At 53.6% G+C, this 52,061-nt stretch carries 43 protein-coding genes, 2 pseudogenes and 1 other annotated feature; of the genes and pseudogenes, 32 read left to right on the top strand and 13 right to left on the bottom strand.

Annotated elements, in window-relative coordinates:
- Window positions 1-234 precede the first annotated feature (234 nt).
- On the bottom strand, window positions 235-432 hold the full coding sequence (locus ACYVRB_RS08985; protein WP_461214898.1) for a hypothetical protein: 198 nt from the start codon (window positions 430-432) through the stop codon (window positions 235-237).
- 268 nt (window positions 433-700) lie between these two features.
- On the opposite strand from ACYVRB_RS08985, the gene ACYVRB_RS08980 reads away from it, so the two are divergent.
- From ACYVRB_RS08980 to ACYVRB_RS08965, 4 genes are all read left to right on the top strand, one after another.
- Window positions 701-2,197, top strand: a complete 1,497-nt coding sequence (locus tag ACYVRB_RS08980; protein WP_461214897.1) for a UDP-N-acetylmuramoyl-L-alanyl-D-glutamate--2,6-diaminopimelate ligase — start codon at window positions 701-703, stop codon at window positions 2,195-2,197.
- A gap of 72 nt (window positions 2,198-2,269) precedes the next feature.
- Window positions 2,270-2,698 carry a PTS sugar transporter subunit IIA gene (locus ACYVRB_RS08975; RefSeq protein WP_461214896.1) on the top strand — a complete coding sequence of 143 codons (429 nt, stop codon included), beginning with the start codon at window positions 2,270-2,272 and terminating at the stop codon, window positions 2,696-2,698.
- Between the two features lie 34 nt (window positions 2,699-2,732).
- On the top strand, window positions 2,733-3,668 hold the full coding sequence (locus ACYVRB_RS08970; RefSeq protein WP_461214894.1) for a LacI family DNA-binding transcriptional regulator: 936 nt from the start codon (window positions 2,733-2,735) through the stop codon (window positions 3,666-3,668).
- Between the two features lie 592 nt (window positions 3,669-4,260).
- The gene (locus ACYVRB_RS08965; protein ID WP_461214893.1) at window positions 4,261-5,076 is read left to right on the top strand and encodes a DUF368 domain-containing protein; all 816 of its coding nucleotides are present in this window, start codon (window positions 4,261-4,263) and stop codon (window positions 5,074-5,076) included.
- Window positions 5,077-5,147: 71 nt separating this feature from the next.
- Here the strand turns inward: ACYVRB_RS08965 and ACYVRB_RS08960 are convergent, their stop codons facing one another.
- Window positions 5,148-6,152 carry an AraC family transcriptional regulator gene (locus ACYVRB_RS08960; protein ID WP_461214892.1) on the bottom strand — a complete coding sequence of 335 codons (1,005 nt, stop codon included), beginning with the start codon at window positions 6,150-6,152 and terminating at the stop codon, window positions 5,148-5,150.
- Window positions 6,153-6,628: 476 nt separating this feature from the next.
- Between ACYVRB_RS08960 and ACYVRB_RS08955 the strand changes: the two genes are divergently transcribed.
- From ACYVRB_RS08955 to ACYVRB_RS08945, 3 genes are all read left to right on the top strand, one after another.
- Entirely contained in the window at window positions 6,629-7,936 is a 1,308-nt protein-coding gene (locus ACYVRB_RS08955) for an MFS transporter (protein WP_461214890.1), read from the top strand.
- A 205-nt stretch (window positions 7,937-8,141) separates the two neighbouring features.
- Entirely contained in the window at window positions 8,142-8,651 is a 510-nt protein-coding gene (locus ACYVRB_RS08950) for a hypothetical protein (RefSeq protein ID WP_461214889.1), read from the top strand.
- Window positions 8,652-8,690: 39 nt separating this feature from the next.
- On the top strand, window positions 8,691-8,927 hold the full coding sequence (locus tag ACYVRB_RS08945; RefSeq protein ID WP_461214887.1) for a hypothetical protein: 237 nt from the start codon (window positions 8,691-8,693) through the stop codon (window positions 8,925-8,927).
- Between the two features lie 206 nt (window positions 8,928-9,133).
- On the opposite strand, the gene ACYVRB_RS08940 is transcribed toward ACYVRB_RS08945, so the two are convergent.
- Window positions 9,134-10,504 carry an NAD-dependent succinate-semialdehyde dehydrogenase gene (locus tag ACYVRB_RS08940; RefSeq protein ID WP_461214885.1) on the bottom strand — a complete coding sequence of 457 codons (1,371 nt, stop codon included), beginning with the start codon at window positions 10,502-10,504 and terminating at the stop codon, window positions 9,134-9,136.
- Window positions 10,505-10,674: 170 nt separating this feature from the next.
- On the opposite strand from ACYVRB_RS08940, the gene ACYVRB_RS08935 reads away from it, so the two are divergent.
- Window positions 10,675-11,079: a hypothetical protein gene (locus ACYVRB_RS08935; RefSeq protein ID WP_461214884.1), complete on the top strand. Its 405-nt coding sequence runs from the start codon at window positions 10,675-10,677 to the stop codon at window positions 11,077-11,079.
- 647 nt (window positions 11,080-11,726) lie between these two features.
- Window positions 11,727-12,524 carry an alpha/beta hydrolase gene (locus tag ACYVRB_RS08930; protein WP_461214882.1) on the top strand — a complete coding sequence of 266 codons (798 nt, stop codon included), beginning with the start codon at window positions 11,727-11,729 and terminating at the stop codon, window positions 12,522-12,524.
- Window positions 12,525-12,601: 77 nt separating this feature from the next.
- On the opposite strand, the gene ACYVRB_RS08925 is transcribed toward ACYVRB_RS08930, so the two are convergent.
- The gene (locus ACYVRB_RS08925; RefSeq protein WP_461214880.1) at window positions 12,602-13,750 is read right to left on the bottom strand and encodes a cobalamin-independent methionine synthase II family protein; all 1,149 of its coding nucleotides are present in this window, start codon (window positions 13,748-13,750) and stop codon (window positions 12,602-12,604) included.
- A 127-nt stretch (window positions 13,751-13,877) separates the two neighbouring features.
- Here ACYVRB_RS08925 and ACYVRB_RS08920 point away from each other — a divergent pair, with 127 nt between their 5' ends.
- On the top strand, window positions 13,878-14,798 hold the full coding sequence (locus tag ACYVRB_RS08920; protein WP_461214879.1) for a LysR family transcriptional regulator: 921 nt from the start codon (window positions 13,878-13,880) through the stop codon (window positions 14,796-14,798).
- A 34-nt stretch (window positions 14,799-14,832) separates the two neighbouring features.
- Here the strand turns inward: ACYVRB_RS08920 and ACYVRB_RS08915 are convergent, their stop codons facing one another.
- On the bottom strand, window positions 14,833-16,656 hold the full coding sequence (locus tag ACYVRB_RS08915; protein WP_461214877.1) for a diguanylate cyclase domain-containing protein: 1,824 nt from the start codon (window positions 16,654-16,656) through the stop codon (window positions 14,833-14,835).
- 210 nt (window positions 16,657-16,866) lie between these two features.
- Here ACYVRB_RS08915 and ACYVRB_RS08910 point away from each other — a divergent pair, with 210 nt between their 5' ends.
- Complete coding sequence (locus tag ACYVRB_RS08910; RefSeq protein ID WP_461214876.1) at window positions 16,867-17,766, top strand: serine hydrolase; 900 nt, start codon at window positions 16,867-16,869, stop codon at window positions 17,764-17,766.
- 551 nt (window positions 17,767-18,317) lie between these two features.
- On the opposite strand, the gene ACYVRB_RS08905 is transcribed toward ACYVRB_RS08910, so the two are convergent.
- Both ACYVRB_RS08905 and ezrA read right to left on the bottom strand, forming a co-directional pair.
- Window positions 18,318-19,781: an ABC transporter substrate-binding protein/permease gene (locus ACYVRB_RS08905; protein WP_461214874.1), complete on the bottom strand. Its 1,464-nt coding sequence runs from the start codon at window positions 19,779-19,781 to the stop codon at window positions 18,318-18,320.
- A 179-nt stretch (window positions 19,782-19,960) separates the two neighbouring features.
- Window positions 19,961-21,664: a septation ring formation regulator EzrA gene (gene ezrA, locus ACYVRB_RS08900; RefSeq protein WP_461214872.1), complete on the bottom strand. Its 1,704-nt coding sequence runs from the start codon at window positions 21,662-21,664 to the stop codon at window positions 19,961-19,963.
- Between the two features lie 186 nt (window positions 21,665-21,850).
- On the opposite strand from ezrA, the gene ACYVRB_RS08895 reads away from it, so the two are divergent.
- Both ACYVRB_RS08895 and rpsD read left to right on the top strand, forming a co-directional pair.
- Window positions 21,851-22,339: a GAF domain-containing protein gene (locus ACYVRB_RS08895; protein WP_461214870.1), complete on the top strand. Its 489-nt coding sequence runs from the start codon at window positions 21,851-21,853 to the stop codon at window positions 22,337-22,339.
- A 176-nt stretch (window positions 22,340-22,515) separates the two neighbouring features.
- On the top strand, window positions 22,516-23,127 hold the full coding sequence (gene rpsD / locus ACYVRB_RS08890) for a 30S ribosomal protein S4 (RefSeq protein WP_461214869.1): 612 nt from the start codon (window positions 22,516-22,518) through the stop codon (window positions 23,125-23,127).
- A 166-nt stretch (window positions 23,128-23,293) separates the two neighbouring features.
- Here the strand turns inward: rpsD and ACYVRB_RS08885 are convergent, their stop codons facing one another.
- Together ACYVRB_RS08885 and ACYVRB_RS08880 are read right to left on the bottom strand one after the other, a co-directional pair.
- Complete coding sequence (locus ACYVRB_RS08885) at window positions 23,294-24,040, bottom strand: ABC transporter permease (protein WP_461214868.1); 747 nt, start codon at window positions 24,038-24,040, stop codon at window positions 23,294-23,296.
- An 11-nt stretch (window positions 24,041-24,051) separates the two neighbouring features.
- On the bottom strand, window positions 24,052-24,990 hold the full coding sequence (locus tag ACYVRB_RS08880) for an ATP-binding cassette domain-containing protein (RefSeq protein ID WP_461214866.1): 939 nt from the start codon (window positions 24,988-24,990) through the stop codon (window positions 24,052-24,054).
- Between the two features lie 128 nt (window positions 24,991-25,118).
- On the opposite strand from ACYVRB_RS08880, the gene ACYVRB_RS08875 reads away from it, so the two are divergent.
- Entirely contained in the window at window positions 25,119-25,625 is a 507-nt protein-coding gene (locus ACYVRB_RS08875; protein ID WP_461214865.1) for a MarR family winged helix-turn-helix transcriptional regulator, read from the top strand.
- 283 nt (window positions 25,626-25,908) lie between these two features.
- Here the strand turns inward: ACYVRB_RS08875 and rsgA are convergent, their stop codons facing one another.
- A complete protein-coding gene (rsgA, locus tag ACYVRB_RS08870; RefSeq protein WP_461214863.1) occupies window positions 25,909-26,967 on the bottom strand; it encodes a ribosome small subunit-dependent GTPase A in 1,059 nt (352 codons plus the stop codon).
- Between the two features lie 505 nt (window positions 26,968-27,472).
- Between rsgA and ACYVRB_RS08865 the strand changes: the two are divergent.
- The 7 genes and pseudogenes from ACYVRB_RS08865 to ACYVRB_RS08835 form a co-directional block, all read left to right on the top strand.
- Window positions 27,473-28,192: pseudogene (locus tag ACYVRB_RS08865) on the top strand (DUF6574 domain-containing protein); the annotation flags it as partial.
- A 444-nt stretch (window positions 28,193-28,636) separates the two neighbouring features.
- Window positions 28,637-29,794, top strand: coding sequence for a cysteine desulfurase family protein (locus ACYVRB_RS08860; protein WP_461214861.1), 1,158 nt, complete (start codon window positions 28,637-28,639; stop codon window positions 29,792-29,794).
- Window positions 29,795-29,815: 21 nt separating this feature from the next.
- Window positions 29,816-31,033, top strand: coding sequence for a tRNA uracil 4-sulfurtransferase ThiI (thiI, locus tag ACYVRB_RS08855; protein ID WP_461214859.1), 1,218 nt, complete (start codon window positions 29,816-29,818; stop codon window positions 31,031-31,033).
- A gap of 233 nt (window positions 31,034-31,266) precedes the next feature.
- Window positions 31,267-31,833, top strand: a complete 567-nt coding sequence (locus ACYVRB_RS08850) for a hypothetical protein (RefSeq protein WP_461214857.1) — start codon at window positions 31,267-31,269, stop codon at window positions 31,831-31,833.
- Between the two features lie 15 nt (window positions 31,834-31,848).
- Window positions 31,849-32,952, top strand: a complete 1,104-nt coding sequence (locus ACYVRB_RS08845; protein WP_461214855.1) for a DUF916 domain-containing protein — start codon at window positions 31,849-31,851, stop codon at window positions 32,950-32,952.
- Between the two features lie 18 nt (window positions 32,953-32,970).
- The gene (locus ACYVRB_RS08840; RefSeq protein WP_461214853.1) at window positions 32,971-34,638 is read left to right on the top strand and encodes a hypothetical protein; all 1,668 of its coding nucleotides are present in this window, start codon (window positions 32,971-32,973) and stop codon (window positions 34,636-34,638) included.
- Between the two features lie 318 nt (window positions 34,639-34,956).
- A complete protein-coding gene (locus ACYVRB_RS08835; RefSeq protein WP_461214851.1) occupies window positions 34,957-35,595 on the top strand; it encodes a redox-sensing transcriptional repressor Rex in 639 nt (212 codons plus the stop codon).
- Between the two features lie 59 nt (window positions 35,596-35,654).
- Here the strand turns inward: ACYVRB_RS08835 and ACYVRB_RS08830 are convergent, their stop codons facing one another.
- On the bottom strand, window positions 35,655-36,569 hold the full coding sequence (locus ACYVRB_RS08830; RefSeq protein WP_461214849.1) for an AraC family transcriptional regulator: 915 nt from the start codon (window positions 36,567-36,569) through the stop codon (window positions 35,655-35,657).
- Window positions 36,570-36,747: 178 nt separating this feature from the next.
- Here ACYVRB_RS08830 and ACYVRB_RS08825 point away from each other — a divergent pair, with 178 nt between their 5' ends.
- From ACYVRB_RS08825 to ACYVRB_RS08785, 9 genes are all read left to right on the top strand, one after another.
- On the top strand, window positions 36,748-37,881 hold the full coding sequence (locus tag ACYVRB_RS08825; protein ID WP_461214848.1) for a glycoside hydrolase family 88 protein: 1,134 nt from the start codon (window positions 36,748-36,750) through the stop codon (window positions 37,879-37,881).
- Window positions 37,882-37,892: 11 nt separating this feature from the next.
- Window positions 37,893-39,743: a DUF2264 domain-containing protein gene (locus ACYVRB_RS08820; RefSeq protein ID WP_461214846.1), complete on the top strand. Its 1,851-nt coding sequence runs from the start codon at window positions 37,893-37,895 to the stop codon at window positions 39,741-39,743.
- Window positions 39,744-39,758: 15 nt separating this feature from the next.
- Window positions 39,759-41,054, top strand: coding sequence for an MFS transporter (locus ACYVRB_RS08815; protein ID WP_461214845.1), 1,296 nt, complete (start codon window positions 39,759-39,761; stop codon window positions 41,052-41,054).
- Window position 41,055: 1 nt separating this feature from the next.
- On the top strand, window positions 41,056-41,301 hold the full coding sequence (locus ACYVRB_RS08810) for a hypothetical protein (protein ID WP_461214843.1): 246 nt from the start codon (window positions 41,056-41,058) through the stop codon (window positions 41,299-41,301).
- Window positions 41,302-41,373: 72 nt separating this feature from the next.
- Window positions 41,374-42,495, top strand: coding sequence for a glycoside hydrolase family 88 protein (locus tag ACYVRB_RS08805; RefSeq protein WP_461214841.1), 1,122 nt, complete (start codon window positions 41,374-41,376; stop codon window positions 42,493-42,495).
- Window positions 42,496-42,541: 46 nt separating this feature from the next.
- Window positions 42,542-42,743, top strand: a binding site (T-box leader).
- 69 nt (window positions 42,744-42,812) lie between these two features.
- Window positions 42,813-45,455 (top strand): valine--tRNA ligase, encoded by a 2,643-nt coding sequence (locus ACYVRB_RS08800; protein WP_461214839.1) that lies wholly within the window; start codon window positions 42,813-42,815, stop codon window positions 45,453-45,455.
- A 728-nt stretch (window positions 45,456-46,183) separates the two neighbouring features.
- Window positions 46,184-47,923, top strand: coding sequence for a pyruvate oxidase (gene spxB, locus ACYVRB_RS08795; protein WP_461214900.1), 1,740 nt, complete (start codon window positions 46,184-46,186; stop codon window positions 47,921-47,923).
- Between the two features lie 127 nt (window positions 47,924-48,050).
- Complete coding sequence (locus ACYVRB_RS08790; protein ID WP_461214837.1) at window positions 48,051-48,794, top strand: class I SAM-dependent methyltransferase; 744 nt, start codon at window positions 48,051-48,053, stop codon at window positions 48,792-48,794.
- Between the two features lie 89 nt (window positions 48,795-48,883).
- Window positions 48,884-49,126 (top strand): YdeI/OmpD-associated family protein, encoded by a 243-nt coding sequence (locus tag ACYVRB_RS08785; protein ID WP_461214835.1) that lies wholly within the window; start codon window positions 48,884-48,886, stop codon window positions 49,124-49,126.
- Window positions 49,127-49,182: 56 nt separating this feature from the next.
- On the opposite strand, the gene ACYVRB_RS08780 is transcribed toward ACYVRB_RS08785, so the two are convergent.
- Window positions 49,183-49,662, bottom strand: a complete 480-nt coding sequence (locus ACYVRB_RS08780) for a nucleoside 2-deoxyribosyltransferase (RefSeq protein ID WP_461214834.1) — start codon at window positions 49,660-49,662, stop codon at window positions 49,183-49,185.
- A 115-nt stretch (window positions 49,663-49,777) separates the two neighbouring features.
- On the opposite strand from ACYVRB_RS08780, the gene ACYVRB_RS08775 reads away from it, so the two are divergent.
- Window positions 49,778-50,674, top strand: coding sequence for an ABC transporter ATP-binding protein (locus ACYVRB_RS08775; RefSeq protein WP_461214833.1), 897 nt, complete (start codon window positions 49,778-49,780; stop codon window positions 50,672-50,674).
- On the top strand, window positions 50,667-51,920 hold the full coding sequence (locus ACYVRB_RS08770; protein ID WP_461214832.1) for an ABC transporter permease: 1,254 nt from the start codon (window positions 50,667-50,669) through the stop codon (window positions 51,918-51,920). Before ACYVRB_RS08775 ends, ACYVRB_RS08770 begins: the two co-directional genes overlap by 8 nt.
- A gap of 24 nt (window positions 51,921-51,944) precedes the next feature.
- Here the strand turns inward: ACYVRB_RS08770 and ACYVRB_RS08765 are convergent.
- Window positions 51,945-52,061, bottom strand: a pseudogene (locus ACYVRB_RS08765) (IS30 family transposase); the annotation flags it as partial.

Here is a 52,061-nt window from a genome sequence, read left to right as displayed (position 1 = left end):
TCGGTCTGTTCGTGGTGCATCGATCACCAACTTCTCCGCTCAGTCAGTATTCGCAACGCTCCAAACGTTGCTTTCAGACCGGCCAGATGCGATTTCATGTCCCAAATACCGAGGTGAATAATCCAGGCTTACGTTGCCGGACAACGTAAGTCTGATTGAGACTAAAAAAGCACACCCGATTTGGGTGTGCTTTTTATGTTTCTATGTGAGGTTTAGCCTCGTTAAAGTCATCGGTTAACGTAATAATTCGCGACGAATGGCGGCGAATTGCTGTGAAGAAATGCGGCCGGCTTGCATCTCGCGACGATACCATGCGATTTGCGCCTCGACAGATTCTTGACGTACAGCCACCCGCTGGCGAAGGCCGGCAAACAAAGTTACCGTACCCACTAAGAGCAGAATTAAGACGAGCAATAGACTGGATTGAATCATATGAAACCGCCTCCTTCACTGACCAGTATAGCACAAAGTCGCGCGCAATTTAATTAAAATTAAGGCAGAAGTCTCATGTTTTAATTAGACAAAAGGTTGCCTCTGTTTTAACGTCTTGAAGACGTATCGAATCCCGGACGTCGTGGGCTAGTTCTCGCGTTGTTGGAATGGGTGCCTGCGTTTAAGTCAATTTTATGGTTGAGTTGCGATACTGATCTCTGCAAAGCGCAGGCGGCGATTCGCCTGCGCGTCGGAAAGGATGTTATTGATGCAGATTTCAGATTGTGCCACATTGTTGAACCTCGATCAGCAAACGAAAAGCGCGTTGGAAGGTGACCATCGCGAGCTGCAAAGCCTGACGCCAGATACCCGTGAGGTGCAGCCGGGAGGGTGTTTTGTGGCGATTTCCGGCCACCATTTTGATGGACATCAGCATGTTCAAGAAGCCATCGCTAAAGGTGCGATCATGGTGGTGGTCGCGCATCCGGTTGCCGCCAGTGGCGCCTTGATCGTTCAGGTGCCCGACACGACCCAAGCACTGGCGCAGCTAGCGGTGGTCTATTTTGGCGACCCGAGTGCGAAGCTGAAGCTGATCGGGGTGACCGGCACCAACGGCAAGACGACCGTCACCCATTTGATCGCGCGCATCCTGACGATGGCGGGGCTGGACAGCGGGTTAATTGGGACGCTGGCAACCACTGGCGGCAAAAGAACGCACGCCGCGGTGAACACGACGCCAGACAGCTTCACCAATCAGCGATACTTAAGCGAGATGCTCGCAGCCGACAAACGTGCCTGTGCGATGGAAGTCTCCTCGATCGGCCTTGTGCAAGGGCGCGTGCGTGGGATCGATTTTGATACCGCGGTGTTCACGAATCTGACCGAAGATCACCTGGATTATCACAAGACGTTTGCTAATTATTTTGAAGCCAAGGCGTTGTTGTTTGAACAACTGGGCAATGCCTATCATCACGGCCGCAAGACTAAAACCGCCGTTATCAACATCGATGATCCTTATGGCCGCAAGCTGGTCGGTCGTACCGCTGCCAACGTCGTGACCTATGGCACGCAGGGACGAGGGATGCTACAGGCGCGCAACATTCACGTCGGGGTTCACGGGACGAAGTTTATCTTGCAGATCGCCGGGCACCATTATCCGGTCCATCTGCAATTGATGGGTAGATTTAATGTGTACAACGCACTGGCGGCTTTTGGGGCGACGTATGCACAAGGGGTCGCGCCTAGTACCATCATCTCGGCGTTAGAAAGTGTTGCCGGCGTTCGCGGTCGCTTCCAGGTCGTGCCGACACCAACCGATGCGACGGTGATCGTGGACTACGCACACACGCCCGACGGTTTGGCCAACGTGTTGGCAACGGTGCAGGCGTTTGCCAAGCGTCGGATCTTCTGCGTGGTCGGCTGTGGCGGAGATCGCGACGTCGACAAGCGCCCGCAGATGGCAACGATCGCGATCCAGCAGGCGACCGATCCGATTTTTACCGCAGACAATCCGCGGACAGAAGATCCGGAAAAAATTATCGATGCCATGGTCACCGGTCTGGATCCGACCACCTACACGCGGCTGAGCCACAGACGCCAGGCCATCACGTATGCGTTACACCAGGCTCGTGCCGGTGACGTCGTCTTGATCGCAGGCAAGGGCCACGAGACTTATCAGATCGTTGGTACCACCAAGCACCATTTTGACGATGCCGAAGTCGTCCGCCAATATTTTGCCGCGCATGAGGTGCCGCAACAGGCATAAAATTAAGGCTTGACCTGTAACGCGTTTCCGAAACTATGCTGAACTTGTCAATCAGACAAGGAGGAATTCATCATGTTCGGATTATTAAAAAAGCAAGTACTGGTCAATGTTACCTTGAAAGACCCAACGGAACTGACCGCGTTAGCACGGCTGGCAAGCTTCGCCGGTGAAAAGCTCGATCTGGCCAGCCAGGAATTGCGGTCAGGTTTTCTCGCCAGTGAAGCCCAAGGCGCGCACGTCATCGCAGACCACGTCGCGGTGACGCACGCATCCAGCGCCAGCGTCAAGCAGCCAGAGGTGGTCATGATGACTTTGGCAACGCCACTGGCTTGGGGTGAAAACGCACAAGTAGATACAGTGGTGGCGGTCGTCGTTCCGGCAAGCGGCGACACAGACGCGGTGTGCGCGCAACTGTTGGCTAACGTCGACGCGCAGCAGGAGGCGTTGAGCGCAAACGCAACGGCTGGTGAGTTGGAAAAGGTCCGGCGGCAGTTGCTGTAATTGTGCTATATTGAAGGTGAAAAGAGGTGAGACGATGGCAAACATTCGAGACATTGCGCGATTAAGCGGCTATTCGGTGGCGACGGTGTCGCGCGTCATCAACAATCGGCCCTATGTGTCCCAGCCGGTGCGTGAAGCGGTGTTAAAAATCGTCCGCGACCTCGATTACGTGCCCAACGCGGTGGCGCGCGACTTATCAGCCGGTCGCACCAAGACGATCGGCGTCGTCACCCCGATGCGCGACCATCCGTATTTCACCAGCCTGACCACCGCGATTACCCAAGAAGCCTTTGCTCGCGGCTTTCGGGTGATGTTACTACCGTCGCAATACGATGCCGTCATCGAACTGGATTACCTCGAACAGTTGCGGCGCAAAGCGTACGATGGACTGATTTTCACCTCTCACGCCATGGCGGTCGCCAAAATGCTACCTTACCTGAAATATGGTCCGGTGGTGCTGTGCCACGACCCCGAAGGCATCGCGATCCCGGCGGCCTATACCGATCGCGGTGAGACCTATCTGGAAGGCTGTCGTTGGTTGAAGGCACACGGTGCCAAGCGCATCGGGATGTTTTTGCCGCGCGACCCGGCGTTGTCTGCCACCAGCCAGGCGATGATCGATGCTTATCAGCAGGTGTTTGGCGTGCAACCGAAACCTGAGTGGTTAGCCGTTGACATCATGAAAAACGCTGACGGCTATACCGGTGCTCGGCGCCTGGCTGCGGCCAAGGTCGATGCTATCTTCACGAATGGCGATGACATCGCGGTAGGTGCGGCAACTTATTACCGCGACCATGGCATGCAAGTACCGCTGATGGTCGGCCAAGAAAATCAGCTTTCCGGCAAGTTGCTTGGCATTCCGACGATCGACCATCATTTTCGCCGCGTTGGCAAGCTCGCGTTGCAGCTGGCGATTGGCGAGATCACCGGTCAGCACGAGGTGGCATCGACATTCGTCACGCGTTCATGATACAATAGAAAGACTTAGACGTGCGGCGATGGCTGCACGCCTTTTGTTGACTTAAGAGGCACTTCGCTTTGGTTATCGTCGAGCTGCGTGGCGCAATGCGGGTACAGCTAGCTACGCTATCGAACTCGGAGCAAAGAACGCTCCAAGCACGTTAGCTAGGCTACCTGACCCGCAAAATGCGCGCCACTTCGCTCTGGTCATCGTCGAGCTATGCAAAGTAACGCGATTGCGTATAAGTCGTTCCGGTCGCGCGCGGCGATGCCGCACGCACCCAGCCCGCCTTATACACATCGCTAAGCCCGCTTTGCTTCGCTCTGGTCATCGTCGAGCTACGTGGCGCAATGCGGGTACAGCTAGCTACGCTATCGAACTCGGAGCAAAGAACGCTCCAAGTACGTTAGCTAGGCTACCTGACCCGCAAAATACGCGCCACTTCGCTCTGGTTATCGTCGAGCTACACGAAGGCAACGCGAGCACAAAATAATACCACGACAGTTGCGTTGCTTCGCTTTGCTTCGCAACTCCACTGCCGCGGCAATTATTTTGACTCGCTAAGTACGCCTTTGTTACGCTCTGGTTTATAGGAGAATTTATGGACTGGTTGTTGCGATTTATCAAAGGTATCTTCATCGGCTCTGGCTTTATCCTACCGGGGATCTCAGGTGGGGCGCTGGCGGCTGTGTTTGGTTTGTATGAGCGCCTGATTGGGTTCTTGGCGCATATCACCCGTGACTTTCGCGCCAATTTTTTATTTTTCTTACCAGTCGGGTTAGGCGGGGTGACCGGCGTCTTTTTCCTGTCGTTTGCTGTCAGTTTCTTCCTAGGGGCGTATGAAGCCCAGATCTTGTGGCTGTTTGTCGGCTGTATCGTTGGCACCGTGCCGGCGCTGTGGCGGGAGGCTGGTAAGCACGGGCGCCGTCGTTACCATCCATGGATGACCGCCGTCGCTTGTGGCGTGAGCTTAGCATTTTTGGTGATGGGAACACGGCTGTTTGATGGCGCCGTCGAGCAGAGTTTTGGCAATTGGTTGATTGCCGGAGGCCTGATCGCCTTGGGGATGATCGTACCGGGACTGTCACCGTCGAATTTTCTCGTGTACATGGGACTATACAAACCGATGACTGACGCGATCGGGGCCGTTGATTTGAGTGTGCTGTTACCGATGGCGTTAGGCGCCGTCATCTGCTTAGTTGTGTTGGCAAAATTGATCGACTGGGCGTTTGCCCGGTGGTATGCCGGCTTGTTCCATCTGATCTTGGGCGTGGTTTTCGCGTCGACGCTGATGATCATTCCGCTAGATTTCAACTATCTTAGCTTGGGTACCTTGGTGTGTGGCGGGACTTTCATTGCTGGGATCGTGGTTGGGTGGTGGATGAGCCAGCTTGAGACGCGGTACCAGGTGGCGTAACAAAACAGCGGTCGCATCAAAACATGACGTTTTGATGCGACCGCTGTTTTAGTCTAAATAATAGCAATAGATCACGATTTCACGATTGGCGGGCGGTTAGCGATCCGATCTTCCCGCGGAATATGGCCGAATTTTTCGGCATATTTATGGTAGAAGAAACTCTTGTTAGAGATCCCAACGTCGTGGCAGATCTCGCCGATGGGGATGTCGGTGGTTTGAATCAGTCGCCTTGCATTGCGCAGCCGCTCTTCGGTCAAGACTTCGCTGAAGGGACGCCCGGCTTCTTTGCGGAACAAGTTGCTGAGATAAGTGCGATTGTAGCTGTATTTCTCAGCGAGATCGTCGAGGGAGAGCTTGCGATAGTTGTTCTTGATGTCTTCCATGATCTTGTCAGCTAAAATCTGGCCGGAAGTTTGGGCGGCTTTGGGACGCTTATAAGTACGCATCAGTTGTGCGAGTAAGATGGCAAGCTCGGCTTGCATCACATAATCACAAAATTGCGGTTGCATGTAATATTCATCGATCAGCTGTGACAATGTCGTTATGGCACCGCTGGCTTGGGTCTGGGAGTTGGTAAAAAGATAATAGCGAGGTTTTCCGGTGCGTTTGGACTGCGGATTGGCCAAGAAGTCTTGCAAGGCCGTTTCTGAGGCGTTGATCTGGTCGAGAAAATCGACGGAAAGCAATTCATCGTCGAACAAGACGTTGATCATCAAATCATTGTTGTCGAGGGTGGCGATGCTGTGTTTGGTGCCGATGTCCAATAATAAGACGTCACCTTCACTCAGTTTGACGCGCTTGCCGTTGATGTATTCCGTCGCACAGCCGCGCAGCATGTAGTTGATTTCGAAGAACAAGTGGCTGTGTAGCGGATAAGGGGCGAAGCGGTTATGTTTGCGAATGATCAGGTGCCGTTTTGAAAAGAAATAATCGTTTAAGACCGGCGACTTTGCTTGCTTCGTGGCGAAAAGGTCAATCGCTGCTGGTGGAATGTCATCGTCGACTTGACTCGTCGCTTGTTGTCGACGTTCAGCAGCGGTGATGGATTGCAGTTCTTGGAACACTTTTACATTCACAATGTCGTCCTCCTGTATTTTTGTCCCACACATTCTGAATATGTGCTATTGCTAGAATAGCATGTAAGCGGTTAAATTTAAAGTGTATTCAGAACTAAACAGATTTGTTCACAAAGATTTCGTACAAATAATACGGCTTCTAGATGAGCAACAAAAGAAGAAGGTGATAGGGATAGCGCCCGCTGGATCTTTGTTAATCTTATCAAAACCTAGTGCAGAGATTACTCAGCAGAAAGTGTAACATGGGAAATTGTTCCAATTATACGTGCATTTGACCCAGTGATGTGATGTGACTCACAGAATTTGCGACAATCATCACAAAAAGGTCTATATTCGGAAAGTGATTTGCGTCTAGCCATCATTCCACAGCTTTCTAATCTTATGGATTCCACGCGACTTTCCACAGTTGGGTCAAGAAACATGGGTTCATCAATTGTGACGCAAAATGTAAGCGCCACCTGCGAGGAGGAAAAAATATGGATAACTCGAAAAAAGCACCGAAGATGTCGGGCGCCCAGGTGATGTTAGTTTTCATCGCCGGGATCGCTTCATATCTTGATGCCGCGATTTTGGTTAGTTGCGGGGTTTCATTACCGTTATGGACCGCGCACTTTGACTTTTCAACTTGGCTGTCCGGGGCGGTCAACACCGCGTTGACGGTGGCCGTTGCCATCGGGGCGACATTTGGTGGTGCCATCTCCGATAAATTCGGCCGGGTCTATGTCTTCAATATTGATATCTTGTTGGTTGCCATCGGGACGGCGATGGTGGCCTTCACCAACAACGTTACCGTTTTGTTCATCGGCTTGATGCTTGCCGGGGTTGCTTCTGGGGCTGACTTGCCAACCAGTTTGGCGGTTATCTCCGAACGGATGGACAAGGAAAACTATGGTAAAGCGATCAGTTCGACGCAACTTTATTGGACGGTCGGGATCATTCTTTCCCAGTTCATCGGGTTCTTAACTTCTGGTTTGAAGGGTATTCAGCCTGTTCGTTACCTGTTTGGCTTCATCGCCATCATGGCGTTCCTGAACTGGTTGGTCCGGATCGGGTCCAAGAAGTTCCGTGAAAACGAAACGAAACTGGCTAACGAAGTCCAGACTGAAGAAGGTACCGCTGATATTGCGGTAGCAAAGCCAAAGATTGGCGAATTGCTGACCAACAAGAAGATCCTCATTCCGCTGATCTTACTGACGGCTTACTATGTGTTCTGGAACCTGCCAGCTAACTCGTTCGGGATGTTCTTGAACTACTTCCTGGTTACCGTTGATAAGCAAGCCGCTGCGACTGCTACCATCGTTGCCATGGCTGGTAACATCTTAGGGTTCGTCGCTAACTTGATCTTCATGCGGGTTTCCGATACCAAGTACCGTTACCATCTGGTCTTCGGTGGCTTGGCCATGGGTCTTGTCGCGATGTTCATCTCCGGCTTGTCTGCCGCTTACTGGTGGATTTTCTCGATCTGCTACATCGTCTACATGTTCGGTTACATCTGGATCGGCGAACCGATCTGGAAGATCTGGTCACAAGACTTCTACCCAGTTAACGCTCGTGCAAGTATGACCGGTGTTTCCTTGGGTGTCACCCGTGCCTTGACCGCGGTCTTCGCACTGTTCACCCCAACTTTGATGGCGATTTCCCCAGCGCTGTTCCTCTGGATCCTCTTCGGATGCGTTGTCGTTTACGGGATTATCTCCATCGTCATCGTTCGCTTGATTCCACGCTTCGGCTTCCATGATGAAGCGCTTGAAAAATTGGCCGCTGATAAAGCCAAGAAGTCATAATCAAGATTGTCAACCAACGGGATCCAGCTTCGGCTGGGTCCTGTTTTTTTTGGAAATTTATCAAATCATGGTGTAAAACCAAAGGCTTTGTAGGAAACCCATCGTGCTTATCATGCGTTGCATTCCGTCATATAATAATCAATGTATCCTGCAGTACAATGGGTTAGGTGAAGGGTCTCGCGTATCGTAAAGAAGGAACGGCATCATGAGTAAACCAAGAAGCAAACGCAAGCATAACAATAGTCAAAATCGCCGAAAGCACGCTCTGACCAACGCGCAACAAGCGGCGTTAGACGAAGCAATGCCAGATATCGTGGCTTACATCAGCGAAGCGTTGAGCAACGCGATGAACCGTGGCATCGCCGACGGACTCGGCAAAGTCGCCGACGCGTTGAAGGATTCTTCAGCCGCCACCGCGCTCGAAAAACAAGACGATCGCGAATTTGCCCCACTGGATGATTTTGACAAACAAGTCGCTCAAGACGAGGCTCTAGAAGATCAGCTAGCTGCGGCTCAAGCCAAAGAAGAGGCCGAAGCCGAACCAGATGACGACTCGCCGGATTACAGCGGGTGGCGTCAAGAAAAGCAGGCAGAAGACGATGCAATCAGTGGCGGTGTGCGTCCAGACGCGCCCGGCGGCGGCTGGACGGGGGCAGATCTCGATCCCGATTTTGACACTGGGCAAGGTCCGGATTTTGATACTGACACCGACTAGATTTGGGCCATGCAACCGATCATTCTAAGGAGCAATGCCATGTTTGAAAAGTTCAGACGCAACTGGATCCGCCACAAGGCCATCCGCCAAGCAAAAAAAGACCTCGCCAGTTCCGGCAAAACAGGGCTCGCCTTGTTCGCCTTCGTTCAAGAATACACCGGCGATCCGCATCCATGGATCCAACGTCCCACCGGTTTCTTCAACAACTATGAATACATGTACACTGTGATGGTCAACCAAACAACCGGCAGCATCACGCTGCTGTATAAGGACTAGTGTATTCCCCGCGTTCGCCATGGCATCGCGGGGAATTTTTTTTGAGGTTGGCACACGCCAAAACGCCACCTCCCGAGCAGTAGGAGGTGGCGCACATGAGATGACGAATTATTGGGGTGGCAGATTACTTACCACAGCTATAGCTTACCATGATTTCATGATAAGTGGGACAGTTTTCTGAAAAAATAATGCTGATATTAATTCGTTTATGCTTTGGCGTTAATGATCAGATGCTCGTTGACGAACGCGTCCAAACCGAGTTGATAAAGTTCACGCCCGTAGCCGGAGTTCTTGACCCCGCCAAATGGCAGTTCTGGTGCCGTGATCCAAGCACGGTTGATTGTGGTCATCCCGGCTTCAATCTGGCGGGCGACGCGATCAGCGTGTTCTGGGTCTGCGGAGAAGACAGTGGAACCTAGGCCGTAGCTGGAATCGTTAGCCAAGGCGATTGCTTCTTCTTCGGAGTTGACCTTGTAGATCGCGGCAACCGGGCCAAACATTTCTTGGTTGTAAGCCGGGTTGTCTTTGGCGATGTCGGTCAAGATCGTTGCTGGAATGAACTGGCCTGGTAAAGCGACAGGTTCGTCGCCAATCACGCGGGTCGCACCTGCCGCGATGGCGGCATCGATCTGCTTGGCGAGCTTGGTCTTGGCACTAGCAGAAGACAGTGGGGCGAGCGTGGTGTTAGGATCCAGCGGGTCACCAGGCTTAACCTTGGCAAATTCTGACTTCATGTAAGCGACGAATTCGTCGTACTTGTCTGCCATGACGATGAAACGCTTGGAAGCGGAGCAAACTTGTCCGGCGTTGAACAGGCGCGCCTGAGGGGCTACTTTTTTAACTTCGTCCCAGTCGGCGTCATCCAAGATGATGAACGCGTCATTACCGCCAAGCTCCATGGTCGACTTCTTGAGGTTTTCACCAGCTTCTTTGGCGACGGCAGAACCACCACGCTCGGAACCGGTCAAGGCAACACCGGCGACGCGAGGATCGGCAATCGCGGCAGAGACTTGATCATAGCTGATGAACAAGTTGGTCAATGCGCCGTCTGGGGCGCCGGCTTCGCGCACGATATCCGCGAAGGCCTGCGCACAGCTTGGGGTGTTGGACGCGTGCTTCAAGATCATCGGGTTGCCGACGATGTAGTTTGGTGCGAACACACGCATGATCTGATAATAAGGGAAGTTCCAAGGCTCAACCATGACCAAGACCCCGACGGCCTGCTTGATGTAGTAAGCCTTACCGGCGTCAGTGGCCAACGGTGTCGGTTCGAGGAATTTGGCGCCATTTTCGGAGAAGTATTCCGCGATGTCAGCACAGAGATCGACTTCTGCTTCCGCTTCGCCGATCAGTTTGCCCATTTCTTTGGTGATGGTCTCAGCCAGCGTCTTCTTGTTGACGCGCATCAATTCTGCAACCTTGTGCAACACAGCTTGACGGCTGGCCGGGTTCTCATTGCGCCAGGTCTTGTACAAAGCGTGACCAGTGGCGAGGGTCTTCTCAAGATCTGCGTCGGTGGCGTTCTCATATGTTTTCAATGTTTCATTGGTATAGGGGTTAATTGTTTTATAAGCCATAAGGGATCCTCCTGTTTGTTTGCGATTACATGACCATTATAGCGTAACATCAGGCAAAAATGACAACGTTTTGCTTAAAAACGCAGAAAAGTGCTGATTTGTTACCGCTTATACGATTTTGTTCCTCGCGATGGGATACTTTTTCTGGGGAGAAAAAGGAGGGGGCAAAGATGGTTCGGGTATGGATCAAAACGCTTGCATTTGTCTTGTTTATCGTGGTGCCAGCAACACTCGGTACCGTGCTCGTCGTTTTTTTAAACTTGAGTCGCTTTCTCATCGGGTTAAACATCTTGGTACTCGCCGGGGTGTTGCTACTGATCTGGGTTATCGCAGGCTGGCAAGCATATTGGCGTTTTTACGCTATGGCGGCGTTACCGGCCTATGTGGTCCAGTACGCTTTGACGCCGGCCAAGCTTGCCAAAATCTTTGACGAGCCGGAAAGCAACTTTGTCGTCACGCGGTTTAATATGTTGATCTACAAAAGCGGTTCCTGGAATGACAAAGTCCTCATCGTTTCCCGCTTGCGTCGCCATTACGGCCCCGTGACGATTGCACCCAAACACACAAACGCGTAATCTATTCGCATAGACGACCGCTGTCCGGCAGCGTTAGTCTTCTTTGGTTGGTGGTTGGGATAGTGGTGTAGGTCGGGTTTGGTGTGTTCCGGCCCTAGAGATGGCTGGAACGGCTTGCATGTCATGGGCGAGGCGCTCAGAAGCTAACTCGGCTCCGCCGAGTGGATCTTCTTCGACGCCTTTGTTGTAAGCGGCCAAGCCGCTAACAACAATGCTGCGCCTGAGCCATCTCGGGCCTCCACACCCCAAACCCTGACGTTAGCGTCCAGCGACACCGGAAGTGGCAATTTCGAAGAGAATAGAAATGGATTAGTTGTAATTGGCGAATTAGCCCGATTGCTCATGACATCAACCTATCCAGATACGTAGAATCTAGGGTGTGGGCGAAAGTGACGGAAGCAGGTCAATCTGACGTGGTGAGATTGCTGTTAGCGACTTGTTGCTTACAGCAAGGCGCAGGTGGAGATCCACTTCGTCAAAGACGAAGTTAGCGAAGCCGAACCCTCTCCACGACAGATTGAAGCCTGCTGGAGTCACTTTTGCCCGCACCCGACCGCGATTAGTTTACAGCCAACTACACACTTACGCTGCCGGACAGTGATTGTGAATCAAAACGATGTTGTTTGTTTATTGATGGAGGCTTTTGAATGGAAATATTGCACTTGACGGTTCAACCGGAGGGAAGTCCTTCGGCAAAGTTGACGGCTTATTTGCCAGAGCGGCTTGATGAGCAAACCAGACCGGCGATCGTAATCTGTCCGGGTGGCGGTTACCGCTTCGTGTCGCCGCGCGAAGCGGAACCGGTCGCGTTGAAGTTTGTAACGCAAGGCTTTGCGGCATTTGTCTTGGATTACGCGGTAGCACCTGTGCGCTATCCGCACGCCTTGCGGCAACTGGCGGAAGCAGTCGCGTTGGTGCGGGCGCATACCGCTGAATGGGGCCTGACCCCACAGCGGCTGATCGTCGCCGGCTTTTCCGCTGGCGGCCATTTGGCGGCTAGCCTGGCGTGCATGGCAGCTGATCCGGTGTTGACCGAGGCAGGTTATCAGCCTGCAATCAGTCGCCCAGACGGCTTGTTGTTGTGCTATCCGGTGATTACAAGCGGGCCACTGGCGCATCGCGACTCGTTCAACAACCTGCTTGGCGAAGGCGTTGAAGCCAGCGCACAATCGTTGGAAAAGCGGGTGAGCGCGCAGAATCCGCCGACGTTCATCTGGACGACTGCAGACGACGGCGCGGTGCCTGCGGCCAACACGTTGATGTTTGCCAGCGCTTTACAAGCAGCGAAGGTCCCGTATGAACTGCACGTTTTCCCACACGGCCATCATGGCTTGAGCTTGGCAACGCCACAAGTTAACGGTGGCGTTGCCGGTGCCGAAGCGACGGTGGCGGTATGGCCTGACTTGTTCAATACTTGGGTACAACAAAGCTGGCTGAAAAACTGAATATAAAGAGCCCAACGGCTAAATCTCAATCCGAGATCTGGGCGTTGGGCTCTTTTGATTACGGGCGTGTTTGTGGATTAGCCCCAGAAGCTGGCTGCCAGCTTGCGGCCTTGGTCGATCTTCGCCCATTCTTGTGCCTGGGTGAGTTCGTTGCCGCCGTCACAAGATGCGAAGCCGCATTGATGGGAAAGATAAAGCTTATCCTTAGGCAAAATCGTGGCCGCTTGGTTCAACAGGCGCAATGCGCGGTCTTCATCGTCTAGAGTCGCCGTCTTTGATGACAGCAAGCCCAAAACGACTTCAACTTCTGGACGGGCCTGCAAGGCCTTGAGCGCGCTGATATCACCGGCACGGTCGTCATCCCATTCCAGGAAGAAGCGATCGTAGTGCTGATCGCCCAAGAACTTGGCGGCGATGGCGGAATACGAGCCTCCGGCGGCGTGACGGGAGGCGTAATTGCCGCGACAGTTGTGGGTCCAGACCTTCAACCCCAGTTCGTGGCCGTAGTCACACACGGCGTTGTTGATGGCGACGAATTCGTCGGCCAGGCCTTCGAGACTTTGGTTGCTGTCGGTGAAGAAGCTGTCGTTATTATCGTCTGCGAAAAGTTCCCACAGGCAGTCGTCGAACTGAATGATCTGCCCGCCGGCGGCCTTGTATTCGGTGAGGAATTCCTTATAAGCATTGATCAATCCGGCTTTCAGTTCAGCCTGGGTTTTGTAGACTTGATTGTCACCGTAGAGGTGATCGATGACGGCCAACTCGGTGAAGGCATGCGCAGCGCCCCAAACCGTGGTTTTAATGGCGGTGCCAGCCGCTTGGGCTTGGACCTCTTTGAAAATATCGATGAAGTGATGGTGCTTGCCGGACAGTGGTGCGGTGATTTCGATGCCGATATCTTTGCGGGTTTCAAAATCGCCGCCGTCGTGATCTTCGAAGTGATAGCCGTGATCCGCCAGCTTGCGGCGAATCCCACCAAAGCCCCAGATGAAATCAAGGTGCCACATCGACTTGGAATACTCGCCGTCGGTCAACACATCGATGCCGTGAGACTTTTCAGTTTGGATGATCTTGGTGATATCTTCGGTTTCGGTCGCCTGGTACCCGGGAAAATCTTCGTAGAACGGGTAGGTGATGTCGTCGCGGTGTTCGATCTGGTCCTTGTAGGTCAAAAGGTCTGTCGGGCGCAGAAGGGAGCCGACGAGTTGGAATCGTGAGTTGGTCATAAGTGTTGCCTCCGTTGAATAATTGATGAGATTATCATAACAAGTTTCTTAGAAAATAGATAATACACAATTACAAGGTGATATAATAGGCACAGACTATAACCCCGAGCCAACCAAAGGAGATCACATGCGCATCCAACAGCTACAGTATCTAGAAGCCATCGCCGCCACCGGCTCGATCAACGAAGCCGCTAAGCGGCTGTTTATCTCCCAGCCATCGCTGTCCCAAGCGATGAAGGAGCTGGAAAAAGAGTATCAGCTCCAGCTGTTTTACCGTTCGAAAATCGGAATCACGCTGACGCCGGCAGGACGCGAATTTCTCAACTATGCTCGCGGGGTGCTCGACCAGGTGAACCTGTTGGATGAGCATTTTCGCCAAGACACCGTGCGCAAGCAACAGTTTTCTGTGTCTGCGCAACACTATGCGTTCGTGGTCAACGCCTTTGTCGCCTTGGTCAAAGAGATCGGCGGGTCGGAGTATAACTTCACCTTGCGCGAGACCCAGACCCAAGGGGTGCTCGATGATATCCAAACCAACAAAAGCGAGCTTGGCGTGACGTATCTCAACGGTTTCAATCAAACGGTGATGCGCCGTTTGATCGCAGAAAAAGACCTAACGTTCACGCCGCTGTTCACGGCCAAGCCGCATGTCTTTGTCGGCCGCGACAACCCGCTGACCAAAAAGGCGACGCTCAGCCTCGACGATCTCAAAGACTACCCGTACTTATCTTATGAGCAAGGGGACACCAACTCGTTTTACTTCGCTGAAGAGATTCAAAGTACCTTGCCGCACGCCAAACACATTCAGGTGTCCGATCGCGCCACGATCTTCAATCTGATGGTCGGCTTGAACGGCTACACGATTAGCTCCGGGATCATCTCGTCGGACCTCAACGACGAAAAGATCGTCGCGATCCCGCTGGCGATCGACGATCCGATCACCTTAGGGTACCTCCGCCATAAGAAGATCGAACTCAGCGCGACAGCGGAGCGGTATCTGGCATTGCTCAAAGAACATATCCGCCACTATGGTTTTACGGTGAATTAAAACAAGCGTCGGTGCGATCGCACCGACGCTTATTTTAGTTGTTACTGAGCAGTTTTTCGGCTTGAGCGGGTTTGCCAAAATAATACCCTTGTCCGTAGCGAATGCCGAGATCTTTAGCCCACGCCAAGTCGGCGGCGGTTTCGATGCCTTCTAGGATCAACGAGAGCTGGTTGTCTTGGGCGATCGCTTGCCAGAATTCGACGCGTTGTCTCAGTTCGGCGTCGCTGGTGGTTTTCCTGAGGTTTTGCATCGCAAACTTGATGCCGTTGATATAAGGCAAGGAGCTTGAAACCAGTTCAAAGGAGTTGTCGCTGCCAACGTCGTCGATCAAGATCTTCATGCCGGCGGCCCGGTAGATAGCGCTGATCCGGCGGGTGGTTTGCGAGTCGGTCAGGTCCATGATCTCAACGGTGAGATTGGCCGGGCCTTCAGGACTTTCGGCAAACTGCGTCAAGGCGTTGGCGATGTCGAGGTCTTGAAACTGTGCGGCGGTCAGGTTCAGATTGAAGTTTTGCAGATCAGTGTGGCGCATGAAATCTTGCAACAAAGCAATCGACATCCACGCTGGGATCTCGAAGGAGTCCGGCAAGATCCAGCGCTTCACCAGCGGGTCATAGGTGCGCAACAAGAGCTCATGGTAGGCTTTTTTAGGGCTGTCTTCAGCCAGGTCATACACGCCTTGAGAAAAATATTGATAGTCAGCAAGCCGTTTTTCGGCGTGATCGGTACCAGAAACGACCTTGTTGTTGTAAACGATCGCATCGCGTGAGCGTTTGGACTTGGATAAGGCGTCGTCAGCGCGCTTGTAAATATCGTTGACGCTGCGGTCTTGCGGCTGGATATCGGTGATACCCACCGACATGGTGACGTTGATTGTCCGATCTTCATAGGCATAGTCGCGTTTGCGCACCGCCTGCCAACATGCCGTGATGATCGGCAGTGCGGCCTCGGAATCGAGATTGGGGAAAACCAGGTTGAACTCTTCGCCGGTCGTGAGGTACAGCTTGTGGTCGACGCGCGCGTTGACCAACACGCGCTTGAGCGTTTCGGTGACGCCAATCAGCACCGCGTTGCCAGCGAGGTGGCCGAAGCGATCGTTGATCTGTTTGAACCGGTCGAGATCAAGCGTCGCAAAACTCAGCGGCTGGCCATCTTGTTTGGTGGTGGCAAACAGCGCCTGCAGTTCTTTTAGATGGTTGGCGTAAGAGTTGGCGTGGCTGCCTTTTTCATAGTCGGCAAGGCGTTCACGCTCGCGGTTGCGGCGATCTTCGCGATATTGGCGCAACCAATAGCCCAAGACGAAGACGAGCATCAAGGTGTACAGCAAAACCGCCTGAAGTTCGAGGTTGAGATCCATGTGCATGCCCATGGAGAGCGGCGGCACGGTGAACCAAAATAAACTGGCGACCACCAAAGCCCCAGCGACGCCAAACCACCAGTGTTGCATGACATATTGACGGTAAACTTTGAACAAGGCCGCCACCACGACAAATGCCATCAATGAAGCTAATGGGACTGGTGCCAACAGATTTGGCGCGTGGTGCATGTACCACACCAATAGCAAGGCGCTTGTTTGGAGCGTGACTTCGAGCTTGTTGAAGCCGCCAAATAATAATGGTAGCGTCAACACAAACAGCGCCCAGTTGTGGTAGAGGATCGCTGAGTCGTTGTGGATGTACATCATTGCGCCGTAGTGAATGAATAAACCCATGCCCACAGTGATCAACAGGAGCACCACACGCCGTATGTAGCGGAATTGGGTCGCTGTATGCTCATTTTCGAAGGCGTCGTACCACAGGCGTTGGAAGTATTGGATAAAGCCGATACTGAAGAAGCTGACGGTGGCGATACGAATCAAAAAAACGGGAAACTGCACTGAAAGCCGTTGGATAATCGCTCATCTCCCCCACAAGAATGAAGTAATTAGCAATATCGTACCACAACTATTTTGATTTGCAGGTTTCTAACCAGCAAAATATGCGAATCATTACAGTAGCTCTTTATTATAGTAAGCAACTTGTGCGATAATAATGAAAACGATTACGTACTGTGCTTCGAGGGGATGTCCATGAAAAATTCAGAGCCATATTTTAAGCCACCGGTTCGTTATGCGTTATGGGGACTTTGCATCTTGGTGATCGTGGGCCTGTTAGGGTTTCGCGCACATCTGTTGCACGCGCAACAGGCCGAACCGGCCAAACAAACGCAAACCGCTGCTAAAAAATTACCGGCCAAAGCCACGGCAAGCGACGCCCAGATCCAGTCGCAGCTGATGGGTGGCTGGCAGAAGATCATCGCCCAAACCGACCTGCCGGTTTCCATCGCCGTCTATTCGAAACAATATGGCCTGACAGTCGCCTATAACAGCCAGCCCAAGGTCGCTCACACCACGGCCAGCATCGTCAAAGTCGCCATGCTGACGCAACTTTTGCATACACACCGGCAAGCTGGCGCGACGCTGACTAACTCGGAGGTCGGCAATGCGGAGCAGGCGATTCAAAACAGCGATAACGCCGCCGCCACGAACCTTTACCGCGCGATCGGCAGTGGGCGCGGGCTGACCAGTCTGTTTACCAACCTCAAGATGACCCAGTCACACGCGTATGCCAGCGGCTGGGTGGCGACGACCACCACGGCCAGCGACCAGCTACGCCTGCTCAACCAGATCTTTTACGCCGGCGATTACCTGTCGACCAAGTCGCAGGCCTACATTCAAGACTTGATGAGCAAGGTCGAGCCCGATCAGCAGTGGGGGATCTCCGCCGGCGCCAAGCAATATCAACTCAAAAACGGTTGGCGTCTCAACGGCGATAACACCTGGATCGTCAATTCGATCGGCCATCTAGGCTCCGGTGATAAGAGCTGCACGATCGCAATCTTGACCGATCACAACCAAAGCCTCAAATCCGGCCAGCAATTCGTGGCCAAGCTCGCCAAAGTCACTGGTGAAACGTTAATGTTGCAATAGGCTTATGTGGCTGCGGCCAGGGGTGGACGAAAGCGACTCCGGCAGGATCAATCCGTCGCTTTCGCCCACCCCCTAGATTCTACGTATTAGGATAGTTTGGTGTGACAGGGTTCGCGTTAATCAGTAACCAGAAATCTATCGTTGTGAATCACACATTATACGCCAGGTATAGTTGTGCTTGTCATTGTAGCCTCATATCGTGATTTTCATATTACTCAATTATCTACGTTTAACCGGATGTCAGTCCGGAAGGAGGAAGTGGGCTAGCGGCGCGGAGGCGGAAATGGCGGTATGCCGTGACAACGACAGCGCCTGTGAGACAGCTTTGCTGGCTTACCGGGGTTGTCGTCGGCAATTTTGGAGACGCAAAGCGGCTTCAAAATTAGTCGTAAGACTGCGAAGCAGGCTGAAGACGGCCGCATAGTATACCGCCATTTCCGCCGCAGCAGAGCTAGCTCACTTCCTCCTGGAGGACGACCAAGGCACTAACTTAATCCCAGACAGCAAAAGAGAGAGGACAAGTCGTCAGCGACTTATCCTCTCTCTTTGATTTATGCTTGCATGCGTTTTTGGACCCAGTTGCTCAGCCAGGTCAAAACGGTGATGATGATCAGGTAGATCAACGCGACCATGGTCCAGATCTTGAAACCTTCCATGTTGCGGGCGATGATGATCTTCCCGGTTTGGGTGAGTTCCAACAGGCCGATGACTGATAAGATCGACGTGTCTTTCAGCGTGATGATGAACTGGTTGACGAAGCTTGGCACCATGATGCGCAAGCCTTGTGGTAATACAACATGGCGCATGGCTTTGCCCCATGACAAGCCCAAGCTCCGGGCGGCTTCCATCTGCCCATCAGGCACGGCATCCATCCCCCCGCGGACAAAGGCGGCGGTGTAGGCCCCTTCGTTCAGCGTCAAGGTGACGATGCCGGCGATGAAGGCGGGGATCTTGGTACCGGTCAGGCTAGGGATCCCGGTGTAAACGAACAACGCGAGCACCAGCAGTGGCAGGCCACGGAAGATATAGATGTAAGTCGTGGCGACCCCGCGGGCGAATGGGTTAGGCATGACGCCAAGCAAGCCGATCAGTGTGCCCAGGATCGTCGCGCAGATGATCCCGACGACTGTCAACAGAATAGTTTCGCCGAGGCCGCCCATCAAGGTGTTCCAGTTTTCCTTGAGCAGACCGACGAAGCTGCGGTCGGTTTCTTGGGTCTTGGCGTTCTTCTTCTTCTGGGAAGCGACCGTGCCGTTGCCCAGATACTTGGCAACGATCTTGTCGTAAGTGCCATCGGCTTTGACCTTGGCGATCCCGTCGTTGAGCTTGGCCATCAAGCCATCGGTGCGGCCTTTGTTCAAGGCGATACCGTAATACTTGACGGTTTCAGGCTTGGCGACGATGTGCAGCTTCATGCCAGTGGCGATGGCGTATTGCAAGACCGGCTGGTCGTCGAAACATGCCACCGAGTTGCCGGTGATGACATCTTGGTACATGTTGTTGGAGTCGTCGAAGGTCACCGTGGTGAAGCCATACTTTTTCTTGATGGAGTTGGCGTAATCCGCCGCGGCGGTCCCGGTTTTGATGGCGACGCGCTTGCCGCGCAGATCCTTGAGGCTGTGAATATTGGCGCCTTTTTTGACAGCGGCGACTGGGCCAGTCGGGTAGTAAGGCTTGGACATATCGAATTTGACCTTACGTTCCGGCGTGATGGTCATGCCGGCGATGACACCGTCGATCTGTTTGGCCTCCAGCGCTTGGACCGCGGCGTTGAAGCCCACGGGTTTGACGTTGACCTTGAAGCCTTCTTCTTTGGCGATGGCGCGGATCAAGTCGATATCGATGCCGACATAAGTGTTGCTCTTATTGGCAAATTCAAAAGGTGCATAGCCCACATCAGTATAGAAGGTGTAGGTTTTCTCTGCGGCCTGAGAAGTGGTGCTTGGGGTGAACGCGAGGCCGAGTAGGACGGCAAAAGTGGCAATAATTGCGGCGAGTAACCCTGGTTTTTTCATAATAATCTCCAATCGTTTCCTCATAAACTCTTATAAGCATAATGATTCGTTAAGCCGTTGTCCATCACTGATGTCAGATTTATTGTCGTAAACAGTCGATAGGGCGCTTACACGAACAAAAAACGCGGCGTACTGTTACATCCGAACTGGGATGCAATGGTACGCCGCGTTTGACCGTCTTAGAACAACGATGCTGATTTCGAAGCGAGGTAGTCGTTTTCGACCTTCTGGTAAGCGCCTGGTTCGACGAGTTCCAAGGCGTTGCCGATGATGTCGGCGGCTTCTGCGTAGTTGTAATGCTGGTACAAGTCTTTAGCCTTAGTGGCCGCGTCATCGATTTCAGGATGTGAAGGTTTGTAGCGATTGGCGTATTGCAAGAGTTGCTCGCACATACCGGCAGAGTCGATGATTTTGAGGCTTTGGTCTTTGAGTTGATCGATGTCTTCGCCGAGCTGGATCAGTTGTTTGGCAATGGCGTCAAGATCGATCTTAATCTGGCTGAGGTCGTGGTTGAGTTGTTTGAGTTCCTTGCTGACAACGTTGAAAAAATCCAGATACGGCCGCGGCAGACCAGGGAGTTGATGCCGGGAAACTTCATATTTGACATCGCGCAGCGCCATTTCAAACCCATCTGCCGATTCAACGGCCTGTCGTTCGCGTTGTTGCAAGTCAGCCACGCTCGCGTTGATCTCTTGGTGGCGGGTTTCGATTGCCTTGAGGTCTTGACGAGATTGGGTGTAGTGGGCGAGGATCCCGGAGTAGATGGCGGTGTTGGCTTTGATCGCCTCTTGATCGGTAGCATATGTTTCTGCGATGGCGTCGAGTTGCTGTGCCAGCTTTTCAGCTTCAGCGTTTTCCCCATGGGTGAGGGTATAGCTTTGGTTGAGGTGGTCGAGTTCGAGTTGTAAGGTGTGATTTTGTTTTTGCGCGTGGGCAATGAACTGACGCAGGTCGCCAGTCTGGCTATCGACGCTATTCTTGGCCTTGAGCTCTTTTTCCATGGTGGCGTATAGCCCGTCGATCGCCGTGGCGGTGTTGGCGACATTGTCAGCGAGCTCGTCGACAGCCAGGTCGGTGATCTGTTGATGGGCGACTTTGACTTGGGTGCTGGCTTCATCGATGCCTGCCGGGACGTCTTGGGTGAAGACGTAATGTTCGGCCGCCAAAGTGTGATAGCCTTGCGTCAGTTCTTGAAGTTGGGCAGGGAACTCATTGACCACGGTGTTGACCAACTTGGGCAGGCGGCTGACCTGGTCTTTTAAGGTGCCAACACTGACAGCGAGATTTTCCAACTTGGCACTAGCGGCAGCGTGGTCACCGGAATCGGAGATCTCCGCCACTTCTTGGAGGCTGTTAGCTAGGGTGTCAAGCTCGTTTTCTAATTGTGGCAAGGCGCTGTCAAAGGCGTAGCTCTTGGCAAGGATCGTCTTGCGTGCTTCCTGGTAGTCGCCGCGCAGGGTTTTGAGTTGTTCCCGCGTGGTGGCTTCGCTGGCTTGCAAGTCGAGTAGGGCTTGCTTGATCGTCCCGACCTTAGCGTCTGCGGCGACGATCTGTTCTTGGATCTTTGCACGCGTCGCGTTGAACTTGACGAATTGGAACTGCTTGTTTTGCAGTTCTGCATCTAGCAGCGCCGTTTGTAAGCCGGCGAGCTCATTTTCTGTGACCTTTTGATAGTCGCGTTGTTGCTTGGTGAAGTGACGCAACGAATCGCCGGCCAAGCCAAGATTGGCGATGGACTTGATCAAGCCCTTCAATTCGCCGTTGTCGACTTTTTCAACTTCTTGGTCGAGCTGCTTCAACCGTGATGTATTGAAGCGTTGCAGACCCCATACCCCGATACCCAATAAGACGATGATGACAATTACAGTAATAATCCAAGTCATTCTTACACCTTCCGCACTCGAGACCGCATTGCATTTTGTCCGCGAGTTCACTATACTTCAGTAAGCTGGCGGGTACGGTTTCATTTCCTTATTCCTTAGTATCTCAGAAACGATGCAAACAAGGAAGACATTATAAGGAAAAAATGCCTATCTGACGCAGATTTGTAAAAAATGAGGTGCAAAATCATGACTACAGCTCCATTAGATCCACTTGTTGTTGCCCAACTTGACGCTTTGTTGAGCGACGAACCCAACCCGATCACCGTGATGAGCAATGCTTCAGCGGTCCTTAATGCCAGTTTGGTCGATGTCAACTGGTGCGGGTTCTACCTATTTTCTAAGCAAACCGGCACTCTCGACCTTGGGCCGTTCCAAGGACTGGTGGCGTGCACCCACATCAAACCGGGGGTAGGGGTTGTTGGCACGGCTTACGCCAACAACACGGCGATGATCGTCCCCAACGTCCACGACTTTGCCGGCCACATCGCCTGTGATGCCGCGTCGAACTCTGAAGTCGTTGTGCCGCTGGTTGTCGACGGAACGGTCGTGGGGATCTTGGACATCGATTCCCCGAGTCTGGATCGTTTCAGCCAGGCGGATCAAGACGTTTTGACCCAAGCCGCCCAGGCAATCGCGAAACACCTTGACGCCAAGGCCTTGGCTACGGTATACTAGCCTGCGAGTAATTTAATGCAGCAGTGAGCGGCATGGTCGGCTCCAGTTGCGCAACTAGTTTTGCTAGAGTGCGTAGTAACCACGGCTGCTAAGGCGAACCGCCTAGCGTGACTGTCCGTGTGCTGAGTTCACATTCATTAACTTACTCCAAACAAAATTTTTGGAGGAATTTCTATATGTCTCGTTATACTGGTCCTCGCTGGAAGCAATCTCGCCGTCTTGGCCTGAGCCTCTCCGGCACTGGTAAAGAATTAGCTCGTCGTCCTTACGCGCCTGGTGACCATGGTGCCAACAACCGTCGTAAGGTTTCTGAATACGGCCAACAACTTCGCGAAAAGCAGAAGCTTCGTTGGATGTACGGCATGAACGAACGCCAATTCCGTAACTTGTTCGTCCGCGCCGGCAAGATCACTGAAGGCACCCATGGTGAAAACTTCATGATCATGCTCGAAAGCCGTCTGGACAACCTGGTATTCCGCTTAGGTCTGGCTACCACCCGTCCTCAAGCTCGCCAGCTCGTTAACCATGGTCATATCCTGGTTGACGGCAAGCGCGTTGACATCCCTTCCTACGAAGTTCAACCTGGCCAAACCATCAGCCTTCGCGAACGTTCCCAAAACTTGGTTATTGTTAACGAAGCAATCGAAGCAACGGTTTCCCGTCCTGCTTACGTGACCTTCGATGACAACAAGAAGGAAGGCACCTACGTTCGTTTGCCACAACGTGACGAACTCGAACCAGAAGTCGACGAATCTCTTGTCGTTGAATACTACAACCAAATCTTGTAATTTTATTTATAATTTTATGGTTGAAGAAAGCCTGTGCCTCGTGCACAGGCTTTTTGTTTATCCAAATCGTGTGCATCAAAACCGGCTTGTCATCATCCAACTTCTTCTGGAAGAAATTAGATTGGTGATAAGCCGTTATTTGTATATTTTATTGGCGGGCAACCGGCTAATCGCGTTTTTGATATGCCAGCAGGCTGAGAGGCATGAAAATCAAGATGATGACGATCCCGCAACTGAGTGCGACCGTCGCATGCAGTCCCCATGTTCCGGTTTGCAGGAGCGCCCGGATCGCCGTGACCGTGTAGCTGACTGGATTGACGCGCACGATTGCCTGAATGAAGCCAGGCAGAGTCTTGATGGGCACAAAAGCGTTGGATAAGAAGGTCAGCACCAAGATGATCATCATCGATAGACTGCCGATCAGTTCTGCGTTCTTAACCAAAAGCCCAACTAAGGCGAAGATCCATGAAGTGGCCCAACCGATGAACAACGCCAAGAACAAGGCGGCCGCGAGTATTGGCAAGCCGACAGCGGGGCGCCAGCCCATCACAAAGGCCGTCATCAACGCCACGATGCCAGCCAGCAAAAGGCGGAAGACATCCCCCAGTAACTGACCCGCCAGCGGCACGATCGGGGCGATCGGCAAGGTCTTGAAGCGATCGAAAACACCGTTATTGATGTCTTCACGAAGTTGTTGTCCCGAACCAGTTGCGGCATTGAGGATACTTTGGACCAAGATCCCAGGGACCAAGATCGGTAGGTAGGCGTGCACACTGCCGGCAATCGCGCCGCCAAATAAGAACCCAAATAACAACGTGAAGATCACAGGCTCCATAATGACATCGCTAAAGTTATCCGGGTCGTGCAAGGTTTTCAACAGATTACGATGGGTCATCGTTATCACATTTGTCATGGTGTTCCTCCTTAATTTTTCCCAACTGTTAGCTTGAAAAAGACATCGTCCAATGATGGCGTTTCGATCGCAAACTGGCTGACGGGGATGCCAGCTTCTGCCAGCTGTGCCAGCACCTCTGCGGCTTTGGTCATACTGTTTGCGTCCAACGGCACGGTCAACGCGTGGTCGTTCACCTGAACGGCATGCTTTTGGGTTGCTTGGAGAATGGCCTGCGTTTTTTGGCGGGCTTTGGGTTCTGACACCTGGACACGCAGTCTTTTGCCCCCGACATGTTGGGCGAGCTCGTCTGGGGTACCGATCGCTTGCATCTCCCCGTGATCGATCAGCGCAATGCGATCGGCAAATTGGGCTGCTTCTTCCAAGTATTGGGTGGTGAGCAAAACGGTTGAGCCGGTTTTAACCAAGTCTTGGATCACGCGCCACATCTGGGTGCGCGTGCGTGGATCTAAACCGGTCGTGGGCTCGTCTAAAAATAAAATCGCAGGCTTGCCGACCAAGCTCACCGCGAGGTCTAAGCGCCGCCGCATCCCACCGGAGAAAGTCGCAAGCGTCTGATCGGCCGACGCCACCAGGTCGAAGGCTTGTAACAGCTTGCTTGCCCGGTTGCGGGCGGCTGTCAGCTTCAGTCCCGACAGCCGCCCAAAGATCATGAGATTCTCTCGGGCGGTCAGATCCTGATCAATCGCCGCTGTTTGCCCGGTCACACTGAATTGTTGTCTGGCCAAGCGAGCCTGTGTCTGCGTGTCAAAGCCATTCACCAGAATTTGACCTGCATCTGGGCGGCGTAACGTCGTCATCATTTTGATCAGCGTGGTCTTACCGGCACCGTTTGGCCCAAGAAGGCCAAAGATCTCGCCTTTTTTTACATTAAAGGAAACATCCTGAACGGCGATTTTATCGCCAAATCGTTTTGCAACATTGCTGACTTGAATCACGTTATTCTCCATATTGCCCTCCATCGTCATTTAATCAGGTCACCTGACTAAAATATAATAAGGTCCCCTGATTAATATGTCAAGTGCCCGCTTTTGAAATGCTGTATACTGAAGAAAACGACAGATGGGGTTGATGTGTAGTGGCAAACGAAGCCAAAGCAGAGCTGACGGCAGGGAAACTGGCGGAATATGAGCAGCTCAGTAAGATCTATGACGATATCGTTAAGCAGGCGCGCCCGCGCTTGACGGTTGAAGGCCAAGGCAAAATCTTGCTGGCGTTGGCCGAAGAAGACCATCAATCACAGCGTCAGTTGGCCACGCACTTGGCGATCTCGCCTCAGTCGATCAGCGAGTTTGTCAGCAAACTTGCAAAGCGTAAGTTGGTCGCCTTAACAAAATCGTCCAAAGATCGCCGTGTCAATCTCGTCAGCCTAACCGCTTTGGGACGTCAGGAAATCGCTTCTGCCGCCCAGGAGGTCCCACCATTTCTGCGCGCCCTCAGCGAACCCGAACAAGACCAGCTGTACGCCTTATTGACTAAAATCACCAACGCGATGTACGCCGACATTGACGCGGCCAATCCGACCTTAGGGGTCAAGTTTCATAAATTGTTTGCTGGCAGATACTTGAACCGGTTTAAGAAGTAGACATGACAGCAATTTCTAGGAATTGAGGATCGTGGTTTCTAAGGTCATATTTCGCAATTAGTCAGTTTTAATCCAAACGGATCCGTCAGGAATCGGGACTGCTAGACGTCGTGGATGTTGATCAAAAGCGACGGGGAGTAGATACGACAAGCGGACGAAAAAAGCCAACGCATCGAGATGACGTTGGCTGTAAATCATGCAGGCTAGCACCAACCGGCCTGTATTTTTTCTGACGTGGATCGAAACTGAAGTTGCGGGTCTTCCTTGATAGTTCGCGTTTGACTTAGTGGCGTTTGCGCCGTGCTTCTTTCATCATCGCGTTCATCTGCTTCTTGCTGCCAAACATGCGGTTGATCTTCGCGTTTTCGCGAGCCTTGCCGCGCAAGTTAGTGTTGTGCGCTTGCTCGGCCTTCAAACGCTGGTAGCTGGCTAAGCGGGCAGGGGCAAGTGTTCCGTCTGCCACGGCGGCCTGCACTGCACAACCGGGTTCGTGTTGGTGCGTGCAATCTCGGAACCGACAGTTTGCTGCCAGTGCTTGGATGTCGGTGAAGGTCGCGTCAACATCGGCGTCGAGCAGGCCTAATTCCCGCATCCCAGGCGTGTCGATTACCACGCTGCCGTTGGGTAAGGCGAGCAGCTGGCGCGCGGTGGTGGTGTGGCGGCCGTGAGCGTCGCTCAACCGTACCGCTTGGGTGGTCAGCGCGGCGCTTCCCAGCAAACGGTTGATCAGCGTCGATTTACCGACGCCTGAGGAGCCAAGAAACGCGTAGGTCAGCTGTGGTTGCATGAACGCCGTCAGCGTTTCGATGCCGTCTGGCTTGGTCGCGTCGCAGATGATGACCGGCGTGTCGCCACTGATGGCCGCAAGTGCCTGGCGTTGGGCGCTCAGTGTATTGGTTTGGTCGGCTTTGGTCAACACGATCGCCGGTTGCGCACCAGAAGCGGCGGCAACGGCGAGGTAGCGTTCTAAGCGCCGAAGGTTGAAGTTGGCATCTAGTGCCATGCACAAAAACAACCAGTCGACGTTGGCCGCGATGAGCTGGGCGTCTGAACGGCGACCAGCGGCTTTCCGCAAGAAAACCGTGGCGCGTTCGTTGACGCGTTCGATCGTCGCGGCATCTGTCGCGTTTGTAGGTAGGCGCACCTGCACCCAATCCCCGACGGTGGGGAAGTCTTCCGCCCCTAAGGCAAAATTGGCCAGGCGGCCAGCGACTTGCGCCTGGAATTGGCCGAGTTCGCAAACAATGGTGTACTGCTGGTGGCTGGCGCTGATCACGCGCGCAAGCGTTAATCCGGTGGTGACGTGCTGTTGTTGGGTGCGACCATAATCGTTAAAATTCAAGAGATTGTCCTCCATAGCGGGAGAACTAGCTGAGGTAGTCCTCCAGTGACGTGACAACCCCTGATACAATGCTCAACATAAACAGTCTTCCTTTCTTGTAATGATGTCATTATAGCAGATCGGGTTGTGCCGGAGAATAGTAGCCATAGATGATATTCTTCTTAAAATTACAACCACTTCTCACTTGTTTAATATTTTCTTATCATGTATGCTTTTGCTATACGCTCATGGATGCACATGTGCGCAAATCATTCCTTTGGAGGAGGATGATCATGAAAAAATGCCCTCAATGTGGCCAGATGCAAGACGATGCGGTTAAATTCTGTGTTAATTGTGGCTACAAGTTTGAAGAAAACATAGCAGCTTCAGCGCCTGCGCCTAATGCGACTGTGGAACCGACACCGCGCCGGCGACGCAACCAGGTGCTCGGACGCAAGCTGACACCCAGCCTCAGGCGACTGGTACCCAGCAGACGCCTCCAACACCGCCGACAGGTGCCCAGACGCCACCGCCTGTACCAAACGAAACCATCCAAAAGGCCAAGCATGCCAGCCGCAACTACTGGGGCTGGTTGGTTCGGTCGCTGGCGCATCCAAGCGATGACGAGATCGGTGGCAATAAGTTCTTTGGTTTGGCATCGCTGGTCTTGATTTCATTGTTCAACACGCTTGCCTTAGTCAAGCCGTTGGCGAATGCCACTGGCGCTGCGAGCGGGGCAGTGTCGCAAGCCGAAAGTGGCATCAATAACATCTTTGGAACGAATTCGACCGCCGCTTCCAGCTATGCCTCCCAAACGGCAGGCTCGGTCGTTTTTGGTACAGGGTTGCGGTTGATTCTGCTATTCATCGTTATTCACATCGTGATCTTCTCGTGTGCTTATCTTGCCCAGCGGGTGGTTGCGTCACAGAAGTTTGGTTATCTTGACGCAATGACCGAGTTCGGGCGTTACCTCGCACTACCGGTATTTTTCAGCGCCGTGTCTGCAGTGATCGGGTTTCTCGGGGGAATCTACACCGTGGGGCTGACGATGTTATTGATGATGTTGAGTTTCGGTATGGAAAACATTGCCTTTTATCAGATCGCATTGTCTCATGGGAAGAAAAAAGGCGGCCTCGACAGCCAATATAGCATCTTGTTTGTCTCGATTCTGATGGGCATCTGCGTCTTGTTGGTCCTGACGATCTTTGGCGGCTCGATCATGTCGATGCTCGGTAATATTTTCTAAATCTGTGAAAGGTCAAGTCAGTCGACTTGACTTTTTTGTTGTCTGGCAACATCAGGTGGTGAGTGTCGGGTGTGGGCAAAAGCGGTTGATGTAATCCGAAAAATCAGATTTTCTGCGTCATCATTGGCGGGTTGCGTTTGGATTGTGTGTTCATGTTTCTAATGACTATGTTGATTAGGGCCCTTTAAATAGATAAGACTGGTTTGGATGTCAGCTCGGGAGGAGGAAGTGGACTAGCGGCTTCAAAATTAGTCGTCAGGCTGCAAAATTAGCTGAAGACGGAGTCATTTAGAGCTAGACCGCTTCCTTCTGGAGGGCAGCTGTTACACCGACATTGCCAGCCAGCGAGTCATCAGGGAGTTGGCGATGACGGTTCACTTTCCTAGCGCAATTTGATATAATGGTGCGCAGTGCAACTTACTAATCGGAAGGAAATGTGATGGCATGATCTATTTTGATAATTCGGCCACGACCAAGGCGCTGCCGACGGTGTTGGATACGTATCGCAAAGTTTCAGAAGAGTTTGCTGGCAATCCCAGCTCGTTACATGCGTTAGGCGATCACGCCTATCAGATGTTGGAAGGGGCGCGTAAACAGATTGCTGACCTGATCCAAGCCAAGCCAGAAGAGATCTTCTTCACCTCTGGCGGGACTGAAGGCGATAACTGGGTGGTCAAGGGGACCGCAATCGAAAAGCGGCCGTTTGGCAAACATCTGATTACGACAGATGTCGAACACCCAGCGATCATCAATTCAATGAAGCAACTGGAAAGTCTGGGTTTTGACGTGACTTATCTGCCGGTCGATCACCGTGGCTTCATCAACCCCGACGACTTACGCCAGGCGTTACGCGATGACACGATTTTGGTATCGGTCATGGCGGTCAACAACGAGATCGGCGCTAAGCAGCCGATCGATGAGGTCGCCGAGATCCTCAAAGACTATCCCAACGTTCATTTCCATGTCGATGCCGTGCAGGCGATCGGCAAAGGCCTGATGAAGTCGCTGCGGAATCCGCGAGTGGATTTCATCACGTTCTCCGGCCACAAGTTCCATGCGCCTCGTGGTACAGGTTTCATCTACGCCAAAAGCGGCAAGCACATCGCGCCGTTGTTGACCGGTGGCGGCCAAGAGCGCAACTTGCGCTCCGGTACTGAAAACACCCCCGCAATCGCCGCGATGGCCAAGGCTTTGCGGATTTTGTTGACCGATGAAGACAAGAAGGTCGCCAAGCAGGCCGCCATTCGCCAGCGGATCGCGGAACACGTCCAACAAAAAGCCAACGTCCATTTGTTCTCCCAGCTGACGCCTGACTTTGCCCCGCACATCTTGTGTTTTGCCATTCGTGGCGTCCGCGGAGAAACCATCGTGCACGCGTTTGAACAGCACGAGATCTATATCTCCACGACTAGTGCATGTAGCAGCAAGAAAGGGACGGAATCCAGCACATTGGCGGCAATGCATGCCGATCCGCACTTGGCAACCAGCGCTATTCGCGTCAGTTTGGATGAGTACAACACATTAGAAGAAGCAGATCAATTCAACGCCGCTTTTGACGAGATCTATGCCAAATTTGGCAAGCTGATGCCAATGGCAGACTAATTCAGACACAGAGAGGAAACTATGCAATATTCTATGATCATGGTGCGCTACGGGGAATTGTCCACCAAGGGCAAAAATCGCAGTGCTTTCATCGGCCGCTTGAACGGCAACATCACCAAGGCCTTGCATGAATATCCAGGCCTGACGATCCGCCCAAAACGTGACCGACTCCACATCGAACTCAACGGCGAAGATTCAGATGGCGTGATGCGCCGTTTGTCGCAAGTCTTTGGGATCCAGAGCTTCTCGCCATCGGTGGCTGTTGCCAAAGACATGACTCAGGTTCATCAAAAAGTGCTCGAGTTGATGGCCGAAACGGCACCTCAAGGCGCAACGTACAAAGTCGCCACCAAGCGGAGCGACCACACCTTCGAGCTGGATACTAACGGCATGAACCTTAACATCGGGGACTTGTTGGCAGACGAACGCCCGGATCTCAAGGTGCAGATGAAGCATCCTGAGATCACGTTACGTGTCGAAGTCCGGCGCGAAGCGATCTATCTGTCGACCACCACGATCCAAGGCGCCGGTGGCTTGCCAGTCGGCACCACCGGCAAAGGGGTGTTGATGCTTTCCGGCGGGATCGATTCACCGGTCGCCGGGTACCTGGCCTTGAAGCGTGGCGTCGACATCGAGATGGTGCACTTTTTCAGTCCGCCATACACCAGCGACAACGCCTTGGCCAAGGCCAAGCAACTGACCGCAAAGCTGACGCCTTATGTTGGTAGCATCAAGTTCATTCAGGTGCCGTTCACCGAGATCCAAGAAACCGTTAAAGCCGGCGTGCCGGAAGGGTACTTGATGACGATTCAGCGGCGCTTCATGCTGCGGCTGGCGGACATGATTGCCCACCGACGCAACGCCTTGGCAATCTTTAACGGCGAATCGGTCGGCCAAGTGGCCAGCCAAACGCTGGAGTCGATGGTTGCCATTAATGATGTCACGACGATGCCGATCATCCGCCCAGTCGCAACGATGGATAAAAACGAGATCATCAAGGTTGCCGAAGACATCGGCACTTATGACCTGTCGATCATGCCTTTCGAAGACTGTTGTACGATTTTCGCACCGCCACGCCCGAAGACCAAGCCGAGCTTGGAGAAATCCCGCTATTACGAGGAAAAGCTCGACGTCGACGGCTTGCTGGAGCGCGCCATGGCTGGCATCAAGATCACCGATATCCGCAGCTCTGATGAATTCATGAACCAAGAGCAAGACGTCATCTCAGAACTGCTATAATGCAAAATTAAATTGCATACAATTATTACGCATATAAACCGAATATAATGTATAATTAGGCTGATACGTGAATAATTATCCTATAACGATTCAAAATCCCCGAATTATCGGGGATTTTTTATTATTTATGATATATTCTAATACTATTCTTATTGTTATCATCCAGAACCTCTCGTATACTAAATACGTAAGAACATATCAGATAACGACTTGAAAGCGAGGATCACCCTTTAATGAAGAAGATTGTCACAGGTTTACTAGTTAGCGCCACTGTATTGGGATTTGCTTTGACCACCACCAGTAATGTGCATGCCGCCGAGAAGACGGATGCCAGTAACAATGCGACATTGCAAGTTGACGCCGGCACCTTGAGCATGACTGCTCCGGCTTCTCAAAAATTTGGGTCCACTTCGGTCGAAACCGTTTATAACGATGGCTTTAGCAAGACCGTTGCTGACGGCACCGGTACGACGATCAGTGATTTCTTAGGAGATAACGCTGATCAGCAGGTCACGGTTATGTCCAAAGATGGCTGGAGCGACAAGAACATGAATGCCGATAGGGCTTCGACATTGACCATCACGCCGTCCACTCAAGACAAGGCAACGGTCAAGCAGGTTACCGTCACCAATCAACCAGCAAGCATCGCCACGGTCAACGCCGGCAAGACAGCCATCGCGCTTGAATATGAACTCAAAATTGCCCAAGGTACGGGTATCACGGCTTCAACCGAGACTGAGCCAACTACCAACACGCTGACTTGGAGCGTGGGCAATGTCCCTGATGGGGATCCTGAGTAAAAATAGAGGTAGATAATGATTCGCATGAATCGCGTGAAGCAGCTCTTAATGGCGCTGCTTTTTGTGTTATTAATCGCCGCGCCCAAGCCGGTGCAGGCAGCAGACGAAGCGGGCCTCGGGGTCACCCCGATCCCATCCAGCCAACAGCGAGATAAAGGAGTCAGTTATTTTGATCTGTTGTTGAAGGCCGGCCAAACTTCGCAGTTGCAGGTGAAGCTGACCAATCCGACGACCAAGCCGATCAAGGTCAACGTGCACCGCACGACGGCCACGACCAGTGACACCGGCATCATTGACTATACTGGTGGGGCTAATCAGCCCGACAAGACGTTGCCGGTGGCGATCGGTAAGTTGATGACAGGCGCTAACAGCGTGACGGTGCCGGCTAAGGGCACGACGACCTATGTCACGACGTTGAAGATGCCTAGTCAGCCGCTTAGTGGCGTGCTCGTCGGCGGGCTGGTGTTTGCGCCAGCTAACCAGACCAAAAAGACCGACAAGATGGGCGTCGTCAACCAGTATCAGTATTCGGTCGCGGTGTTGGCGCGCAACAGCAACACCATTTTGCCTTCGAAGCTGAGTGTTGGCGCGGTGCGTGCCGCGCGGATCGCTCATGTCAACCAGATCAGCGTGACGGTGCGCAATCAAACGGCGGCGTTTGCCAACCATATTGAAGCAATCTCAACCATCACCAATCCTGATGGCAAGACGTCGACGTTGCGACTCGCAGATGCCCAGATGGCGCCTAATTCCCAACTCCATCAGGTCAAGGCCTTAGGCACCAACGTCAAAGCCGGGACCTATCGGGTGAAGACAACGGTGTATTGGGACAAGGCGACAGCCGGACAGTATGCAGACGGGCATGGCAATCATTATCGCAATCGGACCGTCACAACGAAGCCGGTGCAGGTCACCGCGGCCAAGGCCAAGACCTTCAACCATGCGGCCAAACAAGCCCGCGGGGGGATGCCTATGCGCTACAAGTGGGCGATCGCCATCGCCATCGTTGTGGTGTTGCTCTTGATTGCGACGATCATTTTCTTCTGGCGCAAGAAGCAAAAAGCGGCCCAACACGCCGCCGCGTTAGAAGAAGAGCTCAAGCAACTCAAACAAAAGTGATTTTCAAGGAGGTCCACAATGAATCGTTTGCGCCAGGTCGTTTCAATGTTACTGATGACGCTAGCGACGATTTTCGTTGTGGGCTTTTTGTCTGCTAAGCAACCTGTCGCCGCGGCAACTTATCCCAACCAGACGCTGGTGGGGGACTTGCAGCTGCCAGAAGCCGTGGTGAAGGTGATGGTTGCCAATAGCCTCGACGCCAACGGGCAGACCCCAAATGTGGCAGCCAATGCCGTAACGGTCGCCGACATCCAGCAGTGGCAGACGGTGTCGTTGGCGGAGCGTACCCAAAACGCTGACGGTAGCTACTCGTCGCAAACCAGCGACACGGTGGCCAAATGGGTGGGAAGCCTCAAAACCACAAACACCGATACTGTCGAGACCGGCGACATGTTACTGGCACAAGATATGGGTGATGGCAGTTATCCGGCCGCTGGGTTACTCGATGGCAGCAAGACGGTTCAAGTTGCTTATAACCGCAAGCAGACGTATACCATCGCGAATCTACCGGTATACAACGTGTTGATGGCGGTGTTGATGAGCGCGACTAACGCCAAGACGATCGATTTGACCGGGCTGGTTTCACAAGTTGCCACTGCTTCAACCCGAGTGAAAATGCTGGCGCTTTTTCAAACAAAGGTCATGACGAATCTCAAAGAGCTCGACCTCGGCTACAACCTGTTTGGGCCGGGCCTTTCGGGTAGTACATGGGCGTATTGGACGTTCCGCTCGCAGACACTGAATTCGAGTTCTGTGACGACATGGGACTTGTCTTATGAACAACTGACCAGCCTCGATTCCGATCTGCTCAGCATGATCGGGAATCAGACCCGTGATGTGAATCTCGCTTCCAATGTTTTGGAGACGATCGCCTACAATAACGGCGGCTATCTCGACACCGGCGGGAACATTGATCTGGGTAATAACAGCGACATCGATCCCAATGACAGCACCACGCTTTACGTGCTGACGACGATCGTTTCAACGGGCGGGAATACGACCTTGCCAGACGCGGTGGCCAATGATGTCGTCGCCAAGTCTTTGGGGAGTTATCCGCGTATCTCAAGCCAAGGGATCGATGCTTTGGCGCCACAGTTGACGACCAACACACTGAAGGCGATTGCGAGCTCGACTGACGCCAAGACGTTTTTGGCGGATGTCGATCCCAGCAAGTTGCTAGCGAGCTCTGTGCAGGGGTTGAGTGACGCGGATTATCAGAAACTTTATGATCATCTGGATACCGATGACCAATCAGTATTGGCGTCCAAACGTACCGGCGGTAGCAACACGGGTGGGGGAACTACCGACCAAACTGGGCGACTCGCGGCCAGTGGGAACTGGCTCTTCGCCAACTACACGATCGGTCAAAGTGACCCGGTCAAAGGGACCGGAGCGACGCCAGTGCATGTTAGCGGGAGTTTGCCACCAAATCAGCAACTAACCGTGTCGATGTCGACTTGGTCGAACGGCAACGATGCCATCAGCCCGTCGTTGAGCCTGCCGGCAGGCGACAACGGCTGGCAGGCGGTGAACCTGGACGTCGGCTCCCCCGAAGTCGTGTTGACCAACCCTAACCACTCAATGTTGACCTTCGAGCAGACGCTGCAGTCACCACTGTTAACAGTGCCAGATGAGCAGCTTGTGGGGTTGCAGGCCGACAGCAGCTACACCGGAGCGCTGACCTGAACAATTCAAAACACGCCGGGCAACGACTACATGATGCGGTAGTGGCATTGCGTCTTTACCATCCAATGACAGGATGGCAGAGACGCTTTTTTGTTGCGCGAAGGTATCAGATCATTCACCGAGTAAATATTTATGACGCAATTTATCATCATTTGGGAAACCGGTTTGCACCTGCGCCAGGACAGGGCTGACGGTAAAAATGCAAACGCGGTCAATCGCTCAAGAATGCAGGTGTAAGCGATTTTATGTTTGTATTTTCACAAGACGCGTGCTAGACTTGTATGTGAATCAATGCACACAGTTTGTGGAGGTGGGAATATGCTTGAGCGGCGAACGAAAGTTTCCAAGGCGACGATCCGTCGCATTCCGCTGTATTATCGAGCGGCTCAGCAAATGCAAGAACAAGGCATCAGGCGCGTGCGTTCCGACCGGTTGGCGGAGATGATCCATATCCCTTCGGCCACGATTCGGCGAGACTTTTCGAGCTTCGGTGAACTCGGTAAGAGTGGGTATGGCTACAGCGTCGCCACCCTGGTCGAAGAATTCGGGCAGCTGTTGCAAGTCCAATCACCTGAAGACATCGTGCTGATCGGTGTCGGTGGCTTGGGCGCGGCGTTGGTCGAAAATAATTTCCGGCGCAATCCCGACTTGAACATCGTGATCGCCTTTGACGAAGATCCCGCTAAGGTCAACACCGAGATTGCCGGCGTGCCGGTGTACCCGTTCGCTGAATTGACACAGCACTTGCCGCATGGCATCCACACCGCCATCGTCGCCGTGCCGAGCAGCTCCCAAAAACAGGTCGTGCCGGTGCTGGAAGACGCCGGCATCACGGCGATCTTGACCTTCGCGCCGCAGCCGGTCGCGTGCCGGCCGACCACGACGATTCGCTACATCGACTTGACGTCTGAACTACAAAGCCTGTTGTATGTCGCCCATGAGAAACAAAAGTCGTAGGCACCAAAAGCCTCTGGCTGATTACCCGATACGGGTATCAGCCAGAGGCTTTTTTGTTGTCAGCTGTTGAGGCTTGCATAATATTGTGAAGGGGAAGCGCCGGTGTAGCGCTTGAACGCCGTTGAAAAATGATGGCTGGAGCTGAAGCCCAACTGGTTGGCAATCTGGGTATAGGTCAGCTCGTGTTGGGCGACCAAGGTGATTGCCTGTTGAAGCCGGAGTTGATCGAAATATTTAATGACGCTGACGCCGGTGACTTGTTTAAATTGTTTTTTCAGGTTGGCTTCACCGATCAAAAACTCGTTGGCTAATCCTGAAATCGTCAGGCGCGCGCCGAGGTGGGTGTGCATGTAGGCGATGATCTGATTGACGAGCAGTTGCTTGTAGCCGTTGCCATGCGTGCGGGCTTCTGCCAGTTGTGGGCGCAGCGGTTTGACGGTGGCAGGGGAGGTCTTAGGCAGCAATGCTGCGGGTAGCTGACGCAGTACCAGTTGGTCGGCGAGTTGCAACAATAACCGGGTCAGATCCGCGTACAGCTGCGAACACGCGATCATGAACGCCTGGCCGATGATCTGATCGAAAGCTTGATTCGGTTTGCGTTGGCGTAGGTCGATGATCGTGGCTAAAGTCTGGCGGATCGCCATTGGCAGGTGGGTGTCATGCACCAACATGACGTGGCCGAGAATGTCTGTCAGTTGCGCACCTGTTGCTTGAAAAATCACGGTTAACACCTGCGTCTCTGGCACGGAAGCCGCCACCGCCACCGATTCGTGGCAAGGCAAGACGATCAGCTCACCGGGGTTCAGATTGATGCGCGTGGTCGTGTCGATCAACAGCTGACCTTGGTGGACAAACAGCAACAACAACGCATCGCTGTGTTGATAATCATGCAATGTGTTCAGCGAATAGGTTGTATCGTTGGCCTTGAGCACGCTGGTCAACTGAAGATAGTTAAAATTAACGATCCCGCTCATGGTGACCCTTCCTTAGTTAAGTATTCGATACAGGACGTCACATAAATTAAACATACCGCCGTATTTATCATAAAGTGTACAACAATGTCTCATAATTTGTAAAACACGTGAGATAGTGAGCGGCTATGATAACAATGTACAAAACGAGAAAACGATTTCAAAGTTAGGGGGCTGATTCATGGCCAAGGCAATACCCACAACCACAAATAGCACAGAAGCAACCTGGACGCTGGTGCGTGCCAAGCTGACCCGTTTGCGGGAACGCTTAGGTGATGGCATCCCATACATCGCAACTAATCACCGCTACACCGATGTCGGCGACGACCACCTGGATTGGTGGACGAACGGGTTTTGGATCGGGATGCTATGGCAACTCTACGGTGCCGATCATGACCTCGCCGTTGCCAAGCAGGCGACAGCGCTTGAAGCCCGGTTGGATCCGTTGCTTCAAGATTTCACAAGCTTAGATCACGATGTCGGGTTCATGTGGCTGAACGCTTCAGTTAGCGGCTATAGGCTGTGCGGAGATCAACAGGCACGTCAGCGCGGGTTGAAGGCAGCGCTGGTTTTGGCCGGCCGTTACAATCCTGTGGGGTGCTTCATCAAAGCGTGGAACGGCGCCGATCAACAAGGCCAGCTGATCATCGATTGTTTGATGAACCTGCCGCTATTGCACTGGGCGTCTCAAGAAACTGGCGATCCGCGCTTTGATCAGATCGCTCAGGCACACGCGCAAACTGCGCTTTCGACCTTGTTTCGTTCAGACGGCTCTGTGGCCCACATCGCGGTGATGGATCCGCAAAGCGGCGAGTTTCTCAAAACGCTTGGCGGGCAAGGCTATGCCCAAGGCTCGTCTTGGAGCCGCGGCCAGGCCTGGGGAATCTACGGCATGGCGTTGGCGTATCGCGACTATGGCCAGCCTGAATTCCTCGATGCGGCCAAACGCGTCGCCCAATATTTTATCAGCAACGTTGCGTTAAGCGGCTGGGTGTCGTTGATCGACTTCCGCGCCCCGGCCGAACCGAGGTATTGGGATACTTCCGCTACGGCGATCGCGGTGTGCGGGCTGTTGGCGCTGGCTGACCAGTTGCCGGCCACCGAAGCTTCAGGGTACCGCCAGGCCGCAGTCAAAATGTTTGACGCGCTGACTACGCGCTTTGCCGATCTTGACGCCGAGCACGATGAACTGCTCACTAAAGCGTCTGCCAAATATCACCGCGCAAGCGACCGCGAAGTGCCGATCATCTACGGGGATGCGTTTTACCTCGAGGCGCTGTTGCGATTGCGTCACAAGGCCAGTCAAATTTATTGAAGGAGCACAACATGTTAACACTTGAATCAAAGGCCGATTACCTTGACTTATTCAAAGAAATTAACACCCCATTGCGGCAGCATTATGTGGGCCGTTCGCGCATCTTTTTTGGCGCCACCGGCGTCGGCTACGGGGATAAGGCCGCGGGAATGGAAGGGTTCGCCCGGATGATGTGGGGAGCCGGCCCGGCGTACACGCAGCTGTCAGCCGCTTGGCAGGCCGAAATCCGCGCCGGCATTCTCGCCGGGACCGATCCCAAAGCCCCTGATTATTGGGGTGATCTGCACGACCGCGACCAGCGGATGGTCGAGATGCCGGCGATCGCCTTAGCGCTGCTACATTGCGACGCGGCGTTGTGGCACCAGTATTCAGCCGCTGAGCAGACCCAGATCTCGACTTGGTTGCAACAGATCTTCGCCCATCAATGTGCAGACGGCAACTGGCAGTTTTTCAAAGTGTTGGTTTATAGCGTCTTGCGGCGGTTAGGGCTCACAGTCGACGACCACGACGCCAAGCAAGCCTTGGCCAAAATCGAGCGCTGCTATCGCCAAGACGGCTGGTATCAAGATTCGTCGCGCGGTCGCGAGGATTATTACACGCCGTTTGCCTTCGAGTATTACGGGATCTTGTATAGCGTCTTGAATCCGCAAGAACCCCGCAGCGAAGTTTTCCGCCAGCGTGCCCGAGCGTTTGCCAAGCAGTTCATTCACTTCTTTGCCACTGACGGCGCCAACGTGCCGTTTGGGCGGAGCCTGACCTATCGCTATGCGGCCGTGGCGTTTTGGGTGGCTTGTGTCTACGGTGACATCTTGCCGGAGAAAACCGCGGAACTCAAAGGTCTGATCAATCGCAATCTGCGGTGGTGGTTCAACAAGCCGATCCGCGATCATGGCTTGTTGACGCTGGGCTATGGCTATCCGCAGCTGTTGATGACGGAGCCTTATAACAGCCCGACGTCGCCTTATTGGGCGAACAAGGTGTTCTTGTTGCTGGCGTTGCCGGCCGACCATGCCTTTTTCCACACCAAAGCAGCGCCATTGCCACAGGTACGGCCCACGGCGTTGCTGGCAAGCCCGCATTTGCTGGCACAACACGACAACGGCCACACTGTCTTGCTTAATGCCGGCCAACCTGGGCCTAATTACCACGCGCTGACCAACCAGAAATATTTCAAATTTGCTTATTCTAGCGCGTTTGGTTTTTCAGTGCCACGAGAAAATGAACTCAAAGAAGAGGCTGTGATGGACTCGATGCTCGGACTGACCCCGATCACGACGACGATGACCGCCAGCCGTGGCGGCAAGCAGATCGTCGAGCCAGGCAACTTCATGGCGCGCAACAACGTGTTTGATGTCGCCCAAGACGATACGTTTGTCGCATCGAGCTGGCAGCCGACCGGCCAGGCAACGGTGCGGACGTGGCTGGTGCCGATTGCCGGGTGGCAGGTCCGGATCCATCACCTGCAACTCGATGCCGAGTTTGCCGCTTACGAAACCGGCTTTGCTGTTGCCGATGATCCCGATGCCCCTGGCCGCTATGAAAAAGGTGAACCAGGCAGCACGTTTGTCGGGGCCGCCGGCTTCACCGGCATCGTCGACCTGACGCCAGGCGTGCATGCCCGTCCAGACGCCACTATCACCGGGTTTCCAAACACGAACCTGATGACGCCGCAGGTCGTGGCGTTGCCAGGACGGCAGGCGGCTTTGGCTGCTGGGTCGCACTGGTTAGTCACAGGTGTTTATGCGCATCCAGATGCTGACTATGGCGTCTCGCGTTGGGCCAACCAGCCTGTGGTGACGTTAGCAGGCGGGGTCGCGACCATCAGCTGTGGGGAGCAGACGGTCACGGTGCCATTAACATAAAAGGAGGAGAATATTATGGCAGAAACACAACATATCAACAACGACGCCAAGCCGCAACCGGTGCAGGCCATCAATGCCAAGATCAAAGATGAAGATCAGCCGAAGTTGCCCGTCGCGTTTTCCATCGCGATGTTCATGTCGCCGGCGGTTTGGATCGGGCCGGTGGCCTCGAGCCGCTCGACGTTGTTACCGCAATTATTTAGTCAAATTGACAGCGCACACAAGGTCTGGGCGGTTGGCATCTTAGCCACCGTCGCCAGCCTGACCGGGGCGATCTCGAACCTGGTCTTCGGGGCGTTATCCGATGTCACGCGGTCGCGGTTTGGCGCCCGTAAGCCTTACATCGTGCTCGGGGCCATCATCACGGCGCTGTCGTTGGTCTTAATCGCCAATATCAACTCTATTCCGGCAATCATCGCGTTGTGGGTCATCACGACCAGCGGTGAAAACGCGGTCGCCGCGGCGATCTACGCGCAACTGTCGGACCGGATCGCGCCGCGTTGGCGTGGGACGGTGTCGACGTTTTATGGCGTAGGCGGCACGATCGTTCCGCAGCTTTTTGCCATTATTGCCGCGCAGTTCTTAGGAAACGTCCGCTTCGGGTTGTACGTGATGGCGGGCATCACGCTGGTCATGATGATCATCCACGTGCTGTTATCGCGGGAACAATCGAACTTGAATGAAGTCGCACCTGTCAAAATGAACAAGGAAACTGCGGCCAAACACTTCACGCTACCAACCAAAGGCGCGCGCGATTATTACCTCGCCTTGTTTGGTAAGTTATTCATGGTCTTGGGCCACACGATCATCACGACTTACTTGCTGTATATCTTCACCGATTACATGGGCATGAACAACAAGTCTGCCGGGGCGTCGATTTCGATCTTCAGCTCGATCATGCTGTTTATTGGTTTGATCTTTGCCTTGGTTTCTGGGATCTTGGCAGATAAGTTGAAGCGGGTCAAGTTACCAGTTGCGATCGCGACGTACTTACTTGGGATCGCGGCACTGTTCCCATTGCTTGATGCCCATCCTTGGACGATGTATGTTTACGGTGTCATCGCGGCGATGGGTACCGGGATCTATAACTCGGTTGACGGCGCGTTGAACCTCGATGTTTTGCCAAGTGCCGAAACTGCCGGCAAAGACCTTGGGTTGATCAACATTGGGATCACCGGTGCGCAAATGCTAGGTGCTTTGGTGGCGTCTGTGATCGTCACCAACTTGGGTTATCACTGGATCTTCGTATTCTCAGTTGTGATGGAAGTCATTGGTGGGTTCCTGATCACGGCGATCAAGAAGGTGAAATAAAATGGCTAAAGATAAAATTTTGCTAGATCCCAACGCGTTTGCGCTGGCGGTCGTTGCCGAGTCGAGTTTGACAGGCGACAGCGAGCGGGCGATCAATAAGCTCGGGTTGAAGCGCTACTTGGGGGCCTATCTGCTCGCCGAGGACTTTAACCATCTGGAAGACAAGAACTTCAATGGCTTCACCAAAGAAGAACGCGAAACGTTGTTGGCGGAGTTGAAGCCGTTTGATTACAATCAGTTAGGATAAGCTCAATGACAGTGCGCCAACTCGGCGGACTGTTTTTTGTGGTTCTGGTACAATGGCGGTGAGGTGAGCAGAATGGATGAACAATGGCTGACAAAGCGGCTGCAGGCGACTGATCGCAAGATTCGTGTCGAACTGCAGCGCCTGCAAGGGGCCACGCCGTATATTCCCTACGACGGGCGGTACGGGGATGTGGTCGAAGAGCGCGGTAGTGACTGGTGGACCAACGGCTTTTGGGCAGGGATCTTGTGGCAGTTGTATCACGTCGACCACCACACGCCTTATAAGCAAGCCGCGATCTTGCAGGAGCACCGCTTGGACAAAGCTTTGGCACATTTTGGCGACATCCATCATGACGTCGGGTTCATGTGGCTGCTCTCTGCCGTTGCGCACTACCGCGTCGATCAAGATCAGCAGGCACGACGGACGGGGTTGCATGCGGCGACGCTGTTGGCCGGGCGCTTCAATCTCGCCGGTGGGTATCTGGTGGCGTGGAACGATCACCATCCCGGCTGGCTGATCGTCGATTCGATGATGAACATCCAACTCCTGTATTGGGCCAGTCAGCAAACCGCCGACCCGCGGTTTGCGCAGATCGCCACACGGCACGCAGACACGGTGTTGAAGACGTTGGTGCGTGACGACGGGTCTGTCGGCCACATCGCCAGCTTCGATCCAGATTCTGGTGCGTTCATCGAGATGCTTGGCGGCCAAGGCTTCGACGCAGATTCTGCTTGGAGCCGAGGCAATGCCTGGGCGGTGTATGGGTTTGCCAAGACGTTTGCCCATACTCACGCGCCGCGCTTCTTGACGGCGGCGTGTCAAGCCGCGGACTACTTTGTCGCGCATGCCCAAGAGACCCAGTGGCTGCCGCTGGTGGATTTTGCCGCACCAAAGGGCTTGGCGATCCACGACAGCAGTGCCGGCTTGATCGCCGTGTGCGGACTGTTGGAACTGGTCGAGCTGGTGGCTGACCCCGAACAACGTCAGCGCTATCAACACGCGGCAGAAGCGATGCTTGTGGCGATCGATACGCGTTATGCAGACTGGGACCAAACCGAAGACGGCATCATTGGTGGCGGTACTGAAGCCTATCATCGACCGGCGACTTACGAGGTGCCGCTGATCTATTCGGACTACTTTTATATTGAAGCGCTCCTGCGGCTGCAACACCGGGCACTGCCGGTGTGGGCGTAAGTTTTTTCACCCATTGACGGCGCGGCATGGGTTAGCTTATAATGCGGGTAATGCGTTGAACAAGAGGGTCGACTCTTGAGATTTCCAGCGACGAGGCGTTTGGTGCAAGCCTCGAATCTCGGTGTTGACTGTAGCTTGCGAGCTGCCAGCCTGAAGCAGTAGGGCCGGCCGGGTTCTCCCGTTATCTGGTCTTAAGTGGAGGCGTTCGCCTCAATTTAGGTGGTACCGCGAGTTTGCTCGTCCTAATTCAATTAGGGCGAGCTTTTTTTGTTCAACCGTCGTCTGTGAGACGACGAAAATTTTCTGGAGGAAACAACATGAGTGAAGAATTAGCACCGAAATTCGACCCCAAAGAAGTCGAAGCTGGCCGTTATGACAAATGGCTAGAACAAGGCGTCTTCAAGCCATCTGGTGACAAGTCTGCCAAGCCATATAGCATCGTTATCCCGCCACCGAATGTCACCGGCAAGCTACATCTCGGCCATGCCTGGGACACGACGTTGCAAGATATGATCATTCGCCAAAAGCGGATGCAAGGCTATGACACGCTGTGGTTGCCGGGGATGGACCATGCCGGCATCGCGACGCAAGCGAAGGTTGAAGCCAAGTTGCGCAAGGAAGGCATTTCCCGTTACGACCTCGGCCGCGAGAAGTTCGTGGAAAAAGTCTGGGAATGGAAAGATGAGTTTGCGGCCACCATCAAGACCCAGTGGGGGAAGATGGGGCTGAGCCTCGATTACTCGCGCGAACGCTTCACGCTTGATGATGGCTTGTCCAAGGCCGTGCGCAAGGTCTTCGTCGATCTGTACAACAAGGGCTTGATCTATCGTGGCGAATACATCGTCAACTGGGATCCGCAAGCCCGCACCGCCTTGTCCGATATCGAAGTCATTCACCAAGACGACAAAGGGGCGTTTTATCATCTGATCTACAAGTTCGCCGACGGCACGCCTGGTGGTATCGAAATCGCCACGACCCGTCCGGAAACCATGTTTGGGGATACCGCCGTTGCGGTCAACCCCCATGACGAACGCTACAAAGACGTTATCGGCAAAAAGGTGATCGTGCCGGGTGTCGGCCGCGAGATTCCAATCATCGCCGACGAACACGCCGATCCTGAGTTTGGGACCGGGGCCGTTAAGATCACGCCAGCCCACGATCCTAACGACTTCCAAGTCGGCAACCGCCACAACCTGGAACGCATCAACTGCATGAATGATGATGGTACGATGAACGAAAACGCCGGCAAGTATGTCGGCCAAGACCGCTTCGAATGCCGCGACAACTTGGTCAAGGATCTGCAAGCCAGCGGCGATTTGATCAAGATCGACCCGATCGTCCACAGTGTCGGCCACTCCGAGCGTACCGGCGTGCAGGTTGAAGCCCGCCTGTCGACGCAGTGGTTCGTGAAGATGAAGCCACTGGCAGAAGCGTCGATCAAGAACCAAGAAACCGACAACAAGGTCAACTTCGTGCCAGAACGCTTCGAACACACCTTCTTGAACTGGATGAACAACATCCACGACTGGGTCATCTCCCGTCAGCTCTGGTGGGGCCACCGCATCCCGGCTTGGTACAACAAGACCACCGGTGAGATGTATGTCGGCATGGACGCGCCAAAAGACGCCGAGAACTGGGAACAAGATCCTGATGTGCTCGACACCTGGTTTAGTTCAGCACTATGGCCATTTTCCACGATGGGTTGGCCAGATACTGACGCCGAAGATTACAAGCGTTACTATCCGACCGACACCTTGGTGACCGGCTATGACATCATTCCTTTCTGGGTCGCCCGGATGATCTTCCAAGGCCTGGAATTCACTGGCCAGCGTCCGTTCAAGAACACCTTGATCCACGGCCTGATCCGTGATGAGCAAGGTCGCAAAATGTCCAAGTCGCTGGGCAACGGGATTGATCCGATGGACGTCATCGAAAAGTATGGTGCCGATTCGCTGCGCTGGTTCTTGGTCAACGGCTCAACGCCAGGCCAAGACACCCGCTTCTCTTGGAAAGCGATTGGGGCTAGCTGGAACTTCATCAACAAGATCTGGAACATGTCCCGCTTTGTTCTGATGAACCTCGAAGATACCAAGGCCGACGCGCAACCGGATCCTAAGACCTTCGACTTATCTGACAAGTGGATCTTCGCCCGTTTGAACCAGACAATCGCCAGCGTCACCGCCAAGTTCGACAAGTTCGAATTTGGGGAAGCTGAACGTGATTTGTACAACTTCATCTGGAATGAACTGGCCGATTGGTACATCGAAATGTCCAAGGAAGTCTTGTATGGCGACGACGACACGGCCAAGGCGGCCAAGCGTGTCAACCTGCGCTATGTCCTCGACAACGTGTTGCGGCTTTTGCACCCGATCATGCCGTTCGTCACCGAAAAGATCTGGTTGACGATGCCTCATATCGGGGATTCGATCGTGACGGCCAGCTATCCGACCACCAACGCGGCCTTTGATGACGACCAGGCAATCAGCCAGATGGAAGCCATCATCGAGCTGATCCGCGCGGTTCGTGGGATCCGCACCGACGTGAACGCACCGCTGTCCAGCCCAATCGACGTGCAGATCAAGTTGCAAGATGCCAGCCTCGAACCAGTCTTCAAGGACAACTTCGAGTTCATCGACCGCTTCGTCCACTCGAAGGGCTATGAAGTCGGCACCGAGCTCGACACGCCAGCTTTGGCAGCTTCTGCGGTCATCAACGGCGCGACGATCTACGTGCCACTGGCAGAGCTGATCGACCTCGACGATGAAATCGCCAAGCTGACCAAAGACGCCAAGAAGCTCGATCAAGAAATCGCCCGCTTCGAAAAGAAGCTTGGTAACCAAGGCTTCTTGGCCAAGGCACCAGCGGCGGTCGTGGACGAGCAAAAGACCAAGCTTGCCGACGCCCAGGCCAAACTGGACGCCACCAATGCCCGGATCAATGAACTAAAAGCAGCTAAGTAAGCTGTAAGCGTCTGGAGAGAAGTTTCCAGACGCTTTTTTGATCCTTAATTTACTAAAAAGTTAGCCATACTAATTCTTTGCAATCGATTACATCTCGTGCGACAATGGTTTCAGGAGTTGGGAAAAGGCCGGCTCCCAGATGTCTTTTGTTACTCCACCACACCAGTGGGACCGTCTGCAGTCTTCAGATCCTAGGAGGCTGGCGCGCGAATATCAGACGACACCGGTATACTTGACGGCTGGCAACCAAGCTACAGCCAATTTCGGTATAAACGGCCACACCCGGGTTGCGTCCCGTAGCTCGACTAGGAAACAAAGCGAAGGGACGCGCACTGTGCTTCGTCGCTCAGCCCAAGAGCAAAGGCGGCGTGCACACTAACAGTTGCCGCAAGACACGATCAATTTTGCCGACACTCATCGTCAATATTGACCAGCCCAGGATGCTTCTTTAAGTGCGCGTTTCCTCCCGAACTCGCCCAGGTAAAAAATTGAAGGCAAAACAGCTTATTTGCGTTATCCATAAAACCCGAGTCGCGTTGCGAGGTCGCAGCGCGGTTTTGGTGCGTCCTGAAGACGCCGGCCGGGTACCAGGTGTCTTGTTAGCGAAAGTGGCGAAGCCGTGGTAAGCTGAAATAAGCAGAGATACTTCAAATTTTACTTGCATTTTGTAAGTGACGTTTTATAATGATGTTGTTGGATACTTATTAATAGTAAGTTATGGAGGCAAGATTATGGCTAAGATCAATGCAGCAGACGCAATGTTGAAGGTTATCGAAAGCTGGGGCGTCAAGAACATCTACGGGTTGCCCGGTGGGTCGTTTGATTCGACGATGAACGCTTTATATAACCGCCAAAAGACGCTGAATTATGTCCAGGTACGGCACGAAGAAGTCGGGGCGCTGGCGGCCGTTGGTGAGGCGAAAACGACCGGCAAGATTGGGGTTACTTTCGGTTCTGCTGGACCTGGCGCGGTGCATCTGCTCAACGGTTTGTACGACGCGCAATACGATCACGTGCCTGTCTTAGCATTGGTCGGCCAGGTGCCGACTGCGGCGATGAACACCCATTACTTCCAAGAGATGAACGAAAACCCGATGTTCGCAGACGTGTCGGTTTATAATCGCACCGCGATGACGGCAGAACAGTTGCCGGCCGTTGTGGATGAAGCAATCCGCCAGGCATACGCCCATCAAGGCGTTGCGGTCATCACGATTCCTAAAGATCTCGGTTGGCAGGAAATCGAAGACAACTATGTTTCCAGCGCACCGCTGTACCAAAAGCCAATCTTACCGCAACCTGACTTGGCCCGCGTCGATGAAGCCTTGGCGATCATGACCGCGGCCAAGCATCCAATCTTGTACGTCGGCCAAGGCGCCCGTGGGGCCAAGGATGAGGTCATTGCCTTGTCTGAAAAACTGCATGCGCCGATCGTGGTGACGGCACTGGCAAAAGGCATCGTGCCAGATTCTTACAAAGGCAACATGGGTTCTGCCGGGCGGGTCGCTTCCAAGCCCGGGGTCGAAACCGCCCGCGGCGCCGATGCCGTTTTGTTCTTGGGGTCTGACTTCCCGTTCCAGCCGTACTTCATCGCGCCTGATGCCAAGTATATCCAGGTCGATATCGACTCCAGCAAGCTGGGCCGGCGCCACCACGTCGATGTAGCGATCTTGGCCGATGCTAAGGCCACAATCAAGGCGATGATCGCACGCTCCCAACCAACGCCAGAATCCGCATGGTACCGCGCAGCCTTGGCCAACAAGCAAAACTGGGTCGAATGGATCGACTCGTTTGCAGAAGACAACAGCACGCCGTTGCGCGTCGAACCCGTCTTCAAGGCGATCAACGATGCTGCGTTGCCTAACGCGATTTTCCAAGTTGATGTTGGTAACGTGACGATCAACGGTATGCGCTATCTCTTGGCCGACCAGGAACAAAAGTTCACGACGTCTGGCTGGTACGCAACCATGGGCTACGCACTGCCGGCAGCGATCGGGGCCAAGAGTGCGTATCCGAGCCGGCAGGTGTGGTCGATCTCGGGTGACGGTGGCTTTGCGATGGTCATGCAAGACATCTTGACTCAGGTGAAGTACCACATGCCGATTATCAACGTTGTCTTGACCAACGAATCGTTAGGTTTCATCGAAGCGGAACAAGACGACACCAAGCAGCCGCACTCGGGCGTTGATCTGATCGATGCCGACTATGGCGATGCCGCCACGGCGCTGGGCGCAACCGGTTTTGAGGTGCACACTTTGGCCGAGTTGAAGCATGCTTTTGCCGCAGCCTTGAAAGCTGACGGGCCGGTCGTGATCGACGTTAAGATCTCCGACTTGCGGCCACTGCCAGTCGAGCAACTGGTGCTGGACAAGAAGACTCAAGATCCGGCGGCAGTCGATGCCTTCGTTGAAAAGTATTCTGCCCAAAGCCTGATCCCGTTGCGTCAGTTATTAGAAGACCAAGGCGAATAGGCAGTTCTCTTTAGAAGATCTCAGGCGAGATCTTCTTTTTTTGGCCGTTTTGCGTCTAGTAACAAACAATGATAAAATAGATAGTAATCTAACTAAAATTTAACCAGAAAATTATTGAGGTGACGCCATGCAGTGGAATGCTAAACAGTACGATGAACAACACGATTTTGTCTTCAAATACGGTGAAAGCTTACTGGCAGATATGCCCGAGGCGCCAGGCCGCGTGTTGGATATTGGCTGTGGCACCGGCGAGCTGAGCCAAGAGCTGGTAGATGCAGGCTTTGACGTGGTGGGGGTCGACCAATCCGAAGCAATGGTGGACGTTGCGGCGGCCCGCTATCCTGCCGTGGACTTCGTGGTGGCAGACATCTTGAATTACGGTGGGAAGCCAGCGCAATACGACGTGCTGTTTTCCAACGCGTGCTTCCATTGGATCCGGGCCCAAGACCGGCTGGCCAACGTGATGCACCGCCTGTTGCGGCCAAACGGGGTGTTGGTGGCGGAATTTGGTGCTGAAGGCAATATCAAGCAGATCCAAGCCGCCTTTGCGGCCGCGCTGGCCAAGCGCGGGGTATCGTATTCGTCACCGTTTTATTTTCCAAGCGAAGATCAGTATCGCGACTTGCTGACGCGTCACGGGTTCTCTGACGTCCAGCTTAAGGTTTATGATCGGCCGACTGTGCTCAAAGACGGCAAGGCGGGGTTGCGGCATTGGCTTGCGCAGTTTTTCAAGACGGAGTTAGAAGAGGTGCCTGAAGCGGATCAGGCCGCGCTGTTTGACGAAATCGATGCCGCGTTGGCCCCGAGCTTGTGGGTCGATGACCATTGGGAAGCCGATTATCGCCGGATCCGAGTGCACGCAATGGCATGAGTACAGACAGTCCTAGCCAATGATTGCGATAGCCAAGCGCCAAGGCGTTTTTGGTATACTGGTGGCATCATATCTTGGGAGGATTTGCCATGCCACAAAAACCATTAGCGGAATATGAAGAAGATATTCCCAAAGTTGCCGCCTTGCTCGCCGACCAACCAGAGACGCAGGCGTTTTTCAACGCGCTGACGCCAGGGTATCAGCGTGAGTGGGCGCGCTTCATCTTCGGCGTCGCCAGTGACGCGACCCAAGTCAGGCATATTGCCAAAATGCAAGCAGTCTTCGCCGCTAGGTATAAGTCCAAGCGCGCGTATGATTCGCGTGCCAAATAGATTGCCAATAATCAAATTGCCCCAGAATTCCATCGTTGGAATTCCGGGGCAATTTGTTAGTCGTTAACGCGTTCTTGCACGGCTTGGATCAAGGCTTCTTCGCTGGTGAAGATCTCACCGTTGAGTTTGATTAAGCCGGTGGTGTAGAGGTTGACGTAATGGAACTGGTTTTCCGCGACGTTTTGCAGCGCGGTGAGTTTCTGCGGGTTGGTGGCGCCCAGCTGGCGAGAATCGGTGTACAGGCCGAGGATCGGAATTTCTTTGGCATAAGCGATGCCGATCTCGCTGGCGACGCCGGCGTCGATGGTGGGACCATCGAGGACCGCGATCAGCAGGTCGGCACGCAGAACTTCTGCGGTGTCGGCTTGGGCGATCGTTGTGGAATCCGCGTAAGTATTTTTATCGTTGATCGCGGCGTTTTCTTGCGGCAAGTAGATGTCTACGTCGGGCAGGACTTGGCGCAGGCGGTGGACGAGACGAGCGTTAAAATCATAATCAGCACGGGAAAATAAGGCATTGGCGAAATAGATGTGCATAACAATCCTCCTGATAGAATGAATCAATTCTAGCACGGTCGCTTGAATTGCGGTAGCGCTTTTTTACGCATCATGACTCTGATAAACTGAGACTAGTACGACAAGGAGGAGTTCGATGTTAGAAGTACACGACTTAGTGAAGCGTTTTGGCACGATGGTCGCCGTCGATCACGAAAGCTTCACCATTCGCCCGGGAGAGATCATGGGGCTGATCGGCCAAAACGGTGCAGGCAAAACCACGACGTTTCGGATGCTGTTGAATTTTATCACGCCTGATGCCGGTGAGATCTTGTGGAACGGCAAGCCGCTGACAGCCAAAGACTACGATATGATCGGGTATCTGCCGGAAGAGCGCGGGCTGTATCCAAAGATGAAAGTAGAAGATCAGATCATTTATTTTGCCCGGTTGCGCGGGATGAAAACCGCAGATGTTCGCCGCCAGATCCCGGAGTGGCTGGAACGCTTTCAGGTCAAAGGCAAGCGCACCGACAAGATCAAGGATCTGAGCAAAGGCAACCAGCAAAAAGTTCAGCTGATCGCCACCTTGATCCACATGCCCAAGCTGGTGATCTTAGACGAGCCGTTTTCCGGTCTCGATCCCGTCAACGCCAGCGTCTTGCAGTCGGGCATTGAGATGCTGCGCGACAGCGGAGCGGCGATCATCTATTCCAGCCACGACATGGGCAACGTCGAGGCGATTTCGGATCATCTGGTGATGCTGCGCAACGGCCAGGTCGTGTTGTCGGGCACCGTCGACGCCATCCGCGAAAGTTTCGGCCGCACGAAGTTGTTCATCGAATCACCGCTGGATCAAGCCGCGCTCGAGGCGTTCGCCGGCGTCTTGCGGGTCGTGCCGCACGGGCGCGGGTTTGAGCTGACGCTGAGCGATCCAGAAGTGGGCAAGGCCATTTTTGCCGCGGCCACCGCCGACGGGTATATCCCCGAGTTCCGGCAGGCGCCACCGACGCTCGACGAGATCTTCAGGCTGAAAGCGGGGGCTGAACATGCATAAATTCTGGGTAGTTTTTTCACAGGTATACAAGAAAAACGTCCGTAGCGGCTCTTGGCTGTTTCTGGTGTTATCGCCGCTGGTGTTTGTCGCCGTCGCCGCTTTGATCGGCTATTTCGTGGTGCAAAACGTGCAACCGGCTAAGGTGGCTGTGGTCTCACCGCAACCGGCGCTGAGCGCGGCAATCGTCAAGACCAGCGATTCGGATGTGCACTTCAAGGCCTATTCATCGACCAAAACGGCCAACGCGGCGTTGAATCGCGAGCATATCGACGGGGTGCTGACGGCAAGCACCACCCCGAGCGTTCACGCCAGCTATGTCGAACGCAGCAACGCGGATAACAGCGTCGACACCGCGACCTTGCAGGCGACGCTGTCTAAGCTGAAGCTGTCGCAAACCGCCGGGCAGCTGGGCCTGTCCGCCAAACAGTTGCAGACGCTACTGACGCCAGCGGCGCTGAAAACGCGCACGGTCGCGATCCAAGACGGGCATCAGGTCGCCAAAAGCAACACAGCCGCCACCGTCAACAAGTCTCTGGCTTACGTGCTGACGGTGTTTATCATGCTGATCACGATGGTTTACGGGTCGCTGTTGGCGCAAGAGATCGCCACGGAAAAAGGCTCGCGGATCATGGAGATCTTGTTGTCTTCTGTCAGCGCCACGACGCAATTTTTCGGGAAGCTGGCGGGGATGTTCGCGCTGTTGTTGACGCAGATCGGCGTGTATGTGGTCGCCGGCGGGATCGGGTGGATCTGGCTACGCAACCAGGATTATGTCAAAGCCTTCTTGAAACAAGTCGATTTGTCGGTGTTGTGGTCACAAACGACGCTGATCGCGGTGTTGTTCTTCGTGATCGGCGTGATGACGTATGTGGTGCTGGCGGCTTTGACCGGGTCGCTGGTGTCGAACCAAGAGCAAGTCAACGCGGCGGTGATGCCGATCTCGATGCTCGGGCTGGCCGCGTACGTGTTGTCGTTCATCGCCCAATCAGGAGACTCGTCGCTGCTGCGGATCACCAGCTTCATTCCGTTTTTGAGCGTCAACGTGATGCCGGTGCAACTGGCCTTGGGGCACACCAGCTTCGGCGTCGCGTGGTTGTCGCTAGGCGTGTCGGCTGTGTTCTTAGTTGTGTTCACCTGGTTAGTCGTCGGTGTTTACCGCAGCAACGTTCTTGTGTATTCCGATGCCAACATGTTGAGCCGTCTGCGCACCAGCTTTAGTATCTGGCGGGCGGAACACAAAGGATAGCGGGCTTTTTAATCCGACGAATTGTCAACTCAAGTGCAACTTTTTACCCATGAAGACTTCTGATGGCGTCTTCCAGCCTAAGACCTTGCGTGGTCGATTATTCAGTTGTTCAATGTAAGTCTCAATTTCCTGGTCGCTCTG

This window comes from Lacticaseibacillus boliensis (genome assembly GCF_054784775.1).
This window is presented reverse-complemented; position numbering and strand designations above follow the sequence as displayed.

Coding starts and splice junctions, on each gene's coding strand:
- ACYVRB_RS08985 (WP_461214898.1), bottom strand. CDS start 432: ATGATTCAATCCAGTCTATTGCTCGTCTTAATTCTGCTCTTAGTGGGT.
- ACYVRB_RS08980 (WP_461214897.1), top strand. CDS start 701: ATGCAGATTTCAGATTGTGCCACATTGTTGAACCTCGATCAGCAAACG.
- ACYVRB_RS08975 (WP_461214896.1), top strand. CDS start 2,270: ATGTTCGGATTATTAAAAAAGCAAGTACTGGTCAATGTTACCTTGAAA.
- ACYVRB_RS08970 (WP_461214894.1), top strand. CDS start 2,733: ATGGCAAACATTCGAGACATTGCGCGATTAAGCGGCTATTCGGTGGCG.
- ACYVRB_RS08965 (WP_461214893.1), top strand. CDS start 4,261: ATGGACTGGTTGTTGCGATTTATCAAAGGTATCTTCATCGGCTCTGGC.
- ACYVRB_RS08955 (WP_461214890.1), top strand. CDS start 6,629: ATGGATAACTCGAAAAAAGCACCGAAGATGTCGGGCGCCCAGGTGATG.
- ACYVRB_RS08950 (WP_461214889.1), top strand. CDS start 8,142: ATGAGTAAACCAAGAAGCAAACGCAAGCATAACAATAGTCAAAATCGC.
- ACYVRB_RS08945 (WP_461214887.1), top strand. CDS start 8,691: ATGTTTGAAAAGTTCAGACGCAACTGGATCCGCCACAAGGCCATCCGC.
- ACYVRB_RS08940 (WP_461214885.1), bottom strand. CDS start 10,504: ATGGCTTATAAAACAATTAACCCCTATACCAATGAAACATTGAAAACA.
- ACYVRB_RS08935 (WP_461214884.1), top strand. CDS start 10,675: ATGGTTCGGGTATGGATCAAAACGCTTGCATTTGTCTTGTTTATCGTG.
- ACYVRB_RS08930 (WP_461214882.1), top strand. CDS start 11,727: ATGGAAATATTGCACTTGACGGTTCAACCGGAGGGAAGTCCTTCGGCA.
- ACYVRB_RS08925 (WP_461214880.1), bottom strand. CDS start 13,750: ATGACCAACTCACGATTCCAACTCGTCGGCTCCCTTCTGCGCCCGACA.
- ACYVRB_RS08920 (WP_461214879.1), top strand. CDS start 13,878: ATGCGCATCCAACAGCTACAGTATCTAGAAGCCATCGCCGCCACCGGC.
- ACYVRB_RS08910 (WP_461214876.1), top strand. CDS start 16,867: ATGAAAAATTCAGAGCCATATTTTAAGCCACCGGTTCGTTATGCGTTA.
- ACYVRB_RS08905 (WP_461214874.1), bottom strand. CDS start 19,781: ATGAAAAAACCAGGGTTACTCGCCGCAATTATTGCCACTTTTGCCGTC.
- ezrA (WP_461214872.1), bottom strand. CDS start 21,664: ATGACTTGGATTATTACTGTAATTGTCATCATCGTCTTATTGGGTATC.
- ACYVRB_RS08895 (WP_461214870.1), top strand. CDS start 21,851: ATGACTACAGCTCCATTAGATCCACTTGTTGTTGCCCAACTTGACGCT.
- rpsD (WP_461214869.1), top strand. CDS start 22,516: ATGTCTCGTTATACTGGTCCTCGCTGGAAGCAATCTCGCCGTCTTGGC.
- ACYVRB_RS08885 (WP_461214868.1), bottom strand. CDS start 24,040: ATGACAAATGTGATAACGATGACCCATCGTAATCTGTTGAAAACCTTG.
- ACYVRB_RS08880 (WP_461214866.1), bottom strand. CDS start 24,990: ATGGAGAATAACGTGATTCAAGTCAGCAATGTTGCAAAACGATTTGGC.
- ACYVRB_RS08860 (WP_461214861.1), top strand. CDS start 28,637: ATGATCTATTTTGATAATTCGGCCACGACCAAGGCGCTGCCGACGGTG.
- thiI (WP_461214859.1), top strand. CDS start 29,816: ATGCAATATTCTATGATCATGGTGCGCTACGGGGAATTGTCCACCAAG.
- ACYVRB_RS08850 (WP_461214857.1), top strand. CDS start 31,267: ATGAAGAAGATTGTCACAGGTTTACTAGTTAGCGCCACTGTATTGGGA.
- ACYVRB_RS08845 (WP_461214855.1), top strand. CDS start 31,849: ATGATTCGCATGAATCGCGTGAAGCAGCTCTTAATGGCGCTGCTTTTT.
- ACYVRB_RS08840 (WP_461214853.1), top strand. CDS start 32,971: ATGAATCGTTTGCGCCAGGTCGTTTCAATGTTACTGATGACGCTAGCG.
- ACYVRB_RS08835 (WP_461214851.1), top strand. CDS start 34,957: ATGCTTGAGCGGCGAACGAAAGTTTCCAAGGCGACGATCCGTCGCATT.
- ACYVRB_RS08830 (WP_461214849.1), bottom strand. CDS start 36,569: ATGAGCGGGATCGTTAATTTTAACTATCTTCAGTTGACCAGCGTGCTC.
- ACYVRB_RS08825 (WP_461214848.1), top strand. CDS start 36,748: ATGGCCAAGGCAATACCCACAACCACAAATAGCACAGAAGCAACCTGG.
- ACYVRB_RS08820 (WP_461214846.1), top strand. CDS start 37,893: ATGTTAACACTTGAATCAAAGGCCGATTACCTTGACTTATTCAAAGAA.
- ACYVRB_RS08815 (WP_461214845.1), top strand. CDS start 39,759: ATGGCAGAAACACAACATATCAACAACGACGCCAAGCCGCAACCGGTG.
- ACYVRB_RS08810 (WP_461214843.1), top strand. CDS start 41,056: ATGGCTAAAGATAAAATTTTGCTAGATCCCAACGCGTTTGCGCTGGCG.
- ACYVRB_RS08805 (WP_461214841.1), top strand. CDS start 41,374: ATGGATGAACAATGGCTGACAAAGCGGCTGCAGGCGACTGATCGCAAG.
- ACYVRB_RS08800 (WP_461214839.1), top strand. CDS start 42,813: ATGAGTGAAGAATTAGCACCGAAATTCGACCCCAAAGAAGTCGAAGCT.
- ACYVRB_RS08790 (WP_461214837.1), top strand. CDS start 48,051: ATGCAGTGGAATGCTAAACAGTACGATGAACAACACGATTTTGTCTTC.
- ACYVRB_RS08785 (WP_461214835.1), top strand. CDS start 48,884: ATGCCACAAAAACCATTAGCGGAATATGAAGAAGATATTCCCAAAGTT.
- ACYVRB_RS08780 (WP_461214834.1), bottom strand. CDS start 49,662: ATGCACATCTATTTCGCCAATGCCTTATTTTCCCGTGCTGATTATGAT.
- ACYVRB_RS08775 (WP_461214833.1), top strand. CDS start 49,778: ATGTTAGAAGTACACGACTTAGTGAAGCGTTTTGGCACGATGGTCGCC.
- ACYVRB_RS08770 (WP_461214832.1), top strand. CDS start 50,667: ATGCATAAATTCTGGGTAGTTTTTTCACAGGTATACAAGAAAAACGTC.